At 48.7% G+C, this 46,290-nt stretch carries 45 protein-coding genes and 2 tRNA genes (1 of these 47 cut by a window edge); 3 read left to right on the top strand and 44 right to left on the bottom strand.

Features of this window, described 5'->3' with window-relative positions; genetic code table 11:
- The 3 genes from HMPREF9443_RS02885 to HMPREF9443_RS02875 form a co-directional block, all read right to left on the bottom strand.
- On the bottom strand, positions 1–367 hold a 367-nt coding region (locus tag HMPREF9443_RS02885), incomplete at its 3' end, for a GmrSD restriction endonuclease domain-containing protein (RefSeq protein ID WP_009145008.1).
- A 16-nt stretch (positions 368–383) separates the two neighbouring features.
- Positions 384–620: a helix-turn-helix domain-containing protein gene (locus HMPREF9443_RS02880; RefSeq protein WP_009145007.1), complete on the bottom strand. Its 237-nt coding sequence runs from the start codon at positions 618–620 to the stop codon at positions 384–386.
- 154 nt (positions 621–774) lie between these two features.
- The gene (locus HMPREF9443_RS02875; RefSeq protein ID WP_009145006.1) at positions 775–993 is read right to left on the bottom strand and encodes a helix-turn-helix domain-containing protein; all 219 of its coding nucleotides are present in this window, start codon (positions 991–993) and stop codon (positions 775–777) included.
- A gap of 275 nt (positions 994–1,268) precedes the next feature.
- Here HMPREF9443_RS02875 and HMPREF9443_RS02870 point away from each other — a divergent pair, with 275 nt between their 5' ends.
- Entirely contained in the window at positions 1,269–2,435 is a 1,167-nt protein-coding gene (locus HMPREF9443_RS02870) for a hypothetical protein (protein ID WP_040564852.1), read from the top strand.
- Between the two features lie 178 nt (positions 2,436–2,613).
- Here HMPREF9443_RS02870 and HMPREF9443_RS02865 read toward each other — a convergent pair.
- From HMPREF9443_RS02865 to HMPREF9443_RS02685, 38 genes are all read right to left on the bottom strand, one after another.
- Positions 2,614–2,705 (bottom strand) — tRNA-Ser (locus HMPREF9443_RS02865).
- 66 nt (positions 2,706–2,771) lie between these two features.
- Positions 2,772–2,861: transfer RNA gene (locus HMPREF9443_RS02860), tRNA-Ser, on the bottom strand.
- Between the two features lie 69 nt (positions 2,862–2,930).
- Positions 2,931–3,563, bottom strand: a complete 633-nt coding sequence (locus HMPREF9443_RS02855; RefSeq protein WP_009145003.1) for a cyclodeaminase/cyclohydrolase family protein — start codon at positions 3,561–3,563, stop codon at positions 2,931–2,933.
- Positions 3,563–3,973, bottom strand: coding sequence for a RuvC family protein (locus HMPREF9443_RS02850; RefSeq protein ID WP_009145002.1), 411 nt, complete (start codon positions 3,971–3,973; stop codon positions 3,563–3,565). The genes HMPREF9443_RS02855 and HMPREF9443_RS02850 overlap by 1 nt, the downstream gene beginning before the upstream one ends.
- Positions 3,966–5,123, bottom strand: coding sequence for a DUF3084 domain-containing protein (locus HMPREF9443_RS02845; protein WP_040564850.1), 1,158 nt, complete (start codon positions 5,121–5,123; stop codon positions 3,966–3,968). The genes HMPREF9443_RS02850 and HMPREF9443_RS02845 overlap by 8 nt, the downstream gene beginning before the upstream one ends.
- Positions 5,124–5,157: 34 nt before the next feature.
- Positions 5,158–6,249 carry an LptF/LptG family permease gene (locus HMPREF9443_RS02840; RefSeq protein WP_009145000.1) on the bottom strand — a complete coding sequence of 364 codons (1,092 nt, stop codon included), beginning with the start codon at positions 6,247–6,249 and terminating at the stop codon, positions 5,158–5,160.
- Between the two features lie 14 nt (positions 6,250–6,263).
- Positions 6,264–6,983, bottom strand: coding sequence for an LPS export ABC transporter ATP-binding protein (gene lptB / locus HMPREF9443_RS02835; RefSeq protein WP_009144999.1), 720 nt, complete (start codon positions 6,981–6,983; stop codon positions 6,264–6,266).
- 18 nt (positions 6,984–7,001) lie between these two features.
- The gene (locus HMPREF9443_RS02830; RefSeq protein ID WP_050787092.1) at positions 7,002–7,772 is read right to left on the bottom strand and encodes an LptA/OstA family protein; all 771 of its coding nucleotides are present in this window, start codon (positions 7,770–7,772) and stop codon (positions 7,002–7,004) included.
- Position 7,773: 1 nt separating this feature from the next.
- Complete coding sequence (gene lptC, locus HMPREF9443_RS02825; RefSeq protein WP_009144997.1) at positions 7,774–8,328, bottom strand: LPS export ABC transporter periplasmic protein LptC; 555 nt, start codon at positions 8,326–8,328, stop codon at positions 7,774–7,776.
- Positions 8,318–9,220, bottom strand: coding sequence for a lysophospholipid acyltransferase family protein (locus HMPREF9443_RS02820; RefSeq protein WP_009144996.1), 903 nt, complete (start codon positions 9,218–9,220; stop codon positions 8,318–8,320). The genes lptC and HMPREF9443_RS02820 overlap by 11 nt, the downstream gene beginning before the upstream one ends.
- On the bottom strand, positions 9,220–9,798 hold the full coding sequence (locus HMPREF9443_RS02815) for a KdsC family phosphatase (RefSeq protein WP_009144995.1): 579 nt from the start codon (positions 9,796–9,798) through the stop codon (positions 9,220–9,222). The genes HMPREF9443_RS02820 and HMPREF9443_RS02815 overlap by 1 nt, the downstream gene beginning before the upstream one ends.
- The gene (locus HMPREF9443_RS02810; RefSeq protein WP_009144994.1) at positions 9,798–10,772 is read right to left on the bottom strand and encodes a KpsF/GutQ family sugar-phosphate isomerase; all 975 of its coding nucleotides are present in this window, start codon (positions 10,770–10,772) and stop codon (positions 9,798–9,800) included. Before HMPREF9443_RS02810 ends, HMPREF9443_RS02815 begins: the two co-directional genes overlap by 1 nt.
- Positions 10,773–10,787: 15 nt before the next feature.
- Entirely contained in the window at positions 10,788–11,606 is an 819-nt protein-coding gene (kdsA, locus tag HMPREF9443_RS02805; protein WP_009144993.1) for a 3-deoxy-8-phosphooctulonate synthase, read from the bottom strand.
- 14 nt (positions 11,607–11,620) lie between these two features.
- Entirely contained in the window at positions 11,621–12,355 is a 735-nt protein-coding gene (gene kdsB / locus HMPREF9443_RS02800) for a 3-deoxy-manno-octulosonate cytidylyltransferase (protein WP_009144992.1), read from the bottom strand.
- The gene (lpxK, locus tag HMPREF9443_RS02795; protein WP_009144991.1) at positions 12,352–14,883 is read right to left on the bottom strand and encodes a tetraacyldisaccharide 4'-kinase; all 2,532 of its coding nucleotides are present in this window, start codon (positions 14,881–14,883) and stop codon (positions 12,352–12,354) included. Before lpxK ends, kdsB begins: the two co-directional genes overlap by 4 nt.
- A 19-nt stretch (positions 14,884–14,902) precedes the next feature.
- Entirely contained in the window at positions 14,903–16,636 is a 1,734-nt protein-coding gene (locus tag HMPREF9443_RS02790) for an ABC transporter ATP-binding protein (protein ID WP_009144990.1), read from the bottom strand.
- Entirely contained in the window at positions 16,633–17,769 is a 1,137-nt protein-coding gene (lpxB, locus tag HMPREF9443_RS02785; protein ID WP_040564848.1) for a lipid-A-disaccharide synthase, read from the bottom strand. The genes HMPREF9443_RS02790 and lpxB overlap by 4 nt, the downstream gene beginning before the upstream one ends.
- A 104-nt stretch (positions 17,770–17,873) precedes the next feature.
- Positions 17,874–18,680, bottom strand: a complete 807-nt coding sequence (locus tag HMPREF9443_RS02780; protein ID WP_009144988.1) for an LpxI family protein — start codon at positions 18,678–18,680, stop codon at positions 17,874–17,876.
- A gap of 4 nt (positions 18,681–18,684) precedes the next feature.
- Positions 18,685–19,491 carry an acyl-ACP--UDP-N-acetylglucosamine O-acyltransferase gene (lpxA, locus tag HMPREF9443_RS02775; RefSeq protein ID WP_009144987.1) on the bottom strand — a complete coding sequence of 269 codons (807 nt, stop codon included), beginning with the start codon at positions 19,489–19,491 and terminating at the stop codon, positions 18,685–18,687.
- 176 nt (positions 19,492–19,667) lie between these two features.
- Positions 19,668–20,114 (bottom strand): 3-hydroxyacyl-ACP dehydratase FabZ, encoded by a 447-nt coding sequence (gene fabZ / locus HMPREF9443_RS02770; RefSeq protein WP_009144986.1) that lies wholly within the window; start codon positions 20,112–20,114, stop codon positions 19,668–19,670.
- Between the two features lie 3 nt (positions 20,115–20,117).
- The gene (gene lpxC / locus HMPREF9443_RS02765) at positions 20,118–20,966 is read right to left on the bottom strand and encodes a UDP-3-O-acyl-N-acetylglucosamine deacetylase (RefSeq protein ID WP_009144985.1); all 849 of its coding nucleotides are present in this window, start codon (positions 20,964–20,966) and stop codon (positions 20,118–20,120) included.
- 21 nt (positions 20,967–20,987) lie between these two features.
- Positions 20,988–21,878 carry a lysophospholipid acyltransferase family protein gene (locus HMPREF9443_RS02760; protein WP_040564845.1) on the bottom strand — a complete coding sequence of 297 codons (891 nt, stop codon included), beginning with the start codon at positions 21,876–21,878 and terminating at the stop codon, positions 20,988–20,990.
- 15 nt (positions 21,879–21,893) lie between these two features.
- Positions 21,894–22,916, bottom strand: a complete 1,023-nt coding sequence (lpxD, locus tag HMPREF9443_RS02755) for a UDP-3-O-(3-hydroxymyristoyl)glucosamine N-acyltransferase (protein ID WP_009144983.1) — start codon at positions 22,914–22,916, stop codon at positions 21,894–21,896.
- Between the two features lie 69 nt (positions 22,917–22,985).
- Entirely contained in the window at positions 22,986–23,393 is a 408-nt protein-coding gene (locus tag HMPREF9443_RS02750) for an OmpH/Skp family outer membrane protein (protein WP_009144982.1), read from the bottom strand.
- Between the two features lie 54 nt (positions 23,394–23,447).
- Positions 23,448–24,368 (bottom strand): hypothetical protein, encoded by a 921-nt coding sequence (locus tag HMPREF9443_RS02745; RefSeq protein WP_040564843.1) that lies wholly within the window; start codon positions 24,366–24,368, stop codon positions 23,448–23,450.
- A 103-nt stretch (positions 24,369–24,471) separates the two neighbouring features.
- A complete protein-coding gene (locus HMPREF9443_RS02740; RefSeq protein WP_009144980.1) occupies positions 24,472–24,957 on the bottom strand; it encodes an OmpH/Skp family outer membrane protein in 486 nt (161 codons plus the stop codon).
- Between the two features lie 3 nt (positions 24,958–24,960).
- The gene (locus HMPREF9443_RS10955; protein ID WP_009144979.1) at positions 24,961–25,101 is read right to left on the bottom strand and encodes a hypothetical protein; all 141 of its coding nucleotides are present in this window, start codon (positions 25,099–25,101) and stop codon (positions 24,961–24,963) included.
- Positions 25,102–25,107: 6 nt separating this feature from the next.
- Positions 25,108–26,379 (bottom strand): hypothetical protein, encoded by a 1,272-nt coding sequence (locus tag HMPREF9443_RS02735; RefSeq protein ID WP_009144978.1) that lies wholly within the window; start codon positions 26,377–26,379, stop codon positions 25,108–25,110.
- 22 nt (positions 26,380–26,401) lie between these two features.
- Positions 26,402–28,297 carry a BamA/OMP85 family outer membrane protein gene (locus HMPREF9443_RS02730; protein ID WP_230197136.1) on the bottom strand — a complete coding sequence of 632 codons (1,896 nt, stop codon included), beginning with the start codon at positions 28,295–28,297 and terminating at the stop codon, positions 26,402–26,404.
- Positions 28,298–28,317: 20 nt separating this feature from the next.
- Positions 28,318–28,731: a hypothetical protein gene (locus HMPREF9443_RS02725; RefSeq protein WP_148495313.1), complete on the bottom strand. Its 414-nt coding sequence runs from the start codon at positions 28,729–28,731 to the stop codon at positions 28,318–28,320.
- A 235-nt stretch (positions 28,732–28,966) separates the two neighbouring features.
- Positions 28,967–29,602 carry a sigma-70 family RNA polymerase sigma factor gene (locus tag HMPREF9443_RS02720; RefSeq protein ID WP_009144975.1) on the bottom strand — a complete coding sequence of 212 codons (636 nt, stop codon included), beginning with the start codon at positions 29,600–29,602 and terminating at the stop codon, positions 28,967–28,969.
- A gap of 32 nt (positions 29,603–29,634) precedes the next feature.
- The gene (locus HMPREF9443_RS02715; protein WP_187363682.1) at positions 29,635–33,846 is read right to left on the bottom strand and encodes a translocation/assembly module TamB domain-containing protein; all 4,212 of its coding nucleotides are present in this window, start codon (positions 33,844–33,846) and stop codon (positions 29,635–29,637) included.
- A gap of 305 nt (positions 33,847–34,151) precedes the next feature.
- The gene (locus tag HMPREF9443_RS02710; protein WP_187363681.1) at positions 34,152–35,537 is read right to left on the bottom strand and encodes a TolC family protein; all 1,386 of its coding nucleotides are present in this window, start codon (positions 35,535–35,537) and stop codon (positions 34,152–34,154) included.
- A gap of 84 nt (positions 35,538–35,621) precedes the next feature.
- Positions 35,622–36,890, bottom strand: a complete 1,269-nt coding sequence (locus HMPREF9443_RS02705; protein WP_009144972.1) for an MlaD family protein — start codon at positions 36,888–36,890, stop codon at positions 35,622–35,624.
- Positions 36,877–37,632 (bottom strand): ABC transporter ATP-binding protein, encoded by a 756-nt coding sequence (locus HMPREF9443_RS02700; RefSeq protein WP_040564874.1) that lies wholly within the window; start codon positions 37,630–37,632, stop codon positions 36,877–36,879. The genes HMPREF9443_RS02705 and HMPREF9443_RS02700 overlap by 14 nt, the downstream gene beginning before the upstream one ends.
- A 27-nt stretch (positions 37,633–37,659) precedes the next feature.
- A complete protein-coding gene (locus HMPREF9443_RS02695) occupies positions 37,660–38,430 on the bottom strand; it encodes an MlaE family ABC transporter permease (protein ID WP_040564841.1) in 771 nt (256 codons plus the stop codon).
- Between the two features lie 138 nt (positions 38,431–38,568).
- Complete coding sequence (locus tag HMPREF9443_RS02690; protein ID WP_009144969.1) at positions 38,569–40,236, bottom strand: SpoIVB peptidase S55 domain-containing protein; 1,668 nt, start codon at positions 40,234–40,236, stop codon at positions 38,569–38,571.
- A 102-nt stretch (positions 40,237–40,338) separates the two neighbouring features.
- Positions 40,339–40,641, bottom strand: a complete 303-nt coding sequence (locus tag HMPREF9443_RS02685; protein WP_009144968.1) for a hypothetical protein — start codon at positions 40,639–40,641, stop codon at positions 40,339–40,341.
- Positions 40,642–40,909: 268 nt separating this feature from the next.
- On the opposite strand from HMPREF9443_RS02685, the gene HMPREF9443_RS02680 reads away from it, so the two are divergent.
- Positions 40,910–41,704 carry an SH3 domain-containing protein gene (locus HMPREF9443_RS02680; RefSeq protein WP_009144967.1) on the top strand — a complete coding sequence of 265 codons (795 nt, stop codon included), beginning with the start codon at positions 40,910–40,912 and terminating at the stop codon, positions 41,702–41,704.
- 24 nt (positions 41,705–41,728) lie between these two features.
- Complete coding sequence (locus HMPREF9443_RS02675; protein ID WP_009144966.1) at positions 41,729–42,322, top strand: L,D-transpeptidase; 594 nt, start codon at positions 41,729–41,731, stop codon at positions 42,320–42,322.
- An 85-nt stretch (positions 42,323–42,407) separates the two neighbouring features.
- Here HMPREF9443_RS02675 and HMPREF9443_RS02670 read toward each other — a convergent pair whose 3' ends face one another.
- From HMPREF9443_RS02670 to murA, 3 genes are all read right to left on the bottom strand, one after another.
- Positions 42,408–43,802, bottom strand: coding sequence for a phosphodiester glycosidase family protein (locus tag HMPREF9443_RS02670; RefSeq protein WP_009144965.1), 1,395 nt, complete (start codon positions 43,800–43,802; stop codon positions 42,408–42,410).
- A gap of 428 nt (positions 43,803–44,230) precedes the next feature.
- The gene (mreB, locus tag HMPREF9443_RS02665) at positions 44,231–45,256 is read right to left on the bottom strand and encodes a rod shape-determining protein (protein ID WP_009144964.1); all 1,026 of its coding nucleotides are present in this window, start codon (positions 45,254–45,256) and stop codon (positions 44,231–44,233) included.
- Between the two features lie 13 nt (positions 45,257–45,269).
- A protein-coding gene (gene murA / locus HMPREF9443_RS02660; protein ID WP_040564839.1) for a UDP-N-acetylglucosamine 1-carboxyvinyltransferase crosses the window boundary here: on the bottom strand, positions 45,270–46,290 show its 3' portion. It continues 245 nt past the right edge of the window; only the last 1,021 of its 1,266 coding nucleotides appear in the window; its start codon lies off the right edge, out of view — the gene reads right to left on this strand; the stop codon is at positions 45,270–45,272.

Raw genomic sequence — 46,290 nt, 5'->3', positions numbered from 1 at the left:
ACGGGATGTTTTCCGTGTGCGAAGTTTGAGTTTTTGCTATATACTCGTGGTTATTCAGCGCACCCTTGGACTTATTCAGCGAAGCATTGGTATTAGCAAGGTTCGCATCATCATTAGCCATTTTTCTTATCTGTTCCGGCGTCAAATCAGAGCCATAACGCCTGATTTGCTCATCTAACGGAACAATGTGGTCAACGTTTGATTGCTTTTCATTAATATGCTTATTAGCATTATAAAAAATTTTATCGCCGGTATATTCGTCAATTACACTTTTTTTCTTCGCAAATGACCTGTTTTTATAGCTGTCAGCCGCATTATTGCGTCTGTTAATGTCATCTACCTGACTACGCTTTATCTTATTACTCATATGCTGCCTCCAAAATTTATAAAGAAGTATCTTCTACTCCTTCCATTAGCTCACTCATCGTAATCCCTAGCTTCTCGGCAATCTTCATTAAGGTTGAAAGCGATACGCATTTCGTATAGCCGCCGTTTTCAATACGCGATAAATATTGCGGTGTAATACCAACTTCGTCGGCAAGCTTCTCCTGTGTCATACTCTTCAATTTCCTGTAAAAAACTATCTTGGCACATATTTTCTTGTATCTCGACGCAAACATTTAGCCCTCACTCCTTTTACCAATATATTATCGCATATTCTCGATTTCATATCTTTGCACAATTTTTTTCATAACTTTACATATGGTTTAATTTCTTATGCTTTGCTTTTCGGAATGGGCAATGTGTTTACGTAATTATTATTTTCGCTATTTCTCACTCTTTCTCCTGCAGAAGCCGCACCGGGTCAACCCCCAAGGCCTGCGCCAGCAAAAATATAGACTCCATATTAAACGGTCCCTTACCGCATTCTATATCCGAGACGCGCGCCCTTGACATTTGGGCTTTCTCCGCCAGCTCACTCTGCGTCATACTCAATGCTCTGCGATAATACATAATGTTCAAGCCAATAGTTTTATATTTTTCTTCAAACAAAAAGCATCACTTCTTATCTCTTCCCTTCTATATATTATGAACTTAAAAGGTTACCCTTGCGGTGCTTTAGATTTTATATATATGGAATATATTTGACATAAACCATACAAGCTTACTTGACCACCGCCTGCTTTTAGTATAAGATAGAGTCAGAAATAATAATACCATGATAAAATTTCTTTTTCGTGATATTATAATGACGAAAAAGCAGATGCCGACAAAACATCAGCATCTGCTAGCAACATAAGATTTTAGATTTTTTCGAGGTTATACCTATGACGACAATGCAACGCGCCTTTCCGGCGCCAGTGATTCCCCAATTTTTCACCAATAATATCTGCGGCAATTATCAGATTCGCCGCTTTTTTAACGGTCAGGACGACTTTATCTGCGCCCAAGGCCCCTTTCATACGCAAACCATCGCTTCCCAAAGTGAGGAAGGTGCGGCAGCTTCTTCCCTGACTATAGCCTTCGCCAATATTGACGAAAACGATAAAAAGCAGGTGCTTGCCTTCTGCAATGCCTACGGCCTGCCCTATTCTTCGCAGCGCTGCCTTGGGAAACGTGCACACCTTGACGACGAAAATCACTCTATGCTCATCAACGATTTCAGCTTTATCGACGACACCCTGTATCTGGGAGATGTCCTTGCAGAAAAAGACTATGCTGGCACTGACGCCGAAGTTTCCCTGCAATACACCCTGTTCGAGATAGACGAAATAGACATTATGAGCCTGCGTCTTTTTGCCCGCTGCGTCAAAATCGTCCGCAGCCTGCTTATTGTCCAAAGCTATCTCATCAGACATGAAGGGACGCAGGCAAGCGTTATCTATGCGCTTGCCTACCTGCTGCATTACAGCGCGCGTGGCATTCACTACCTGCTGCCGCGCATCGAAGCACCTACTCTCAGGACCGCAGAATACTTTGCTACGCACAAGCGAATTTCGCACACGCAGCTGCTCAAGAATATCCGTAAAGCAGATGCAGACTACGCCTGCCAGCTGCAAGACTTTCTCGCAGTTGTAGACAAGCATATGCTGCGCACGCTTGCTGATTATGACAAGGACCTGCTGACGAAGAAACAGCTTACTGCTATAATTCTCGCTGAAGATGTTCCAGGCAGAAGCCTTGACCACGCTTTTGCCAGACGCGTCCTGCTCGACATCATCAACGACAATATTTATACCGCCAGACCGCAAATGGACCTGGCGCAAGAAAAATTTACCAGTCTTTGGCAATGCAGCTATCTTATGCAGGCAATTTATCTTGATTTATATCAGCTGCTGCTCAATCCGGGCGAATACCATCGCTGCGCCAATCCTGAATGCAGCAATTATTTTCTCATCAGCGGACGCCGTTCAGACAAACGCTACTGCTGCAATCGCTGTGCTTCCAAAATGGGCAAGCAAGGCAAAACATATAGACCGCATAAGGAAAAATGAGAAACAAATTTAAGCAACAAAAAAGCTCTCAGATTTCTCTGAGAGCCGATTGCCATAGTTGGCGGAGCGGGTTGGGGTGGCAAACCCTGTGCGGGGTAAACCGCTGTAACATTTCGCAAGAAGCAAAATTTAAAAACAAAAAAGCTCTCGGATTTCTCCGAGAGCCGATTGCCATAGTTGGCGGAGTGGGTGGGATTCGAACCCACGCACGGGGTAAACCGTCTAACGATTTAGCAAACCGTCCTCTTCAGCCAGCTTGAGTACCACTCCATTAGACTACTTGTTTATTATAACAGATTCTTATCTAAATTGCAAGACCCTATTATAATTTTTTAATGGCGGAAAGGGTGGGATTCGAACCCACGGAAGGCTTGCACCTTCGCTAGTTTTCAAGACTAGAGCCTTCAACCACTCGGCCACCTTTCCATTAGAATTTTATTATACTTTAAAAACACGCTTACGTCAAGTACTTCTACCGCACCAAGCAATAAAGCCTTATTGCAACGCTTTATCCGTTACTGCAAGCAAACGAGTTTCCAGCGCTTCGGCATCTGCCAAAAGCTGCTTCAGGTCTGCTGCAGCCTGTGCGTTCCACGCCTCATCCTTGGTCAGTCCCAGGTTAATGCGCACGTTGTACTCCGCACAGCGCAGCGCAGCGCGCGCCAGCAAACCGCTGCAGGCAGCATCTGTAATCACGCCTGGGTTTCCTGATACTACCAGCCTGTCTGCCAGCTTCAGTACAGCAAAGGAGCTGCGGGCAATATTCAGCGGTACAGTCGCTGCCTGCTTTGCAGCGGCACGTATTGCCGCTGTACGCGCAGCCTTTTCTTCATCAGTAGTCTTAGGCAGCTTATAACAACTCATAAAGCTGTTGAATACAGCCGCATCCTCATCTACAAGCGTCAAAAGACGTACGCGTTCTGCTTCCGCTTGCTCCAGCAGTTCTTTGACCTCCGGCTCGCGGTCGGCAAACTTTTCTTTGCCAATTGTCAGATTAGCAACCATAGAAGCAAGCGCCGCCGCCAAAGCTCCGGCCATTGCAGCGCCGCCGCCGCCACCGGGGGCGGGCGCAGCGCTTGCAAGCTCAGTTAAAAATTCGTTACAGCTTAAATCGCCAAGCTTATTCATTAATCCATTTCCTCATGTTTCTTTAACCATCTGCGCACCTGCACAACAGCAGCATATGCATCGAGCGGCTCCGGCGGCACCAAAAGACCTAGCGGCACCAGCTTACGCCAACCCTTAGGAGGATTTTCCTGCCAATACAGGCTACGAGCTTCTTCCGTACTGTATGCTTCACCGACAAGCTCCGGTACCAAATCCGGATAAAGCTCACGCAAAACTGCGCCTATAGCCTTATTATTTGTGCCGTTGCCCATAATAATTCCCTGCAGCTTAGCTGAACCGACAAACTGTCGCAGCTCTGCAGCCAGATTATCCGTCATCGCAATATGCAGGCTCAGGATTTTGCCATCAGCGGCAACTAATGCCAATCCTGTTTTGCTGCGCCCCGGATCTACGCCAAGATAATTACTCATTGACCGGAACCACCTCCAGCCTTACCCTTACAGGTCCGGCTGTCGTAATATCGCCTTTAGCATAAGCACGCAGAATAAAGCTGCCTCTGGTGCGACGCATTGAATTAGCTGCTTCAATCATAGTAGCAGCATCCATACTGCCAACCTTACCCGTCATCGGATCAGGCAGCACACCGGCCTTTACCGCATTATGGTTAATCTGCGTCAAGAATTCCATAAGCACGCTTTCATAGCTCGGGCCGTTATTACCAAGATTATACTGCTCACTGAAAATCAAGGTTCCGTCAGGATAAATGAGCTGATTATCTACCATTTCAATATCGCATACTGCCAGCTCGCCAACTATGATATTAGCAACAGCGCGGATACGGAAAAGCATATTACCCTTGCTTTTATCCAGTCTTGCTACAGCATTATCGACAACGTTTTTACCAATCCAGATAGCCTGCAGAGGCTTTTGTTCATCGTGGATAACACCCAAGCGCTGCAATGCTGCTTCATTTGCATTTTGCAGCAGCCAGTTCATCTGAATTATATTTTCTTTATGCTTCAGACCGCCACGCATAACACCGGCAAAAACAACTTCACCGGCGCGGTAATAAACCTGGCCTTCACGCATATTGATGATACCCTTACGCAGAGCCTCGGTAGTTTTTTCCAGCTCGTCAATTTCATTCGTCAGCTGCAGCTTGGAATGTGTAAGCGAATTTACCTCATTCTGTGCCTGGCTGTACATGTCATTAACCTGGGCCAGCTTGATTTCCATTGCATCATTTTCGGCAACTGCTTCCTGGATTTTAGCATCAAGCTCACTGATTTTTTTGTTCTGCTCGTTAACCTTGCCTTTAGCCTGTTCAAGTGCAGCAGTTGTATCTGCCTTTTCTTGGTTTAAAAGCTTAAGCTCCTGCTGAATTTTTTCCATGCCGAACAAAGCTGTGCGCGCACTCTGTGATGCTATTGCCATAACACTGATAGTCAGAACAGCAATAATAGTACCGCCGAGTACCGTAAGTAATATGGACGTATGCTTTGGACGCAAGCCAAATACCGACATTCTTTTTTTGCCTATTTTACTGCCCATTTTATCGGCCAGATAGGCAATCAGGCCACCTACAATGGCCATAATGATAATTAATCTTATACCTACCAAGTACTCACCTCCATGACTTACTCATCCAAGTCTTTTAGGCATTTTTCTTTTTCATCAGATAAACGCCGACACCCAAGCAAAGAATGTTAGGCAATGCGCAGGCCAGCAGCGGCGGCATTGCACCACCCTTGCCCAAACCGGTGGTGAAGGTCATTATTGCATAATAAATAAATATTACGATGATACTGATGCCCAGACCGATAGAAGAGCTGGTACGCTGCTTCTGAGTGCCCAGACAAGCACCGATCATTGCAAAGAAGAAGCTTGCCAGCGGAATATTGATTCTCATAAAGATTTCGCACCACTGACGTGCTGCCGAGGTATGCTGTTCTTCCAGCATGCTGATATATTCGCGTAATTCGCGGATAGTCATTTCCTCAGGCTCCTTTTGCTCCCAGGAAATCTGCTTCGGCGAGAAATTCAAAGGAATAATCTGTTCCTTGAATTTGGCACTGCTTTGTACGCCGTCCTTATCGTCCAGCGCAAAAACATTACCGTCTACGATACGCCAGCTGCCGTTTTCCCAATAGCCTTCCTTGGCGGTCTGAATACGGGCAATTTTGCCTTTATTAAACTCTTCGATAGTGATATCGGTCATCTTGCCAAGCTTTTCATCAAACTTATTAGCATAGGTAACACGTTGGGTATCACCGCTGATAGTTTTGATGATAATATGATTCTGAGTTGTGGGGCGCGTATTGTGGCGGATTTCCTCATTCAGGATTATCGACGCCTTCGCTTTGGAGGTGGGCACTACCTTTTCTGCCCACACCATGGAAAACATGCTGACAAAGAAGCCAACAACCAGCACCGGCGCAACAATACGGTAGTAGCTGACACCGCCGGCCTTCATTGCCGTAATCTCACTGGAGCCGGAAAGCTTGCCAAAAGCCATCAGCGCTGCCAGCAGCATAGACATCGGGAAGGTATAGTTGATAACCTCCGGCAGATTATACATAAACAAACGGGCTACAGTCTCCAACGGAGCACCGTATTTAGTCATGTATTGCGTAATTTTAAACAGCATCGTGCTGGCAATAAAAATACTGGAGAAAGCAGCAATGCCGAAAACGAAGGGGTATAAAAGCTCCTTCAGTACATAACGGTCTAATAATCGTAAGCGCACTTTTCTTCCTCCTGTTACATGCTAAAGTTATCGCCAAGGTAATATTTACGGGCAACAGGGTCATTAGCGATTGTTTCGCTGTCGCCATGCAGTAAAATATGACCTTCGGCCAAAATATAGGCCTTATCAACAATGCTCAGTGTTTCACGGACGTTATGGTCCGTAATCAGCACACCGATGCCACGCTGTGCCAGATGCGCAATCATGCCCTGGATATCCGCTACGGCAATAGGATCGATGCCGGCAAACGGTTCGTCCAGCAGAATGAAGGCCGGGTCTGTAGCCAGCGCACGGGCAATCTCTACGCGGCGGCGTTCACCGCCGGAAAGCGCCTTGCCCTCGCTCTTGCGCACATGATTCAGACGGAACTCATCCAGCAGAGCGTTCATCTTCGCTTCTCGCTCGGATGCATTCAGATCAGTTGTTTCCAGAATCGCCATGATATTGTCTTCTACCGTCATTTTGCTGAAAATAGAAGCCTCCTGCGGCAGATAGCCGATACCTGCACGCGCTCTTTCGTACATGGGCATTGAGGAAATATCCTTGCCGTCGAGCATCACGGTACCTGCATCAGGCTTTTCAATACCGACAATCATATAGAAGGTTGTCGTCTTGCCGGCGCCGTTAGGACCGAGCAGGCCTACTACGCTGCCCTGCTCTACGCTGATGCTTACTCCATCAACAACGTGACGGGTATTATAAATTTTTACCAGATTATCTGTTGTTATAACCAAAACTTTGCCCTCCGCTTCTTAGGCTAAAGCTTTATCATCTGCGCCCTGTTTTTCTTTACCGGGCAGCGCAGGCTGCTTTTCCGGAATATAGATAATATCTACATTACCGTCGGCAATAGCCACGTTGGTATTGGTAAGGCGCAGTTTATCGCCGGCAACGCTGTTGCCGTTCTGAGTTGCTTTGGCATTGCCGATAAGCTCTACATAACCGCTGTTATCGGTTTTGTAGACTGCACTGTCAGCAGAAGCTGTCAGGCTGCGTGCATCACTGCGGATATCAACACCACCGTATGCATTGGCAACTCCCTGTGCCATATTATAATCAATCTTTGCCGCATTCAGCACACTGCCGTCGCTGTCGGTAAGACGTGCCCAGCCGCCGATTGTTTCGGCAAATTCGCGCGCCTTGTAATAATCAACTCTGTCAGAGCTCAGGCTTTTGCCACCCTTGGTAATCATGGCACCGCCTACAGCAGACAAATCATTTTCATTATGCACTATAAACTCATTGCACACAATATGTGCATCATCACGGTCGGCAATAACATTGCCGGTTAAAACACCGCTCTTGCTTTTGCTGTTGAATTTGGCATAATCGGCAGTAGCTCTGCCGCCATCCTGCATCAGTACAACATTTCCTTTTGCTACAGCTTCACCGCTGCCCAGGTCATACTCCAGCTCATCAGCCTGAACGCTGAAATTGCCGGGAGCCGCAAAAGCAGTTGCTGTTATGCCTGCTGCCAGCATGGCTGCAGCCATTGTCAGCAGTAATCTATTTTTGTAAGCCATCTTATTCGCCGCCTTTCTCCACTTTAGCATTACCCTTAAGCTTAATATGCTTAAAAGCACTGGTAGTTACAGCACTATCCGCAGTTGCGGTATAGGCATCCTTATGCATTTTAAAATGTCCTGTTGCCGTAATAAGCTCTTTTTCCTGATTCCAGCTTATTTTATCGGCATAAAGCTCGCCGCCGGTATTCAGTACAGCCTTAATATTACCCTCTAGGAAAAAGTCATTGCTCTTCATGCCGGCACTGCCTTTATCGGCAGAAATATCGATAAAGCTGCCGTCCGCACGATAAACTTTGCCTTTGATGCCCTTCAGATAGGCTGTGTTTTTAGCCTTATCGTTAACAACCTCTTCTACTGTAAACTCCCACAGCTTTTTGCCATCCTTTTCCCTTTTAACCATACTGTTTTTTAAGGAAGCATTAATCTGCGCTGTAACACCATCACCCGGTTTTACAGTTATAGGTTTATCGCCGCTCAGCATCAGCCAGGCAATAATTGCACCGGCAATTACAATGCCTGCCAATACTGACAGAATTACTTTCTTATTTTTCATCTGGCTGCTTTTCCTCCTCCTGTGGGGTGTATGGTGTATTCCAGCGATGCTGGAACCACAACCAGTTATCAGGATATTCCTTGATTATTTTTTCAACTTCCTGAGTCATTTTCAGGGTAACATTATAATCATCCAGCTTTTGGTCGCCGGTGAATTCATAATGGATAGGGTCGCGTACAATCGCTTTATGGCCATAGCCGTCAGGCTTACGTACTATAAAAATCGGCACAATAGGTGCTTTGAATTTACGGGAAAAATATGCCGGTCCGTTAGGCGTTGATGCCATCTTGCCCAAAAAAGGAACGAAGATGCCGTCATAGCCGCCGTCCTGGTCAGCTATCAGACCCAGCATACGGCCCTTCTTCATAGCACGCGCACAGCCGAGGATTTCACTTGTACCACGCGAAAAAATTTCTTGGCCTACGCCCTTGCGCAGCTCATTCATAAAATCGCTGTAAACACGGTTAGGCTGCGGTTTTTCTACCGCACTCAGCGGGAAGCCGTTCAGCGCCAGTGCAGCGCCCAGCCATTCCCAGTTATCCATATGGCAGGCCAGCATAACAACGCCATGCTTCTCCTTAAGCGCATCCCACAGAACCTCCGGACGGTCAAAGGTTACCAGACCGCGGATATTGTCCTTGTTCAACGCCGGCATATACATAATTTCCATAAAGGTTATGCCAAGCTTCACAAACAGCGATTTGATTGTAGCCTCGGCCTGCTCCTGACTATAGCCTAAGCGCTCGCGGATAGTTTCCTCTGCACGCACACGCTGCTTTTTGGCAATTTTATGATAGAGGTGGCCCATACCCTTACCGATAACCACAACTGCCTTATAGGGCAGCCAGGAAATTACGGTACTCATTGTTTTTAATAAATAATAAAGCCACATTATTGTCTATCTCCTTGTCCAGCTTGCTCATATGAAGCAACAATTTTTTCCCATTTGTCCTGAGCAGCTAAAATATACTCTATTGCTTCGCGGACAGCACCTCTGCCGCCAGGATTATCCAAACCGATATCAGCTGCATCATACACATCTTCCGCAGCATCATCGGGAGCAAATGTCAGACCGCTCTCGGCAAAGGCCGGCAAATCATTGAGGTCATCGCCTACATAAGCAACCTCTTCTACCGACAGTCCGCGCAGCCTTCTCAAGGAACGCAGCGCTTCACGCTTATCCTTCGCGCCTTCGATAATGGTTGTTATGCCCAGTTCCTCGGCTCTGCGGTGGATAATCTCGCTTTTGCGTCCGGTAATAATCGCTACCTCAAGACCATTGTGCAGGGCACAGCTGATGCCCATGCCATCCTTTGCGTTAAAGCCCTTAAAGCATTCTCCGTCTGCCGCAATATAGATAGTTCCGTCGGTCAGCACACCGTCAACATCCAATGCCAGCAGTCTGATTGCTTTAGCTGCTTCTATAAATTCGTCATCCTCATCCTGTGCATCATCGAACCAGCTGATCATTATACTACTCCTTGCCTTACAAGGTCGGTCATATGCAGCAGGCCGATAACCTTATTATCTTTGTCAATAACAGGCAGCACGGTAATCGGTTTCGGCTTGTTGCTTTCCATAAGATGCAGAGCCTGTGCTGCCAGCTTGTCTTCGGTAATAGTTTTCGGAGCCTTTGTCATCAGCTCGCAAACAGGACGCTGCAGGAAATCAACACCCTTACTCAGACCGCGGCGGATATCGCCGTCGGTAAGCACACCCTGCATAACACCGTCCGCATCAACAACGGATACAGCACCCAGACCTTTGTCGGTAATAACAAACAAAGCATCCTGTACCTTGGTATCTGCCAGCACAGTCGGGTTCTCCTCGCCTTTATGCATAATGCTGCCTACGGTCAGAAGCAGCTTGCGTCCCAGGCTGCCGCCCGGATGGAAGATAGCAAACTGACTTGCGGTAAAGTTATGCTTTTTGAGCAGCGCCAAAGCCAACGCATCACCATAGGCCAGCGCTGCGGTCGTGCTGCTTGTCGGAGCTAGGCCAAGCGGGCAGGCCTCCTTGCTGACACCTACATTAAGTACAACGTCGGCATTCTTGCCAAGTGTTGAATCAGGCTTGCCGACCATAGCGATAATCTTTGCCCCGATGCGGCGCAAGGACGGCAGGATATTCAAAACCTCACCAGTTTCACCGCTGTTGGAGAGAGCAATAACAACATCGCTTTCCGTAACCATGCCCAGGTCACCGTGAATACCCTCTGCAGGATGCAGATAAAAGGATGGTGTGCCGGTGCTGGCAAAGGTTGCAGCCATTTTGCGGCCGATAAGACCGGATTTGCCCATACCGGTAATAACGGTACGGCCCTGACAGTCTAAAATCAATTTTACTGCCGCAGCAAAATTTTCATCTACACGCGGCACCAGCTCTAAAATCGCTTCTGCCTCCATGCGCAGAACATCCTGTGCATGCTTTAGCATTGCTTCCATATTCTCACCCTACCTTTAGCCGCGTACAATCTTGTCGATTGCCAGCACGTCGGTCAATAATTTTTCCAGATTGTCCAGCTTAACCATATTCGGGCCGTCGCTCAGTGCTTCTGCCGGATTATCATGCACCTCTAAGAACAGTGCATCAATGCCGACAGCCGCAGCAGCACGTGCCATATGCGGAACATACTGGCTCTGGCCGCCGCTGGAGGTGCCTTGGCCGCCGGGAATCTGTACGCTGTGAGTAGCATCCATAACTACGGGATAACCAAGCTCACGCATAATAGCCAGACCGCGCATATCGGTTACCAGTGTGTTGTAGCCAAAGCTTGCACCACGCTCGGTCAGCATAATGTTATGATTGCCTGCTTCCTCAACCTTTTTGATAACATTTTTCATGTCCCAAGGTGCCAGGAACTGACCTTTTTTTACATTAACAGTCTTGCCGGTTTTGGCAGCTGCATAAACCAAATCGGTCTGACGGCACAGGAAAGCCGGGATTTGCAGAATATCTACAACCTCGGCAGCCTTTTCAGCCTGCCAGGGCTCGTGGATATCGGTTACTACAGGAACGCCCAGATCCTTTTTAATCTGAGCCAAAAGCTTTAAGCCCTCTTCAATGCCGGGTCCGCGGAAGGAAGCATAAGAGGAACGGTTAGCCTTATCAAAGGAAGCCTTAAATACATAGGGAATGCCAAGCTTGTCGCAGATTGCTTTTGTACGCTGACCAATCATCAGGCTGCGCTCATAGCCTTCGAGCACGCAGGGACCTGCCATCAGCATCAGGGGATGGCCCTGACCTACTTCATAATTACCAACTTTAACGATTTGCATAAGTATCCTCCAGTTTATTTATTCATTTTAGCAAACAGCTCGTTGACTGCTGCCAAATCCTCGGGGGTATCAACACCGATGCCCTGGAAATCGCTTTCCAGAACTTTAATCTTATAACCATTTTCCAGTGCACGCAGCTGCTCCAGGCTTTCCGCTCTTTCCAGTGGTGTCGGCTGCAGTGCTGCATATTTCAGCAGGAAGCTGCGGCGGTAAGCATAAATACCTACATGCTTGTAAACCTTGTAGCCCTCCGGCTTATTGCGCGGATACGGCATCAGGCTGCGGGAGAAGTACAGTGCATAGCCGTTAAGGTCGGTTACAACCTTTACGGCAGCAGGATTGTTGTAATCCTCCTCGTTCATAGCAACCTTCAATGTTGCCATCTGCAGCTCGCTGTCACCGGTAAAGCATTCAGCCAGGCGGTCAATAACCTCAGGCGGAATCATCGGCTCATCACCCTGTACGTTAACGATAACATCAACATCGGGATAGTTCAAAGCTACCTCAGCCAGACGGTCGGTACCGCTCGGATGGTCGGGAGAGGTCATCATTGCTTTGCCGCCAAAGCCGTCTACAGCCTTTTTGACAAGCTCATTATCGGTAGCTACAACTACCTCGTCCGGCAGCTTAGCCTGACAGGCACGCTCATAAACGTGCTGAATCATCGGCTTACCTGCAATCAGGGAAAGCGGTTTGCCCGGAAGACGGGTAGAAGCATAACGTGCGGGAATTACGCATAAAACTTTCATTTTTTATCAAGCTCCTTTTTAATGGCATGATCAATATATTCTTTGAACTTATCCATGCCCTCGGTAATGCAGATATCCATATTCAGGATATACAAAGGAATTTCGCGGGCAGAATAAATAAATTCAGTCGGTATCTTAACAGCATCCTTCGCTGTAGTAACCATTGCTACAGCCTTTAGGCTGCTGGCACGCTCGTTGATGTACTGCATTTCCAGCATACCGTAATCGTGATGGTCTGGATAGCGTACAGCCTCCATGATATTCAAACCGATACTGGAGAGAGTCTGTTCGAAGGATGACGGGTTGCCGATTGCAGAAAAAACCATAACATCCTTGCCGCGCAGCTCTTCCAGATCCTTGATATTTTCGGAAATACCCTTGTACCAGTCGGCAATTTCCACAAAGTTTTTCGGATGGTGAATACTTTCTACTATCGGTGCCTTGTCATTATATTTGGCAATAGTATGACGCAGCTGAATGCGGCTCAGCTTGCTGCTCTGGTCGGTTTTGGTCAGCAGGAACAAATCGCCGCGGCTCAGGTTTTCGAGCGGCTCACGCAGAGTACCGCGCGGCAGCACACAGCCGTTGCCGAACATATTCAGCGTATCTACCAATACGACATCCAGGTCGCGCTCCAGCTGCCAGTGCTGATAGCCATCGTCCATAATGATAACCTCGGCATTCAGCTTTTCAACGGCATAACGGCCGGTAACGGCACGGTTTTTGCCGATGATTACCGGAATACCCGGCAAAGTCTTGGCCATCAGGTAAGCTTCGTCACCTGCTTCATAGGCAGTCATGAAAATCTTATTGCCGTCGGAAACTACGCCCAGCTCCTTGCCCCAATGCGAACGGTAGCCGCGGTTCAGGATAACAACGCGATAGCCCATAGACTTGATAATTGCCGCCATCTTCTGGGCGGTAGGAGTTTTACCGGTGCCACCGACGGTAATATTACCGATAGAGATAACGCAGCAGTTCAGCTTTTCTCTGTGCAGCAGGCCGCAATTATACATAGACAGCTTGCAGCAAACGCCGAATTCGTATAAATAAGACATGCCACGCAGAACTGCCAGCAACAGCCAGCCGAAGAACGGAGTTTCCGGACCATAGGCAACCTGCATAACATATTGGATAATCGCATCACCGTGACGCAGGCGTCCGCCGCCTTCATCCGTCAGGTTACGCGTATTAATCGGATAGCTTTTGTATTCACGGGCAGGCACAGCAGTTAAATCAAGCAGTTCCTTGAGATAATGGATGCTGCGCACATCCGCTCCGCGGTTCTCTTTGATAACCTGCAGGGAAGCTGCACCCATCTGCGTGCGACGCTCGTCATTGCCCAGAATATCCAGCATTTCCTTCGTCAGTTCATCATTATTGTTAACCATCTTGCAGGCCTTAACCTTGCTCAACAGTGCATAGGAATCCTTAAAGTTCTGCATGCTCGGGCCGACGAGAATCGGTTTGGCATGGGCAGCAGGCTCCAGTACGTTATGACCGCCGGTATTGCTGAAGGAACCGCCGACGAAAACAACATCGCCGACAGCATAAATACGTCCCAGCTCACCGATGGTATCGATAATCAGCAAATGATATTCCTTGCGCTCACCGCTTTCCTCCAGCATCTTGGAGCGGAAGCCTGTTTCATAGCCGTAATGGCTTGCCAGCTTGGCAATTTCATCTGCTCTGGCAGTTTTACGCGGTGCGATAATCAGACGTGCATGCGGATATTTTTTACGGATGCACTTGAAGGATTCAAACAGCACCTTTTCTTCGCCGGGATGCGTAGAGCCGGCAACGATAATAGGATAATCCTCTTTCAATCCCAGCTCAAAGCGGTATTTCGCCAAATCCTCCGGCGTAACCTCCGCATAGGTCTGGTCAAATTTTGTATTACCGGTAACAAAGATTTTGCTGCGGTCGGCACCGAGATGCGCAATATAATCGGCATCAATGCTGGACTGCATGCAAAAACGGGTTACAGTATTTAGCATATCATCCCAGATACCATAAAGATATTTGTAATTTTTTACGGATTTTTCGGAGATACGGCCATTTACCATCATTACAGGTATATGACGTTCGCGGATAGCGCGCAGGAAATTAGGCCACAGCTCTGTTTCTACCGGCATAAAGACACCGGGGTGAATACGCTTGACCAGAGATTCCGCAACAAACGGTAAATCCAGCGGGAAGTAGATAATAGCATCTGCTTCGGGAATAATCTGCTTGGCCATGTTATAACCGCCTACGGTAAAGGCAGATACCAATACCGGGCGCTCGGGCATTTCCTTGCGGATTTGTTTAACAAGCGGGCTGGTGGCAACAATTTCGCCTACGGATGCACCATGAATCCATACGCAGTCCTTGCCGGCAACCTTGGCAATATCCTCTTCATCTACACAACCGAGGCTCTGCTTAAAGCGCAAGGCGAAGCCTTTTTCTGTAAACAGGCGGTAAGTGTAATAGGGGACAATAAAAATTACCAGCACTATTAAAATAAGAATATTGTAGAGTATATACATTTACTAACCTCTTTTCGCCTTACTTGACTTCCTTGCTGCGATACTGAATCTTATACAGATGCGCGTACAGCCCGTCCATAGCCATCAGCTCATCATGGTTACCCTGCTCGATAAGCTGGCCATTTTCCAAAACCATAATCTTATCAGCATTTTTAATCGTCGAAAGACGATGCGCAATAACAAAGGACGTTCTGCCTACCATCAGGCGGTCCAGAGCCTCCTGTACCACGCGCTCGCTTTCCGTATCGAGTGCAGAGGTTGCCTCGTCGAGAATCAGAATCTGCGGGTTCTTCAATATTGCCCGGGCAATAGAAATGCGCTGACGCTGACCACCGGAAATATTCATACCGCGGTCACCCAGCATTGTTTCATAGCCGTTAGGCAATTGCATAATAAAGTCATGGGCATTCGCAGCCTTCGCTGCAGCCTCTACCTCTTCACGTGTCGCATCAAGACGTCCGTAAAGAATGTTATCATAAACAGAACCGTTGAACAGCACTGTTTCCTGCGGTACAATACCAACCTGCTCACGCAGGGAATCCAGCGTAACCTTACGGATATCCTGCCCATCAATCGTAATACTGCCGTTAGTCGCATCGTAGAAACGCGGCAACAGGCTGGCTACGGTAGACTTACCAGCACCGGAAGGACCGACAAAGGCAATCATTTCGCCGGGCTTAACCTCGAAGGAAACATGGCTGAGCACTTCTTCGTTTTCGTTATAAGCAAAGCTTACATCATTAAAGCGTACATCGCCTTTTACCTTCGGCAGAGCCTTGGCATCAGGTGCATTTTTTATAACCTCAGGCAAATCCAATACGTCGAAAACACGCTGCGCTGCAGCCAATGCCTTCTGAATATTGCCGATAACACGGCTTAAACGTTTAATCGGGTTAGAAATATTAACAGCATAGGTCAGGAAGGCTACCAGAGAGCCTGCGGTAATGCTGCCGTTGATAACGCTGTTGCCGCCGTACCAGAGAATAATGGAAACGCCGACAGCCGCAACAAATTCAATCGTCGGGGTGAGCGTTGAAGAAAGCTGCGCATACTTCATATTGGCGCGGAAGTTGTTCATGTTTTCCTTGTCGAAGCGCTCTACCTCATAGCCTTCGCGCACAAAGGATTTGATAACACGCGGAGAGGAAGCAACCTCCTGCAGTACAGAAGTAATGTCAGCAGCAGCCTCCTGAATACGGCTGCCGGATTTACGGATGCGCTTACCGAAGCTGTCAATGAAGAACAGTACAACCGGGAAGGTTGCAAAGGTTACGAGGAACAGCTTCCAGTCCAGATACAGCATCATAGCGACAGATACGATAAGAATAACGCTTTCGGTAAACATTTCCACAACGTTTTCTACCATCGCGGACTGCAACGCACTAACGTCGTTAGTAACATAACTCATAATGGTACCGGTTTTATGCTTGTCATAAAAGCTCATACTTAAACGCTGCAGCTTTTCAAAAACATCCCTGCGGATATCAATAATCACACGCTGACCGACATAGTTCATCAGATAGCTTTGTCCGTAATAGGAAACACAGCGGATAATAAAAACAACCACAATGCTGATTACAATATAGTTCAGCATGGATGTATCCTTATCTCGCAGAACCTGGTCTACCATATCCTTGATAACCCAAGGCAGATAAGCAGTACAGCCGGAGGCAATGCCGGTGCAGATAAGCGCTGCCAGCGCACGCATCCAATAGGCTTTTACATATTTCAATGCTCGAAGGTATAAATTCATTTTCTCTCCTCAGTTATTTTTAAGATTAATTGAGCAACGCGGTTTACCGCACCGGGTTCACCAAGTCTGTGCTTCATATATGCCAAATCGCTTTGCAGCTGTGCCTGACGCTCAGGCTGCAAAAGCTCTACTGCAGTTTTCGCTAATTTTTCCGGGGTGAAGTCCTCCTGCAGCAGCTCCGGCATAATCGTTTTGCCCGCAACAATATTCGGCAAGCCGATATTGGGGATATTGATTACCAAACGCGCGATAAAAGCATTCAGTGCGGAAGTACGGTAAACAATAACACTCGGCAGTCCGCACAAAGCAGCCTCCAGCGTTACCGTACCGCTGGTAGCCAGCGCCAAATCCGCTACACTGAACAAATCATAGTTATGGCCTTCGGTAATTTTTACCTCAATGCCATACGCCGCAATTTTTTCCTGCAGCATAGCAAGCGGAATTGTGTTAGCGCGCGGCATAACAAACTGCGCATCAGGCAACTGCTGCTTTAAAAGCTTTGCACCTGCCAGCAGCGTCGGCAGCATTTTTTCAATTTCCATCAGACGGCTGCCGGGCATCAGCAATATCAGTTTTTTGCCGGGCTGCTTGCCGGCCCAGGCTTCAGCCTCAGCCTTGGTCATCGTAGGATGTACAATATCCAGCAGCGGATGACCTACAAACTCTACGGGAGCACCTGCTTCCTTGTACACATCGTATTCAAAAGGAAAGATGCAGGCAACCTTATCCACTATTTTCGCAACCTTTTTGGCACGGCCCTTGTTCCAGGCCCATGCCGACGGAGCAATATATGATACAACGGGAATTCCTTTATCGTGAGCCAGCTTAGCCAGCTTCATATTAAAACCGGGGTAATCGACAACTACCAGACAGTCCGGCTTGCGTTCGTCCATAATGCGCGCAAAATCACTGCGCAGACGGAATAAATCAGGCAGTTTGCGGATAACCTCCACAAAACCCATTACGCCGTGGTCCTTAATGTCCCACAGCACCTCGCCGCCGGCCTTGCGCAGAGCGTCGCCGCCCATACCAAAAACCTCGGCCTTGCTATCAAGTTTTTTTATAGCAGCAGTCACAGCAGCTGCATGGATATCGCCAGAGGCTTCTCCGGCAGATATTAATATTTTCGCCATGATGTCTCCTTGCATTTACCTATATATATTCAGTATATATTATAACACAAAAAGCGGCTGACATAAGCTATCAGCCGCTAAGAAATACGAAATTTTTCCGATATTTATTTTACAAGAATGGTAATATTATGCTCATCTGCCAGCGCTATCACCTTTTCGCGCTCCGGAATGATAGTATTACCTGCTTCAATAACAGCTCCTGTAGCACCGGCGTGAATCATTGATTCAATCGTCGTCGTACCGAAACCGGGAATATCAAAGCGTTGGTCCTGCTTCGGCTTGGCAGCCTTGGCTACGATAACGCCGCCCTTGCCTAAAAAACCGCCGCGCAGAATGCAGGCATCAGTGCCTTCAATCGCTTCTACCGCCATAACGGCACGATTTTTTACAACAACGGTCTGACCGATATCCAATCCGCCGATGGCTTTGGCCATCTCAAAACCGAATTCCATATCCGCAAGCTCTGCCTCCGTAGGCTTACGCTTGGTCAGAACACCGGGCGGCGGCAGCAGCGGTTTAATCAATAAGGTCTGATCCATAACCTCAATGCCTTCGTCCTCCAGCTCCTTGACAATCGCATTCATGATAGTATCATCCTTGCGGTCCGGAATGGTGGCCAAAATTTTTATCGCCCGCAGATCAGGAACAATCCTGCCTGCTTTGTACAAAACTTCCTTTGTTACCTTGCCGATCATTGTGACCTTGGTAACCTTATTTTTTTTCAGCGTAGAAATAATCTTGCCGATTTTGCCGATGTTGATATCGTAATAAACATCAACACTGCCGGGCAGCTCCTCGTCAATACCGGGAACAACACCTACAGCGACAACATGGTAACCCAGCTCTTTCGCTGAGCGTGCTACCTCTACCGGCAGATGTCCGACACCTGAAAGTACGCCCAGCACCTCCATAGCCTTAGCCTCTGCGTGTACGGATGATGCCGCGTTCTACATTACGCAGGAAACGCATCAGATGTTCCATAGGCTCAGAGCTTGTCAGCTCCTGCTCCATAGTGCTGATTGCTTCCTGAAGCGGCAGACCGCTGCGATAAAGAATGCGGAAAGCCTTTTTCAGCTCGCTGCGTTCTTCAACCGGCATACCTGCACGAGAAAGACCTACGCTGTTCAGACCGGAAACAAAAGCGGGGTCACCGGCGCAGATCATGAACGGAGGAACATCCTGGGTTACACGTGCCATACCGCCGATCATTGCGTTACGGCCAATCTTGCAGAACTGGTGTACTGCAGACAAGCCGCCGATAACAGCACGGTCCTCAACGATAACGTGACCTGCAAGTGTTGCAACGTTAGACATAATAACATTATTGCCCACGATGCAGTTATGTGCTACATGGGTGTAGGCCATCATCAGGATGTTATTGCCGATACGGGTTTCGTTGCCTTCACCGCATGCACGGTGAACAGTGCAGCATTCACGGAAGCTGCCGCCGTCACCGATAATGGTATAGCTTTTTTCACCTACAAATTTTAAATCCTGCGGTACTGCGCCAATAGAGCAGCCCGGGAAAAAGTGGCAATTCTTGCCGATTTTAGTATATGGATGGATAGTCACATGTGCGCCAATCACGCAGCCGTCGCCAATCTCCGTATCTTCGTCGATAACAGCATAAGGACCTACGCTTACGTCCTTGCCGATTTTAGCAGACGGATGAATGATTGCAGTTTCATGGATACCATTGGTTGGCATAATAACCGAACTCATTATTTTCACTCCCCAAACAAGATGTTAATCAAGCAATTAAATACAAATATAATACTATAATCACAGGCATCCACGATTTTTAACATTACAAAAAACACAGTTAAATGAATTTAGCATTAATTTTAGCTGTATTGCTCGCTTATTCTACCAATTACAGCTTTTTTGTATTTTGCTGATTAATTTTCTTTCGGATCCATAATAGCAAAGGTGCAGTCGCATTCACAGGCAACCTTGCCGTCAACCTTACCCTCGCAATGAATGATACCCATATTACCACGCATAATTTTAGTTACCTCAGCGGTGGTTACAACCTGGTCGCCGGGCACAACCTGCTTGCGGAAGCGTACATTGTCTATTTTAGCGAAAACAGCAATCTTGCCGCGGTTTTCTTCCGGATACAGCATAGCAACGCCGCCAACCTGAGCCATAGCCTCAATCAGCAGAACACCGGGCATAATCGGTTCATTAGGAAAATGACCTAAGAACTGCATTTCATTAGCGGTAATGTTTTTAATACCTACTGCGCGTTTCATAGGTTCAACTTCCAGAATGCGGTCAACCAAAAGCATCGGATAACGATGCGGCAGGATCTTTTTAATTTCGTTAATATCTAATACTGTCATTTATTACTCCCCCTTTGTTCTGTAAGCCTGAATTTGTTTAGCGATTTGCGAGTTAAACGCATGTCCGGTTTTTACGGCAATAACATGCGCTTTAATCGGTCCCAGCAGATACAAATCGCCAATGGCATCAAGAATCTTGTGTCTGATCAGTTCATCGTCAAAACGCGGAACCGAAAGAATTTTTTCATCATCAAAAACAACTACATTCTCTAACGAACCGCCAAGGCCCAGGCCCATCTTACGCAGCATTTCCAGCTCGGAAGTAAAAGCAACTGTTCTGGCAGCCATAATATCCTTTTTAAAGCTCTCCTTATCGAGCAGGATATCGAAATACTGGGTTCCCAGCATCGGATGACTGTTAATGGATGTAAAAGAAATTCTGTAGCCGTCATAAGGTAAAATAACGATATAACGGTCATTGTCATAAACGGAAAATGCTTTGTCAACGGCATATATATGACGCTCTGCCTCCTGCTGCATCGGTTCTGCTTTTTCAATCAGCTCGCAGAAAACCTTGGCACTGCCGTCGGTTACCGGCGGCTCCGGGGAAGACATTTCAATACGGATATTGTCAATCGCCATCATAGACAGCGCACCCATAAGATGCTCAACCGTAAAAACCTCAGCACCGTTTGCACTAAGTGTTGTTGCCTTTACCGTGGAGCTTACATTTTCCGGTAAAGCCTTTATTTCCGGTCTGCCGGGTAAATCGGTACGGACGAAGACAATGCCTGTGTCAGCCTCTGCAGGCTTCAGTGTCATCAGTACATCCTTGCCGGAATGCAGACCAATGCCGGAATAGGATACCTCTTTAGCAATTGTATGCTGGTATTCCTTTTTTTGCTCGGTCATTTTGCTCCTCCTTTATCAAATTTATTTTTTTCTGCCAAAACGTTGGCGTCCGTCTTTCCAACGGTCATGCACCCAGAACCACATTTCCGGATGCGCAATAATCTCATGCTCCAGTATTGTCACCAGCTCACGGGTTACCGCATAAAAATCCTGCTCCTTGTTTTTTGTTTTCGGGGTGTACAAGGGAGGATAGATTTTAGCCGTACAGGTGCCATCTGTATTATTGTGCAAAAAGATTGGTAAAATCGGCGAACCGTAAATACGCGAAAGCGCCGCCGGTCCCATAGGGATAACAGAATCCTTGCCGAACAGGTCGATACGTACGCCATCGTCGTTCGTATCCTGGTCATAAAGGATGCCCAGAAGATTTTTTTCGCGCAGCATACGGCTGATAGCCAGCAGGCCATGCTCGCCACGGTTATAGGTAACCTTCTGTCCCACCATCTGGCGGAATTCATTGATAAGCTTATCCATATGACCGTTGTTCTGCTTACGGGTAATAGAAAGCATCGGATAACCGTGCAGCGCTACGGTAGCGCCCAAAAGCTCCCAGTTGCCGTAGTGACCTGTAGCCATAATGACGCCCTTGCCCTGAGCATAAGCAGCCTCCAGATATTCCAGGCCCTCTACCTTTACCTTCTTGTCAATATTATCCTTATTCAGCAGCGGGAAGCGCATAACCTCAACGACCATGCGGCCGAAGCGATGCAGACTGTCTGCAGCGATTTCCGCAGCTCTTGCTTCGTCAACCCCCAGGCATTCGCGGATATTGGCCTCTGCCATCTGCATACGCCAGCGCGGTACAACCGCCACTGCTACGCTGCCCAGGAATTTTGCCACCAGCTTGCGCAGCAACATGGGGGAGATGCACATAAATTTACTAAAAAGCTTGACTATATAATAACCTAACAAGCTTTCACCACCCTATTATTTTTTCAGCTCTGCCAATTCCTTTTCCAGAGCTTTGACGCGCTTGAGCATATCGCCCACCTTGCGCAGATTTGCTTCCTGACGCAGCCATTCCTTCATAGGCATTGCAGGGAAGCCGCCCATAACGGAATTGTCAGGGACGTTATTGGTAATACCGGTTTTGCCGCCAAAGACGCAGTTGCTGCCGATGGTAATATGACCGACAGTACCAACCTGACCAGCAAAGGTAACATTGTTGCCTACGGTTACACTGCCGGAAATACCTACATGAGCAACAACCAGGCAGTTTTCACCTAAGATATCGTTGTGGCCGAGATGTACCAGGTTATCGATCTTGGTGCCCTTGCCAACGATAGTGCTGTCAACTGTAGCACGGTCGATACAGGTGTTATTGCCGATTTCTACATCATCCTGCAGCACTACATTACCGGTCTGCAGCACCTTGCTGTGCTTGCCGTTTTGGGTAATATAGCCAAAGCCGTCGCCGCCGATTACAGAACCGGACTGCAGAATAACTCTGTCACCCAGTACACAGTCCTCACGGATAGTGGTATTAGGATAAATGGTACAATCCTTGCCCATTTTTACGCGCTTGCCGACATAAGCATGCGGATAGATTACGCAGCCGTCGCCGATTTCGGCATCATCCTCAACAACAGCAAAGGGCTGAATAGCAACATTGCTGCCGATCTTTGCCTTCTTGGATACATAAGCATAAGGACTGATAACACGCTCAACCTCTTCCTGCGGACGGAACAGCTCCAGCAGTGCGGCAAAGGCTGCACGCGGGTTGGCAACTCTGATAACAGGGCGTCCGTCAAGCTCCGGGTCTTCGGAACTGAGAACCATTACGCCGGCCTTGCTGAGATGACAGTGCTCTACATGCGGCGGCACCGCAAAGGAAATATCCTTCGGTCCTGCCTCAACCAGTCCGTTAACGCCGGTAATGCGCAATTCGGGGTTATCATGCTCTACCGTGCCTTTTAAAAATTCTGCTAATTCTTGTACACTCTTCTCCATTTCATACCTCCACCGTAAAGCCGCTTACGCAAAAAGCGGACGGACTATCCGCCCGCTTCAGAGTGCTGCTTATTTCATTTTTGCAATTACGTCACCGGTAACATCGGTACCGCCCTGAGGAACGGCACGCTTGTCTAAAATAGCGCCCAGCTTTTTCTCGTCGGAAACCTGCTTCAGAGCAGTATCCAAGCTGGCCTTCAGCTTATTTTGTGCTTCGCTTTGAATCAGCTTAGCTTTTGCACCGTAATCTTCGGCAACCTTTTTGGCATCATCGCCGGTTTTGCCTTCCATGTCCTTATCCATCTGGGTTTTCAGGTCGGTCATTTTTTTAGTTACATCTTCCTGAGTTGTTTTTACGATAGGAGCTTCTGCTTCAATCTTGCTCATATCAACAGTACCAAAATCAGCATTACGTCCGCTGCAGCCGAAAGTAAACATAGACGCTGCAATCATCAGACCGGCAATAATTTTTTTCATAATTTTTAACCTCACTTAATTATAGCTCATATCAGGCCCGGGCACTTAACAATATCATGCCTTTTTCATGGCCTTTATTATAGCAGCGGTAATATCCTCTGCCTTCATATTAACTCTAAACTTATTGAAAACAATAGTATAGCCGCGCTCATGCGCCAGCTTCACAGCCTGGCTTTCGATATCCTGATTGATTTGCTTCTTCAGGCTATCGTTCTTTTCCTGCTGCTTATCAATTTCTCTGTCTATAATACTCAGTGCATTATTGAAGGCCTTCGGTGCTGCGTCAAGCATTTCCTTGTCGCGTTCCTCCGGCGATTTAAGCTGCTGTATAGCCTGAGCATGCTGCTGCTGCGTCATATCACGTATCCGCTGCTCGGCTTCTGCCTTATACGGCAGTACCTTAGCATCAACCAGACGGCGTTTTTCCGCCTGCAGCTCGGCAATCTGCGCACCGCGCTCTTTCTGCAGCTCCTGCAGCTGTTTTTCAACGGCCTGACGTTCATCAGGCTTCATTTTAACAGCCTCCAGAAGAGCCCGCAGGTTAAATAATTTCAGCTTATAGGCATCTTCGACATCTTTTTTGCGTGCAGCCAGCTGATTGTCAGCATCTGCCTCAGCCTGTGCCACAAACTTCTGGAGCTTGGCATTTTCAATCTCCCTCTGTTCTACCATACGGGTATTGAAATCCGCCTCCATAAAGCTTTGCTGGCTGAGCTGCCGCAAACTGCGCAGCTTATTCAGGCTGCTTAGCTGCGCCTTGGCCAGCTCTTCCTGACCTTTACGCTTATTAAGCAAATCCTGCAGAATTTTTTCACCCTGCTCCAGCTTAGCATACTGAGGATGGGCGCTTACCGCCTGCTCCCAGTTGATAACAGCAATTTTTTCCTGCGGTCCCCGGACATTGGTACTGCATGCCGAAATCAGCAGAGCAGCTGCAATAATAGCACTTATTTTTACCAGCTTGTTCTTCTTCATGCCTGCCTCCAATAACATTGCTGTCCATCCGTAAATACCGCGATTAAATTGCCATTACACAAGGCAAGCTGCCAACTTCAGAGCAGCAGCGCTGCAGAAGCTGTTATTTGCCTGCCTGCATAGCCTTGGCAACCTCGTCGGTAATATCTACACCGCCGAAAACAACAGTGTTCTTATCTACTACAACTGCCAGACCTTTTTTGTCAGCAATCTTTTTGATGCTGGCTTCAATCTTCTTCAGTACAGGGTCCATCAGCTCTTTTTGTTTGTTAGCCAGACGTTCCTGAGTCTGAGTATAATACTTTCTCTTTTCTGCCTCATTCATGGTTTTGCTTTTCTCATTGAAATCCTTTTGGGCAGCTTCGATTTCTTTGTTCATGGCTGTATTAACGTCGTTCAGATCCGGGCTTTGTGCTACCAGCATCTGATAGTTAACTACACCGATAGCGGATTCGCTGGAAGCGGCAAAAGCACTCTTGCCTACACCGCTCTGCGTTACGGAAAGCGCAAAGCAGCCCAGTACGAAAATCGCTGCTACAAACAAGGAGATCAGCTTTACATTTTTAGGGTTACGCAATTTCTGCATCATAATCTAAATCCCTACCTTCTTTTCCTCATACAAAAATTCAGAAGCTACAACAGCAGAAAACAGCAGCAAGCTGCCGTCATCCGTTTTTGTACTGTCTGTTGCAATAATATATCTTATTATATCAGCCTGCGCTAATTCTTTCAAGAATTGCTAGAGATTTCCTATCAGACGCAGGTAAAAATCCTTACCGCCGTAAACATATTCCGCGCTAAGGAATTCATGAATGCGGTAGCGCACCGCAAATTCATTACGGTTATCACCGGAAAAATGCTCGACACGCAAACGCCATTTAGGACTCAGGCTGTACTCCAGACGATAATTATTGTCGCCTATCGGTATCCGCCGTACGTAGCTCCAGCCGCTCTTGCCCCAATAATGCGTATATCCTGTGCCGAAACGCCATTGTACGTTATTCAGGATAACCTCCGCCTCACCGAAAATCTCATCGTGCGGCGAAATCATTTTACCAAGATGCGCCTTGCCGGAAAGATTTTCCTTATCACGGCCGATGTCGCCATAGCCCTCAAACCAGATTTTATAATCATCCGATTCAATCATAATATTTACGCCGAGATCAGCACCGGGAGTAATTTTAATCTCCGGGCGCAGCTGATAATTTTTTACCTCCAGCTCAGTCATGAGCTTTTCTAAAAGCTGCTGCTCCAGCTCCTGACGGTGCCTTTGCACATAAGCAACAGGCAAACCGCGCAGCTTGTCGCATTCGCCGGCATATTTATACTTCAGCTTCATCAAAAGCACATTGGGAATAGCCTCACTGCGTAATTCATAGCGGATATTACGCACCAGTTGTCCTACGGGATAGATAACGACCTGCACTACCGTGCGTCCGTTTTCCTGCAACACATCCACCGCCGGCTTAAATTCCGGCAGCTGTGCCTGCACCTCGCTGCGTACCAGCTTGCGCAGTACGCCGCCGGCCCAGTCACCCGCATCCACCGATGCACCGCTGATGGCCTGCTCCAGCTGAGCATGCAGCGCAGGAATACGCCGCTCCAGCAGCGCCGCCGTCTGCGGCTCTACTCCGGAAAACTGCAAATCGATAAACGGTTTTTCGATAACCTTGTTCCAGGGACGTGCATACAGCTTCACCTGTGTATTTTCGCCTACATCCAGCTTAACATCAGTAAGCTCGTAGCCGGTGAATACCCTGTCGCCGATTTCCGTCAGCAGGCGGGCATAGTCCTCCCCGGCCGCGGTAATCATCGCCGTATCCTTATCAATAAACAGCTGGTCCGCCACCACCTGCATGCTGCCGCTCATCTTTTGCAGCAGCAGTTGGCTGGTGCCGCCGTTAGTATCTATAACTTGTACTTCTACACTGTTAACCGGTGCAGAAAAAGCATGCTGCAATGGCAAGATGCTTGTCATTGCAGCACAGAACAGAATCTTATTCAGCTTCATAGCCTAAATATTCTCCGCAAAATCAGAACTGTCCACCAAAGCTAAAGTGGAACTTGCCACCATCTTCGCCGTAGCCATAGTCCAGTTTTACCGGTCCCAGCGGAGAGTTGATACGCAGGCCAACGCCGTAGCTGTTCTTGAGCAGGCCCATATCAAATTCATCCTCATGTCGTTTATCCCATGCATAACCGTTATCGGTAAAGAGTACGCCCTGAACCTTCTTGACAATCGGGAAGCGGTATTCCAGAGTTGCCTTCAGCATGCTGTTGCCGCGGAACTGGTCATCCTCATAGCCACGCAGGGTGTCACTGCCGCCCATGGTGAAGCGTTGAGACAACGGCATATCGCCGCTTGCATAGCCTGCGCCCAAATTCAATGCCCAAACGCTTTCGCCGCCTGCACGGAAGTAGTAGCGCCAGTCAGCGGTCCATTTGGTGAAGTCAAAGTCACCGCCCATGCCGCCGGCCCATTCTACGCTGTAGCCGATGCGCTTGCCTTCATGCGGATCATAGATATTGTCGCGGGAATCATATACGCGGCCGAAGGTAATACTGCGGGTAACACCAAAGTTTTCCTTACGGCGCTCAGCGGCAGTTTCAGGCATCCAAGATTCATATTTATCACTTTTGTTGATAATTTCACCTTTGTCATTTTTCTCGAAGAATTTATTCTCGTAATACTGGTTAGAGTCGCCTTCGTAGCCGTCAGCTTCGCCCTTGTAGATATCATCACGGTTTTTAATCGTAATGTAGTTGCTGACAAATTCATTATGGGTTCTGCGGCTGAAGGTAATTTCCTGACCGCGACGCTTTTTGTCATAGCGGGCAATTTCGTCACCGTCGATATTGTAATCGGCGTATTCGTTGGTGATATCGTAAAGGTTAATGGTAGCACTGGTTTCCTTGTCATCCAGCCAGGGGCGGGTATAGCTGAAGTCATAGTTCTTGTTATCCTCGCCGCCGAACTCCCAGCGCAGGTTAATCTTGTCACCAATACCACGGAAGTTCTTATCGCCGATGGAAACCATGCCTACAAAGCCGTCGGCATTGCTGTAGCCTGCGCCGATACCGAAGGTACCGGTGTTCATTTCAACTACGGAAATTTCTACTTCAACACCGTTAGGCTCACGGCCCGGATTCAGCTTAATGTTAACGTCTTCAAAATAGCCCAGGTTATATACGCGCTGCATACTGCGGCGGGCAGCCTTGGCATTGAACGGCTCACCTTTTTTCAGCTTCATTTCACGGGTAACAACATAATCCTTGGTTTTTACGTTGCCCTTAACCTTGAAGCCTTCAACAATACCTTCGTTGACAGCAACCTTCAGAGTACCATCCTTTTCCATATGCACGTCGGTAACACGCGCCAGGATGTAGCCGTTGGAACGGTATTCCTCTTCCAGCTTCTGTACGCATTTATTAATATCCTTCAGGTTGGCAATTTTGCCCTGCTCCAGGTCAAAAAAGCTTGCAACTCTTTGCTTGTTCAATACAGTGTTGCCCTCAACATCTGTTTTTTGGTATACAGGGTTTTCCATAACATGGTAAATTACCTGTACGCCTTCAGGTACCGTCTTGAATTCCGGACGCAGGTCATAGAACCAGCCCAAATCATAAATAGCGCTCAAATCCTCGCTCAGGCCTGCTTCGGTAAACTGCATGCCGGGTTTGGTTTTCAAAGCAGCGGCAATTTCAGCCTCAGGCACAGTAACATTACCCTCAATAATCTGCTTGGTAATGGTCTTGCCAATGTAAGGAGCCAGCTTGTTTTCCTCCTGATGTGATGACGGTGCAGTCTGCGTTACAGAGGTATCAGCACCCATAGCAGGTGTCTGAATTTCTTGGGCATAGACAGGTGCGGCCAGCATCATTGCTGTCAGGCCTACTGTCAGAGGCCGCCATAATTTTTGTTTCTTCAATTGATATTCCTCCTCATATTTCATTTAGAGTTACTCAACTCAACTCGCGCTGACTGCACTAATTTGTGCATATCGGCTTTAGATATAGTAACACGGTCGGGAGTGCCTTGTTTCTCCTGTACCGGTGTATCCTTAGCTTGCTGTTTCTGTATAGCTGCAGTCTTGGGCACCACAGCCTGCACCGGTATTTTCTGCTCCGGCTTGACCACAGGTGCTGCCACAGGCGGCGGCAACGCAGCCTGCGCCTTCACACGGTAATGGTTTCTGGCAAAGCACCAGCCGCCAAAACCGGCAACTATCAGCAAAACAGCTGCACATCCTGCCAGAACCTGCCGGTTCCAGCTCCAGGGGCGGTCCTTCTTCCGACGCAGATTTTTCAGCTCAGCCTCCGCCAGCATCAAATCAAGCTCGCCCCGTATATCCTTATTATCCATAAAGCTTTGCTCCGCCTTATCCAGACTGCTCTTTATACAGCGGATGCGTTGAAACAATGTACGGCTTGACTGCGTCATGCTTTTACCCCTTTCTGTGCATAATTGTTTTTAATAACTATGTCTTATATAATCGTCTGCTGCCTTGAGTTTTCACAAGTCATTTCAGATGATTACAACAGATTTAGTAAAGCTAACTTGCGTTTTCGCTTTTTTTCGTTATTTATCAGCCTAAATACTATTCCTTATTAAATTCATGTATAAAGCGGGAAAGCATGCCGCGGATACGGCGCACACCCTGCTTCTGCAGACGGTAAACATGACCGAGGCTTACATCAATAGCATCGGCAACTGCCTGCGCCGGCCTGTCCTCCAAGTACATTCCCTGCAGCACCTGCTGCTCCTTCAGCGGCAGGCGGTCCATCGCCTGCGCCACCTTTTCGCAGAGCAGATGCTGTTCCGTCACCTCGCTGGGAGATGCCAGCTCCGACGGCAGAGCATCACTTAAGGTAAAGCCCTTGGACAGCTCACTGTCAAGATAAAGCATGCCCTTATCCGTGCTGTGCCGCAGATAATCTACCATGCTTCCTCTGATACGGTATGAGGCAAACAGGCTGAAGGCTACCTGACGCTTATAATCATAGCTTTCCGCCGCTTCCAGCAGTCCCACCATGCCTTCCTGAATCAGCTCCATTGTATCGGCCTCAGGCAGCCTGAAGCTCGACGCAATTTTGAAAACCAACGGCTGGTAAGCTGTCATCAGGCGCTGATGCGCTGCTTCGTCACCGGCAGCGTCACGCCGCCAAAGCTCCAGCTCTTCTTCCGGCTCCAGCAGCGAAGTCTTGCGCAGCTCTTCCAGATATCCTTGCAGCATCTGTTCACCTCCTCTCGTAAAATATTCTTTGCTTAGAACGAAATCTTATATTCCAAGCCATACCAGTCCTTCGGATTCTTCGACATATCGTAGCTGCGTGAATAAGTGATATTCATGTGCTTACTGATATCGTACTGTCCGAAAATGCTTCTGTCAACAGCATCAAAGCTTGTTGTATAACCAATCATAAAATTATTATTAAGATATTTGCTTACTAAAACATTATACTGGTTTTTGTCATCTGCCGTCAACTCTTTATTCCGGTCATAAGAGCTTTCAAAGCCAATACCGGAGCGTGTTTTGCCGGTGTAGATACGGAACTGGTCAAGTCCCAATGTCTGTTTGACAAACATCTCCACGTCACCCAGCACTGTCATCTGCAGGCCGACAGTCATCAGATTTGCCATATCATCACCGGTAACCTCGTTACTGCCTGCACTTTCGCGCTGCAGCGTCAGCATACGCACAATCGTATTTTGTGTCAGCGGCGGATCACTTGTCAGCTGCAAATCCATTTCGCTTACGGGGCCGTTAATCTTCATAAAGATATTATAACGGCTGAAGCGCGCTGTGCTGTCCAGATTTACGTTCGGCAGAAAGCTGCCGGGATCAACCCATACCAGACCTGCCTGATTCAGCTTAAAGTCTGTACGCAGATATTTGACTGTACCCTTATCGGCCTTAATCGTGCCGTCAATCATCGGGAAGACTGTGCTGCCCTTGATATCAATGCCGCCCTTCAACCAGATATCATACAGATAGCTGTTGTACAGATGTACCTTCGGGCCCAGTACCAGCTTCATATCGAGGCCTATGTTGCTGTCGCCCTCACCCAGCTCGGGTACCGTCGGCATGTTAATCAGCACATCATCCAAACGCAGACTGCCGCTGATACGCGGGCGGAAGGCCATCGGCGGTGCAGTATTGCCCTTACGTTTTTTCATATCCGGATATTGCTCCGGCTGCAAGGTTACATCACTCGTAATCGTACCGGTGAAAATCTTGGAGACCAGCTGTACCTTATCTGCCTTGATATGCAGACTGTAGGCTGTATCAGCATCGGTATGCAGTGCATAGCTGCCTTCGGCACTGAGCGTACCCTTGCCTAATTTAGCAGAAAGATTCTTCAGCTGTACGGTATTGCCGTTAAACACCACATCCAGATTAATATCATCAAAGACTGTGTTGATATATTTAGCCTTAACACTGCCGCCGGCTATTTTAACAGAACCGAAAAGCAGCGGCTCCTCCAACGTACCGGCCAGACGGATTTTTCCCTGCGTATCTCCTACGCCCCATTCAACCATTTTGGTAAGCGCCGGCAGGATTCCCAAACGTGCCTTATCCAGATCCATAACAATATTCATCTGCGCATCAGGGTTATGACGCTGATTCTTATCACGGAACAAATCAAGCGGAATATCACCTGCCGCGCTGACTCCGTAAGCATCCTTCGTGGCAATCAGCTGCTGCAGCTTAATGTTGTCGTCAGCCAGAGCCAGCATTGCAGTCATGTCGTCCACACTTACGCCGGCAACAGAACCGTTGGTAATTTCCAGCGAAGCTGTTCCCTGAGGATTGTCAAAGCTGCCATGCACCTGCACCAGCATATCCGTTTCACCCTTGATTTCCGGCGGATTCTTCATGACTGCAGTTACAATCGCCGGGTTAGCCTTCACTGCGGCAGCCTCTACATCCAACAGCTTTTGCTTAATATCAATCGAACCGCCGACAGCGATAATTCCTCTATCGCTTACGCCGTCCTGCTCCTGCAGTCTGACATTGTCAAAATGTAGCACGCCGCCCTTATCCACGCGTCCTTCAAAACGCATGTGGGCATAATTAAGATCATGAATTTTTACATTATCGGCTGCAGCTGTAATCTTTACGCCTTCACCACGGCCGTTGTAGCTGAACAGCAGTTGTCCCTGCATCAGGCCGTTGATATCGTAATCCAGGCGCGCCATGCGCAGCAGGCCGCCGATATCACCCCAAATATTTTCCACCTTGCCCTCAATATAATGCTGCACAAGGTTGAGATTGAGGTCTGCACTGTATAAGCCGTAATTGACAGGGTCGTCACGATAAGGCTGCTTAAAAGAAGCATTCAGCTTATTCTTATCACGTCCGTTGCTGGCAAGCGTTCCTTCCAGCTCCGTTAAAGCTTCACCATTGACAGTTATCTTTTCACTGCTGACTTCGCCGTCAAAGAAGGGAGCTGTGAGGGTACCGCTCAAATGTCCCTTAGCATTAACCTTGCCGCCCAAATCGACTGTATCATCACTTATCGGCAAATGCTCCAGATCAACATTCTTGGCATCCATAACAAAGTTCAGTCTTTGGTCTGCCGTTATAGTGCCATCCAAGGTCAGGCTGCCGTAAAAGGCATTGACTACAAAATCCTGCAATCTCAGCAGACCGTCCTCATAAGCATAATGACCGCTGATATTATTAAACAGCTGCTTGGCGGCACTGCCATCGGCAGCATGCACCTCGCCATGAATATAAGGATGGCTGAGGCTGCCTTTTACCTGCATCACATTATCAAGATTACCGGTAACTATATCGGGCTTGCCCACAAGCACCATCAGCGGCTCAATGCGCACGTTCTTCGTTGTCAGCGTAAGGTCCGCCACAGGCTCTGTGCCCTGCAGATTAATCGTACCATTAAGAATATGCTGTCCCTGATCCATATGCGCGGCAAACTCCTTAAAGCCCAGGATATTATCCTTCATGCTGATAATGCCATGTGCTTCGTTAAGCTTCTGCGACATAAATTCAGCCTGCGTCAGCTGTACCATACCGGAAAACTCCGGAGCATCAAGCGTGCCGCCAACATCAAAGCCGGTGGAGCACAGTCCGCGTCCATCCTGACCAGCCGCAGCCAGCACGGAATCAATCGGGAAATCTGCCATACGTCCATGCACAGCTAAAGCACCATCCTTGGCAACACGTCCTTTGGCAGCCAAGGTACCGCCGCCGTCGGCAAAAAAGCTGAGATCATCAATAACTAAGCCCTTACTGTCATAGCTGCCGTCAAAGGCCAATCGGTTAAGCTTCAGGCTGCGCCAGCTGATATCCATTGTATCGGCAGCAGCGTGCAGCGTAAGCTTATCCTGCACCAGCTTGGCCAGAACAGCAAGCTTGCCGTTAATATGCACCTGCTCCTGCTGTTTGCCGGGCAAACTCTGCGTAACCTGCTGCAGCTGTGCGTCTGCCGTCAGCACCTGCTCCTTAAGGTCATACGTACCGTTAGCGGTAATCGTACCGCCGCCGTATTGCGCACTCACATCATGCAGCTGCACAACGTCCTTAGATACATCAAACGGCACACGCAGCTTTTCTGCCTTATATCCTTTATAGGCCAAGGCATCACTGCTCAGCACGCCAAAGCCTGAAGGAGAATCGGTGTTGCGCAAATCGGCTTCACCCTCCAGGTGCAGCTTCTGCCCGTCAACCAGAGCGTCAAGACTGCTGACGCTCACCAGATTTTCATCCGCGCGTACCAAGCCGTCAAGCTGCAGACTGTGCTGCTCGCCTGCCAGGCTCAGCTTACCGCTGAGTGCTGCCAGCTTCACTTCACCGCTAAAGCGCTGCTTGCCGTTCTTATTCACATAAATCAGAGCGAGCTTGCCTAAGCCGCCCTGCAGCTCATCGACATTACCATATTGCTTAGCCAAAGCAGCATAGGGTGCCAGCGCCAGCTTATCGCCGGTCAGCTTCATGCGGCCTTCGCCCTTGGTAGTCATCGTGCCGGTCAGCTTCAGCTTATCGGCACCGCTTGTCACAGACAAATCCACGGCAAAATCAGGATTGGCACCGCCGTTGATATTGCCTTCCACGCCAAACTGCCACTTGCCCTGCGGCATAGTTACCACCAGCTCGCCCTTGTCTACCGCCAGCGTACCGTAAAAAGGCGTTTCCTCAGAATCCGACGGCTTCAGCAGATTCTGCATATTCCATTTATTTTTGTCATTCATTGTGAGATATATTTTCGGGCGCATCACATCAATCCTGCTCAGCGCACGCTCAGGCTTCTGCATTGCCAGCCATGGGCGCAGCGTAAGCACAGTACGCGGCAGCTCGGCCACCTTCTCACCCTTGGCATCCTTTACGACAACATCCGTCAGCTCGGCTGTCAGGCCGCCTTCCCATTTCAGGCCGCCGATAGAAACACTGCCGTTGATGTATTCCGCTGCCAGCTGCTGCATTTGCGGTATCGCCTGCTTAATGTATTTAGGCATCACCGTATGAACTAAAAAGATATAGCCTGCCGCAAGCAGTATGATTAATGCTCCAACAAATTGTAGATATTTTTTCATGACACTTCACCATTCAATAGTTTAACAAAATTCTATGACAAAAATATGACAAGACTGTTTTTTTATATACTCCGACTTTTATTTATTCGACATCATCAGAAAACATCCTCTTATTGAGAAGAAAATTCTTTAGCAGCAGCTTTTGGAGAATTTGCACATACAAAAAGCTGGCTTGGCCTACGCCTCACCAGCTTACTTGTATCATCAAATATTAAATTAAGCCTTAATTATTTGGCAGCTTCTTCAGTTGTTTTTGCTGCTTCGGCAGTTTTGGCAGCCTGCACCTTTACGGCAGTAGCAGGATTGCTCATCGGCACGCCGATAGAGGTTTCCAGTGCTGTCTTGGAGGTATTGTAATCATACAGCGCCTTAGTATAGTTGGTCTTAGCCTGAGTCAGAGCAACCTGAGCATCAAGTACGTCAGTATTGGTGCCAACGCCGGACATATAACGCAGCTGAGCGATACGGTAATCCTCATCAGCCTGCTCTACAGCCAGCTTAGTGGTGCTGATGCGTTTTTCTGCTTCGCGCAGTCCCAGATAATTGCTGCGGACATCCAGATTTACAGAGTCCACGGTATTGCGGTAGGTTTCCTCAGCCTTTTTCAAATCAGCCTCGGCGCCGTGAATCTTGGACAGAGTTACGCCGGTATCGAACACATTCATGCTGACATTTACGCCGACACCCCATTTGCCGTTGTCATCACCGGGCCAACTGCTGTCACTCCATTGCTGAGTAGCGCTGGCAGCAACCTGCGGCATATGACCGCTGCGGGCAACCATCAAAGCACCCTTGGCAGCATCCACGCCATATTTAGCCTGCATCAGCTCAGGACGGTGCTCGGCAGCATAAGCCAGGCAGTCATCCATGTTTTTATCATAAGCATTATAAACCAGCAGATTATCGAGCTTCAGAGTAGTATCCATCGGCAGACCGACGATTTTGTTCATGTTCGCTTCAGCAACCTGATAGGCATTTTCTGCCTGAATCAGTGTCTGTTTAGCATTGGCCAGCTCCACCTGAGAGCGCAGCACGTCAACCTTGGCTACCACGCCAACGTTATATTGTGCCTGAACATTTTTCAGATGGTCCTCCAGGCGGGTAACGGATTCCGCACTGAGCTTTTGGATATTATCTGCCTGCAACATATTAAAATAACCGTCGGTAACGGTAGAACGCATTTCGTTATAGGTGCGCTGTACGCCAACCTCATTGTATTGATAGTTAGCCTTTGCCTGCTTAATAGTACCGCTTAATTTACCGCCGGTAAAAATAGGCAGAGAAGCGCTCAGGCTGTTGGCATGGTTATTGCCGATACCCTTAGTCCAAAGACCGGTAATATCTTGATGAAGATCATCATAACCGCCGCGCTGAGTAGTATGATTAGCGCTAATGCTGATACCGCGGCTCTGGCGGGCAGCGTTGTAGCTGGCACGCGCACTGTCAAGCTCGTATTGGGCAATGCTTACAGTCGGGTTGGTCTGGAAAGCACGCAGCATAGCGTCGTCCAGATTTAAAGCAACGGTTTCGCCGGCAAAAGCACTTTGGCCCAGTGCCATGGTCAGCGCTGCAGATAAAAGCAAGAAACGTTTTGTTAATTTATTTCTATTCATCCGAAAAACCTCCATTTTCTAAAACTGACTAATCAGTCAGTAGTAAAATTATATATTTATTTAGGGCTGTTTGTCAAATATTTTTTAGAAATAAGTACGCACACCCATATAAGTATTAGCTTTATTACCGCGCACATCCATGGTTTCGCCGTAAAGCGACAGGTTATCATGCAAACGGAATTCGCCGCCCAGACGCACCTTGAGATCATCAAAATCGTATAATTGGGAATACAATCTGAAATCCCTGCCTAAATCATAGCTGGCGCCGACGCCGAAGTCACCCTGCATGGCACCCATACTGAAAGCAGCGTTGCCATACTGACGGCCTACGAGAAAATCGAATTTATTGGCATTGCCGATGTCATAACCGCCCATATAAAGGAAGGTATCATCCGCAGGATGCAGCGTTACGCCCAAGCTGCCGCGCCAGTCACCGCCCTTGGCGGCAAAGCCGGCGTCAGTCGAAACCTTCGCCTCGGTGATGGTTCCCAAAATTCTGTTGGCACGCTCGCTCGTTTCCTTGACGTTGACCAGCGTTTCCTTCAGCGATTTCTGTGTTACCGGATCCTTGGCTACAGTTTCCAGCACCTCGACAATATTTTCCATACGCTGGCTGGTGTCCGCCATATTTTGAGCAATCGCAGCCACATTCTGGCCTGTCTTGCCGTTATTGTCCACACCGGCCATAATGCTTTCGATATGTGCCGCCGTGCCGTTCATACGTTGGCTCAGCTCATTAATCTGATGAATCATCGAAGTAATATCCTGCTGGTTGGCTACTGCCACATCAGCCATGACCTTCGTGAAGGTATTCATGTTCTCGGCGATGTCATTCATATTCTTAAAGCCGGATTTCATGGCCTGCTGTACTTCCTTGTCGCCAAAAACATTTTCAAAGGCATTGGCTATATTTTCCATACGCTTCACCAAATCACCGGAGGAAGCAAAAAACTCATCCATACCGCCGCCTGGAACACCGTTAATCGTGCTGCCTTCAGCTACATAGCCATTACCCTGCTTAGCAGGAGGAATGACACTGACAAATTTTTCGCCCATAATACCGTCGGAAGAAATCGTAAAGGTTGCTCCCTGCGGTATTTTGATATCATCGTTGATTTCTGTGATAACCTCTACCTTATCGTGTGCCACATTAATTTTTTTAACCGTGCCTACCTGCACGCCTGCATAGCGCACAACATGCCCAGGCATCAGTCCGCTTACCTGAGGATAGTTAATGCGCAGCTCATAGCCTTTTTTGCCAAAGCTGAAAGCACCCATAAAGGTAATAATGCCGGCCAGCACCACTGCGCCGCCTAATGCAAAGGCACCTACCTTAACCTCACTGCTGCTCATCCTTCTCCTCCTCTTTCAATTCAGTACCGTTAATAAATGCTTTAACGATAGGATTAGTGCTGTTTTTTATCTCCGCAACCGTGCCTATCTGCACAATGCGTCCATTATATAGCATAGCGATACGGTCTGCGGCGTAATAGGCCGATTCCATATCGTGTGTTACCAAAACCGATGTTACTCCCAGCGTCTGCTGAGTTTTGCGTATTAGCCTGCTGATGGTCATCGTCATTACCGGGTCCAGACCTGAGGTGGGCTCGTCATAAAAAACCATCTGCGGCTGCATAGCCAGCGCCCGCGCCAAACCGACGCGCTTTTTCATACCGCCGGAAAGCTCTGCCGGCAGCATGTGCTGCGTATTCGGCATGCCTACCATCTCCAGCAGCTTGCCGACGCGCTCCTGTATTTTCTCCTCCGGCAGCTTAAAGTGCCGCCGCAGGCCAAAGGCTACATTCTCGCCTACGCTCAAAAAATCGAACAAAGCGGAATACTGAAAAACTACGCCCATATGCTGGCGTAGGCCATCCCATTCATCCTCTGTGAAGGCGCTTACCTCCTGACCGTCGATAACAATACTGCCGGAAGTAGGTGCCAGCAGTCCTGTCAGCAGCTTGATGATGGTACTCTTACCGGTACCGGAAGGACCGATAACCGCCAGCGTTTCACCCTGACGTACATCCAAATCAAGATTATCAAGAATTACCTTGCTGCCGAAGGCCATTTTAAGTTGTCGGAGCTGAATCATTGCTTTGTTGGACATATTTCCGGCTCCTTACACATACAAAACGATAGAAAGAAAATAGTTGGTGATAAACACCAGAATAATCGAAAGCACTACCGAGGCAGTGGTCGCCAGACCAACGCCCTCAGCGCCGTTCGGCGCGTTCAGGCCCTTATAGCAGCCCACGATAGCAATTATCGCACCAAAGACACAGCTTTTGACCATGCCGCCAAATACGTCATAGAACTCTGCCAGTGTCCTGATAGAATTTTCATAAGTAAAGCTGCCGATGCCGGCGTAATAATGCGCCACAACCCAGCCGCCGATATTACCGATAAAGTTGGCAAAAACAACCAGCACTGGCATCATCAGCACCAGCGCAATAAAGCGCGGCACCACCAGATAGCTCACTGGATTGGCAGCCATAACACGCAGCGCGTCAATCTGCTCGGTAACCTTCATCGTGCCAAGCTCCGCCGCAATCGCCGCGCCTATACGGCCGGCAACAACAACGCCTGTCAGCACCGGCACCAGCTCACGCGCCATAGCGATAGCTACAATGCCGCCTACGGAAGAGGACGCACCCAGACGCACGAACTCCTTGGCCGTCTGTACGGAAAATACCATACCGGTACAGAGAATCGTCATCATTACAATCGGCAGCGAATCCGCTCCCAACAGTGCCATCTGACGCACAACCTCCTTAGCGTTGGCATCCTTCAGATGTCGCAGCGTTGCCAACAGCAGCAGCATCAGCCTGCCGCTGGCGGCACAGAAGTCCAATATTCTGTTGCCCATTGCTTCACAGAGAGATTTCAGCATCTTTACATCCTTATCTTCAGCTTTTTTTACATAATTATTATACCGCCAAATTATGGCGAATGTATGACACAAAACAGCCATACCGATACAGTAACGGGAAAAATTTTGTTAAGCGAAAGAAAATATCACTCTGTAGATTTACTTGTCAACAGTAAGCACGATTTCGCTCTCGCCGTCAATAATAAAATCAAAGGGATACTTCTGCTTGAACGGAGAGCCCTGCAGCATACCCGCAAGGCCGGCATCGTTAGCCGCAGCCTCCGGATTCGGCGGCTGCATTTGTCCCATCGCTACATCAATAATCAGCTCATTATTCTTGTCGGCCGTATTCACGCTCTTGATATAATCGCTGAGCTTGTGGCGTGTTTCCTTTTTCTTGGCAGCGGGAACACCCTCGGACTGCTGCTTGCGCAGCAATTCGATAGCCCATGCCATGCTACTGCCGCCACGCACGTTCAGCGCCAGCTTGCCGCCCGGATGATCCTTAGGCACCTTGAAATAAACCGTCTTGGTAAATTCTTCGCCACGGTAAGGCTTCATAGTGACATCAACAGCTACCTTATCACCAGGCTTAACCTTGGCGTTCTTGGTGCGCACGTTAAGAATTTCCGCCACCTGCACTGCATTGCTGACCTCTGCCTCTACGTTAATGCCGTAAATCTGAACAGGCTCGAATTTGTTCTGCATCAGAATCGTTACAGCCTCCGTCAGCTCCGCATCCAGGTTCTTCAGCAGCGCGTCATTGGAATAATACATATTTTCGCGGTCAATCGTCAGCATTTCCTTCTTGCTGTCCACGCCGGTAATGGTAAAATGCAGCTTGGCCGTACCGCCGCCGTTGCGGTCCACAGTCTTGCTCACAGTATTGACTACTGCCGCATCTACCATCGAAGGCACCAGTTGCTCGTCGTCAATCAGACGCATACGCATGCTGTTGGCCTGTCCGCGGCTGCTGTCGTTGACCGTAACAAACATCGGAATAGAAGCAGGCTGCTTGCCGACTACGCCGCCGATACCACTGGCACGGTCCTGTGTAATGCTGCCGATAGCCTCGCCCAGATTGCCTACCTTATAGCTGCTCTGCAGGTTAGGAACTACGCCCAGCACCCACACCTTATTCATAAAGAAATTGCTGCTGCCACGCTGCATAAAGGGATGTCCGAAGGCCAGAATCTTACCGCTGTCATCGGTCCAGGTAACAGTGCCGAGAGCGCCAAGAGTCATATCACCCTGCATCAGAGCAACACCGACACTGCTGCCGGGCTCCAACGGCTTATCGCTGGAAGCGCCCGTGCCGCCGCTGTTGACAGCAGTCAGGCCGAAGGGCTGCAGCTTCTCCTGCAGATATTCCATGCCGTATTCTGTAAAACCGCCTGCCATCAGCGCCGTTCCCTTAGGAATCCAGTCTGCCGGTAGCTCTCTCGGTTCGTCCAGCAGCGGCAGCATTTTGCCGATCGGTGTCAGGAAGCAGTAATGCGGGTCGTTGAAGGTCTTGCCGAAGGCCACAGCACCGACAAGTCTGCCGTCTACATAAACAGGACTGCCACTCATGCCCTGAGCAACACCGCCTGTCTTTTCAATCAAATCGCCGTAAAGGCGCACAAAAATATTATATCCCATAGCTTCACTGCCGTTGACACCTAAAATTTCTACATTGAAGGTTTCAATAGTATCACCGCTGATAACGGTTTTGCCTATGCCCTGCATACCTGCGCGCAGGTCACGCACCGGCATCAGAGGAACATTGGCGGCAGCTGCCGTCAGCAGCTGGCAGCAAAACAATAATGCTAATAAAAATACTCTCATACTCGCTCCTAAAAATAAAATATTTACCGGTCCGCTTCCGGTATTTTGCTCTATAATACTACAAAAACCGGCGGCTAAGAAGCTCGCCGGTTTTCTTTACCGTTATTCACTAACCTTAGCTACAACCTGCTGTGCCTCAATCTTATCACCCGGTTTAACCAGTACCTGGCTAACCTTACCTGCAGTTGTAGCACGCGCAGCAGCAATACTGCCGCCAGCTATAGATTTTACCTTTACCAGAATGTCACCCTGCTTAACCTGGGTGCCCTCCTGTGCCAGTCCATCGGCAACTACAATACCGCTGACAGCGGCGCGCTGGTCAGTCACAGCAGCACAGCCAACGGCAGCAAGTGTAAAGATGCCTAAAGCGGCAATAGTCAAAATCACTATTAACTTTTTACCCATGTGACTCACCTCATTTCAGATATATTTCTCTAACATAAATTATACAGCCTCAGCAATATTTTGACAAGTGAACAGACTGTAAACCGCTCTTAAATAAAACATTATGAAAATCATCTGCAGTTAAAAAATTACCGGCACATAATTTTTTACGCTTTTTTTGCCTATCCTACCCGAAATCACCCTTTGGGGTAGGGTGCAAAAGCGTTTTTTTGGCTATAATATAAGCATCAAAGATTAGAATTTCCACATCTGGAAAGGAGATGTTGTTATGAAAATCAAAAATTTTGCTATCGGAGCACTGGCAGCAGCAATGCTCTTCACCGGCACATCTGTTATGGAGGCGGCAGTATATAATACATCCGCAAGCAGGCTCCCTACTGATATTGACTCCCGCTGCGGCAGAACAGAAGCCTTTCTGCTGAAAAATACCCGCTTTGATGTGAAGCATACCATGACCGAAAAATATGCCGAGGAATATGTTGCTCCCTGCTTCAGCCGCAAGGGCATCTACATAAGCGATATGGAGGCCAAAGCTATTGCCTTTGCCGCCTTGCAGATGTATGATGTGCAGCAAAACAGTAACGGCGCCACAGTAAGCTTCAGCGCCAAGGGCGAAGCCGATTCCGGTGACGGTGATTACTGGCTGACTACTATTTATGACAACAAAAAATATATCAATGCCTTTATCAGTACCTACGATGAGCTCCGCACCGAAAATGCACACTCTATCCCTGCCAGCAAAAGCTATGCTCAATACGGAGACAACATGTCTGCCGAAAGTTTGCAATACTCCAATCAAAGAATATCCAACCTCTACAGCAAATTTGAAAACATGGAAAGCTATTGGGCTCCCGGCGTAAAACTGGTTTTAACCGGCGACTATGTAAACTTCCGCACCGCCCCCTCCACGGACAGCAATGTAATTGATTCGCTGATGTCCGGCGAAGAAATAGCACCGTTAAAAGGCGCATTCGAAGCCGAGGGACGCCAATGGTGGAAGGCTATTAACGCTCAAGGTGAGGTTGGCTATGTAAGTGCAGATTTTGTACGCGTGGCCTGCTAAATAAGCATTAAGGAAGTATCACCAATGCTCAAAAAACTTTTAGGCTTAATATTTAGCGTCTGCCTGCTGCTAAGCTGCAGCTTGGCAGCTGCGGCGCCTGCGTCCGCGCTGTTCGGCAACGCCAGATATCTCATCTGCATCCATAAGCAAAGCTACCGCCTTGACGTCTATCAGCAGGGCGTAGAGCAAGCAGTCTGCAGCTATCCTATCGCTGTTGCCAAAAATCCCGGTGACAAGCAGTACACCGGCGACAACCGCACCCCCACCTCCTGGGGCAGTGCAGCAGCTATTCCCTCCTACTACACAGGTGCGGCAGTAGGCGTGCCTTCGGCGCAGGTTCCCTTCCGCATCGAAGAGATTTGCCCGGCGCATTACTGGACGCACGATTTCAGTGACGGCAAGGGCGTAATCGAAGGTGCCTACGGCCCCTGGTTCCTTTCGCTGGACACCGGCTGGATCGGCATCGGCATTCATGGTACGCATGACCCCGCCTCTATCGGCACCATGGCCTCCGAAGGCTGTATCCGCCTGCGCAATGCGGATATCCAAAGCCTTAAGGAGCTTGTCTGCAGTGATAACGGCGGCATAGGCACCGGCGTTATCATCACCGAGGATTAAGCTATAACCCGCAACAACAAAACAAGGAGCTGTCACAGCTAACGCGTGACCGCCCCTTGTTTTTTATTTTGCCTATACAACCAGCTTATTTGATGAACAATCCCAGACCGATGCTCACCAAACGCTCGCGCCCGTCCGAAGGCTTGTTGACGATTTTGCCGTTGATGACCATTTCGCTGCTGCCTCCGCCATCATAATTGACAGCGCTCACCGCACCCAGCTTCACAAAATACTGCGCCAGCTCCGCAAGTGTCATGCCTGCGGAAGCACTGCTTCTGCCGTCAACAACAAGCATTAAAAGCGTGCCGTCCTGCTTCAGTCCGATTGCAGTACGCGGTGCTCTGCCACGCGCAATATCGGGAGCCATCTGCTCCTCCGCAGTACGCACATTCACCCTGCCGTTTTCTACCAGCAGTGGACCGCCGCTGACAACAGTCGTTGCCGCATCCGCAATGCTGCTGCCAAGGCTCTGCGTGAGTATTACATGGTCGCCCAGGCGCAGGCCTGCCAGAGCAGCCGCATTTGTGCCATGACCGGAAAGCACTACGCAACCCGGCTCCAAAGACATATTGCCTGCTGTGGAAACAGCAACAACGCGACCGTTTTTGATTTTCACCTCACGCCCGTACTGATTCGTTTTGGTCGACGTAGCGTAATAGGAATTAAACAGCACCAAATCATTGGCAATGCGCGCACGGTTCATGCCCTTCAGCTGCAGCGCTCTGCCGTCAGGAAGTGTTACGCTGCCGGTGTAAGCAATGTCGCGCACAATCTTCTGCTCGTTGCCCTGCACTACATAACCGCTGCGCGGCGTAGCATCCATAGCGACAAAATTGCCCTTATCCTTAACGTTGCCGATAACCCAGCCGTCGGTATCAAAATACGACGCATTGATGGCAGCCACAAGACCTCTTTCCGCCGCCTGCTTAGCCAGGCTGCCGCGTCCGTTATACATACCTGCGGCAGAAAACGGCCTCAGCTCCAGGCGCGCCGAAGGCGCAACGCTCACCAGATAGCTTACCAGCGGTCTGCCGTTTAGCTCCTCCTGCGCATAGGTATAGGTAACGCCGCCGGAAAGCTGCATCGTTGTTTTGCTGATAGGAATGCGGTAAATATCCAGCACCAGACGGTCAGGATTCTTCAGCGGATAAAGCTTATACTGGCAATCCTTAGTTAAATCTATAACCACCTGTGCCTTTTTCTTCTTTTTGGCAGGAACAGTGATGCTTTTAATCACCGCATCCTGTTTAAAGACAGGCTTCTGCGTCAGCGCCGTACCCTCAGGCAACGTAACCACCAGCTGCAAGCCGTTTTTTTCGGCAGTATATTTAACAGGCTCCCTGCTGTCGAACACCAGACGTACACGAGCAGGACTAACGCTGCTGCGCACCGCTGTGACGGGAGCGGCGCTCGCCGCAAGCGGAGCGGCACACAGCGCAGCCAGCATAAAAACAGAACATATAAGTTTTTTGAAATTCATATCTAGGACCTCTTAAGAGAAAAACGAAGGTAGAAGGAAGAAAAGTGTATTAGAGCGTCGTGTGTATACGCCCCCTTCCGCCTCGCTACGCTCGGCACCTTCCCCAAAGGGGCAGGCAAGAAAGTTAGCAGAACGCTCTAACGAGCAATTAATATATCGCAACACAACCCTCAGTCATCGCCTTCGGCGATGCCAGCTCCCTTTCAGGGAGCATATAAAAGTTCGACGAACTTGCGACAGTCAGCATTTGACAAGCACTTTATATCTCCCCTGAAAGGGGAGGTTGCTGCGAGCTTTTGCGAGCAGACGGAAGGGTTGCAATATATTAATTGCGACACCATACGCCCTTCTTCTTCACATCTACACAAAAGGAGCTGCCAAAGGCAGCTCCTCCCCAAAATCAATAATCAACAATCAATACCCAAACATCAATCAGCCAGATTAGACGCAGTATAAACAGTGCCAGGATGCAGCTTATCCAGATTCTCCAGCGCCTTGCCGGTGCCAAGAGCAACACACTCCAGCGGATCATCGGCAATATGCGTAGTAATACCGGTTTCACGCTGCATAATCTCAGCCAGGCCGTCAAGCAGCGCGCCGCCGCCGGTCAGATAAATACCGTTATCAACAATATCAGCAGCCAGCTCCGGCGGGCATTTTTCCAGAACACCGCGCACAGTAGCAATCAGAGAAGCAACAGCATCCTCCAATGCCACACGGCAATCCTCGGAGCTTACGCTAAAGGTAGTCGGCAGGCCGGTAACCATATCACGGCCGCGTACAGTAATAGACTCATTGCGTCCGTCGGCAATAACAGTAGCAACATTCATTTTGATTTCTTCAGCCGTGCGCTCACCGATAAGCACATTATGTACCTTCTTCACATGACGCACAATAGCCTCATCAAAATGGTCGCCGCCGATACGGATAGAAGAATCAACAACAATACCGCCAAGGCTCAGCACAGCGATATCGGTAGTACCGCCGCCTATATCAACAACCATATTGCCGCGCGGTACGGAAATATCAATACCGGCACCAAGAGCCGCTGCCAGCGGTTCCTCAATCAGATAGGTTTTGGAAGCACCGCCCTGGGTAGTAGCCTCCATAACAGCACGCTTTTCTACTGAAGTAATGCCGATAGGAACACAGGTCATAACACGCGGTTTGAAAAACAGGCTCTTGCCCGCAACCTTCTCAATAACGTAAGCAAGCAGCTTCTGCGTTACGGTATAGTTCGCAATAACGCCTTCCTTCAGCGGACGGATAGCAACGATACTGCCGGGAGCACGTCCCAGCATTTCTCTGGCATCATCGCCCACAGCCAATACCTTGTTGCGTACCTTATCAATAGCCACAACAGAAGGCTCCTTCAGGACAACGCCCTTGCCCTTGACATAAACAAGAATGTTAGCGGTACCCAAATCAATACCGATATCCATACTTTTAAACATTAGTCATATCTCCTTAATCTACATCTACGCGTTCAATATCTGCACCCAGATTTTTCAGCTTAGCAACAATGTTCTCATAGCCACGGTCAATATGGTGCAAATCGCCGATACGTGTCGTACCTTCGGCCACAAGGCCTGCCAGAATCATAGCTGCACCGGCACGCAAATCGGTTGCACGCACATCACAGCCTGTCAGCTTGCAGGGACCGTCGATAACGGCACTGCGGCCTTCGGTAGAAATCTGCGCACCCATGCGGTTCAGCTCAACCACATGCATGAAACGATTCTCAAAAACAGTTTCCGTAACCTTGCTGCGCCCCTCGGCAATAACCATCATCGCCATCATCTGAGCCTGCATATCAGTCGGGAAGCCTGGATAAGGCAGAGTTTTGATAGATACGGCCTTCAGCGGATTCTTGCCGATAACACGTACCTTATCAATATCCTCCTCAACCACGGCACCTGCCTCACGCAGCTTGGCAATCAGCGGCTTCTGGTGCTCCGGCAGAACATTTTCCACAACAATATCACCGCCGGTCATGGCAGCAGCAATCATATAAGTGCCTGCCTCAATACGGTCCGGAATAATGGTATAGTCTGCGCCATGCAGCTTCTCTACACCCTCAATGCGAATAGTATCGGTACCGGCACCGCGGATTTTGGCACCCATCTTATTCAGATAGTTGGCCAAATCTACAATCTCCGGTTCCTCGGCAGCATTTTCCAAAATAGTAGTACCCTCAGCAAGAGAAGCTGCCATCATAATATTTTCGGTAGCACCTACGCTCGGAAAATCAAAATAAATGCTGGTACCCTTCAGTCCCTCGGGAGCACTTGCTTCAATATAGCCATGACCCTGTTCGATTTTTACACCCAGAGCCTCAAAGCCCTTGAGATGAATATCAATCGGACGGGCACCGATAGCGCAACCGCCGGGCATGGAAATACGCGCTTTACCGATACGCGCCAGCAGAGGTCCCATTACCAGAAAGGAGGCACGCATGGTACGCACCAGCTCATACGGTGCTTCATAC

The organism is Phascolarctobacterium succinatutens YIT 12067 (assembly GCF_000188175.1).
In the GTDB taxonomy this organism is placed as follows: Bacteria; Bacillota; Negativicutes; order Acidaminococcales; family Acidaminococcaceae; genus Phascolarctobacterium_A; species Phascolarctobacterium_A succinatutens.
Note: the sequence above shows the minus strand (reverse complement) of the source record. Positions and strands in the feature narration are given on the sequence as shown.

Excerpts from the sequence above, each read along its gene's own strand:
- HMPREF9443_RS02880 (WP_009145007.1), bottom strand. The coding sequence starts at position 620 with ATGTTTGCGTCGAGATACAAGAAAATATGTGCCAAGATAGTTTTTTAC.
- HMPREF9443_RS02870 (WP_040564852.1), top strand. The coding sequence starts at position 1,269 with ATGACGACAATGCAACGCGCCTTTCCGGCGCCAGTGATTCCCCAATTT.
- HMPREF9443_RS02855 (WP_009145003.1), bottom strand. The coding sequence starts at position 3,563 with ATGAATAAGCTTGGCGATTTAAGCTGTAACGAATTTTTAACTGAGCTT.
- HMPREF9443_RS02850 (WP_009145002.1), bottom strand. The coding sequence starts at position 3,973 with ATGAGTAATTATCTTGGCGTAGATCCGGGGCGCAGCAAAACAGGATTG.
- HMPREF9443_RS02830 (WP_050787092.1), bottom strand. The coding sequence starts at position 7,772 with ATGGCTTACAAAAATAGATTACTGCTGACAATGGCTGCAGCCATGCTG.
- lptC (WP_009144997.1), bottom strand. The coding sequence starts at position 8,328 with ATGAAAAATAAGAAAGTAATTCTGTCAGTATTGGCAGGCATTGTAATT.
- HMPREF9443_RS02820 (WP_009144996.1), bottom strand. The coding sequence starts at position 9,220 with ATGTGGCTTTATTATTTATTAAAAACAATGAGTACCGTAATTTCCTGG.
- HMPREF9443_RS02815 (WP_009144995.1), bottom strand. The coding sequence starts at position 9,798 with ATGATCAGCTGGTTCGATGATGCACAGGATGAGGATGACGAATTTATA.
- HMPREF9443_RS02810 (WP_009144994.1), bottom strand. The coding sequence starts at position 10,772 with ATGGAAGCAATGCTAAAGCATGCACAGGATGTTCTGCGCATGGAGGCA.
- kdsA (WP_009144993.1), bottom strand. The coding sequence starts at position 11,606 with ATGCAAATCGTTAAAGTTGGTAATTATGAAGTAGGTCAGGGCCATCCC.
- kdsB (WP_009144992.1), bottom strand. The coding sequence starts at position 12,355 with ATGAAAGTTTTATGCGTAATTCCCGCACGTTATGCTTCTACCCGTCTT.
- lpxK (WP_009144991.1), bottom strand. The coding sequence starts at position 14,883 with ATGTATATACTCTACAATATTCTTATTTTAATAGTGCTGGTAATTTTT.
- HMPREF9443_RS02790 (WP_009144990.1), bottom strand. The coding sequence starts at position 16,636 with ATGAATTTATACCTTCGAGCATTGAAATATGTAAAAGCCTATTGGATG.
- lpxB (WP_040564848.1), bottom strand. The coding sequence starts at position 17,769 with ATGGCGAAAATATTAATATCTGCCGGAGAAGCCTCTGGCGATATCCAT.
- HMPREF9443_RS02780 (WP_009144988.1), bottom strand. The coding sequence starts at position 18,680 with ATGGAGGTGCTGGGCGTACTTTCAGGTGTCGGACATCTGCCGGTAGAG.
- lpxA (WP_009144987.1), bottom strand. The coding sequence starts at position 19,491 with ATGAGTTCGGTTATTATGCCAACCAATGGTATCCATGAAACTGCAATC.
- fabZ (WP_009144986.1), bottom strand. The coding sequence starts at position 20,114 with ATGACAGTATTAGATATTAACGAAATTAAAAAGATCCTGCCGCATCGT.
- lpxC (WP_009144985.1), bottom strand. The coding sequence starts at position 20,966 with ATGACCGAGCAAAAAAAGGAATACCAGCATACAATTGCTAAAGAGGTA.
- lpxD (WP_009144983.1), bottom strand. The coding sequence starts at position 22,916 with ATGGAGAAGAGTGTACAAGAATTAGCAGAATTTTTAAAAGGCACGGTA.
- HMPREF9443_RS02750 (WP_009144982.1), bottom strand. The coding sequence starts at position 23,393 with ATGAAAAAAATTATTGCCGGTCTGATGATTGCAGCGTCTATGTTTACT.
- HMPREF9443_RS02745 (WP_040564843.1), bottom strand. The coding sequence starts at position 24,368 with ATGAAGAAGAACAAGCTGGTAAAAATAAGTGCTATTATTGCAGCTGCT.
- HMPREF9443_RS02740 (WP_009144980.1), bottom strand. The coding sequence starts at position 24,957 with ATGATGCAGAAATTGCGTAACCCTAAAAATGTAAAGCTGATCTCCTTG.
- HMPREF9443_RS02735 (WP_009144978.1), bottom strand. The coding sequence starts at position 26,379 with ATGAAGCTGAATAAGATTCTGTTCTGTGCTGCAATGACAAGCATCTTG.
- HMPREF9443_RS02725 (WP_148495313.1), bottom strand. The coding sequence starts at position 28,731 with ATGGATAATAAGGATATACGGGGCGAGCTTGATTTGATGCTGGCGGAG.
- HMPREF9443_RS02720 (WP_009144975.1), bottom strand. The coding sequence starts at position 29,602 with ATGCTGCAAGGATATCTGGAAGAGCTGCGCAAGACTTCGCTGCTGGAG.
- HMPREF9443_RS02715 (WP_187363682.1), bottom strand. The coding sequence starts at position 33,846 with ATGCCTAAATACATTAAGCAGGCGATACCGCAAATGCAGCAGCTGGCA.
- HMPREF9443_RS02710 (WP_187363681.1), bottom strand. The coding sequence starts at position 35,537 with ATGAATAGAAATAAATTAACAAAACGTTTCTTGCTTTTATCTGCAGCG.
- HMPREF9443_RS02705 (WP_009144972.1), bottom strand. The coding sequence starts at position 36,890 with ATGAGCAGCAGTGAGGTTAAGGTAGGTGCCTTTGCATTAGGCGGCGCA.
- HMPREF9443_RS02700 (WP_040564874.1), bottom strand. The coding sequence starts at position 37,632 with ATGATTCAGCTCCGACAACTTAAAATGGCCTTCGGCAGCAAGGTAATT.
- HMPREF9443_RS02695 (WP_040564841.1), bottom strand. The coding sequence starts at position 38,430 with ATGCTGAAATCTCTCTGTGAAGCAATGGGCAACAGAATATTGGACTTC.
- HMPREF9443_RS02690 (WP_009144969.1), bottom strand. The coding sequence starts at position 40,236 with ATGAGAGTATTTTTATTAGCATTATTGTTTTGCTGCCAGCTGCTGACG.
- HMPREF9443_RS02685 (WP_009144968.1), bottom strand. The coding sequence starts at position 40,641 with ATGGGTAAAAAGTTAATAGTGATTTTGACTATTGCCGCTTTAGGCATC.
- HMPREF9443_RS02680 (WP_009144967.1), top strand. The coding sequence starts at position 40,910 with ATGAAAATCAAAAATTTTGCTATCGGAGCACTGGCAGCAGCAATGCTC.
- HMPREF9443_RS02675 (WP_009144966.1), top strand. The coding sequence starts at position 41,729 with ATGCTCAAAAAACTTTTAGGCTTAATATTTAGCGTCTGCCTGCTGCTA.
- HMPREF9443_RS02670 (WP_009144965.1), bottom strand. The coding sequence starts at position 43,802 with ATGAATTTCAAAAAACTTATATGTTCTGTTTTTATGCTGGCTGCGCTG.
- mreB (WP_009144964.1), bottom strand. The coding sequence starts at position 45,256 with ATGTTTAAAAGTATGGATATCGGTATTGATTTGGGTACCGCTAACATT.